Origin of the sequence: Nonomuraea recticatena (assembly GCF_039533245.1) — a bacterium.
GTDB lineage: Bacteria > Actinomycetota > Actinomycetes > Streptosporangiales > Streptosporangiaceae > Nonomuraea > Nonomuraea roseola.
In genome coordinates this window covers 169145-226815 of the sequence record NZ_BAAATE010000007.1, presented here as the reverse complement: position 1 = coordinate 226815, position 57671 = coordinate 169145, and the positions used below count along the sequence as shown (strand labels likewise).

At 71.0% G+C, this 57671-nt stretch carries 45 protein-coding genes (1 of these 45 cut by a window edge); 25 read left to right on the top strand and 20 right to left on the bottom strand.

What is annotated here, in order from left to right; genetic code table 11:
- From ABFX50_RS16905 to ABFX50_RS16895, 3 genes are all read left to right on the top strand, one after another.
- On the top strand, positions 1 to 135 hold the 3' portion of the coding sequence (locus tag ABFX50_RS16905; RefSeq protein ID WP_346147422.1) for a methionyl-tRNA formyltransferase. 813 nt of this gene lie to the left of the window's left edge; the window shows 135 of its 948 coding nt (coding positions 814-948); its start codon lies off the left edge, out of view; its stop codon occupies positions 133 to 135.
- Positions 136 to 321: 186 nt separating this feature from the next.
- Positions 322 to 2955 carry a glycoside hydrolase family 3 C-terminal domain-containing protein gene (locus ABFX50_RS16900; protein WP_346147420.1) on the top strand — a complete coding sequence of 878 codons (2634 nt, stop codon included), beginning with the start codon at positions 322 to 324 and terminating at the stop codon, positions 2953 to 2955.
- The gene (locus tag ABFX50_RS16895; RefSeq protein WP_183647005.1) at positions 2952 to 3950 is read left to right on the top strand and encodes a LacI family DNA-binding transcriptional regulator; all 999 of its coding nucleotides are present in this window, start codon (positions 2952 to 2954) and stop codon (positions 3948 to 3950) included. Before ABFX50_RS16900 ends, ABFX50_RS16895 begins: the two co-directional genes overlap by 4 nt.
- Here the strand turns inward: ABFX50_RS16895 and ABFX50_RS16890 are convergent.
- Positions 3947 to 4588, bottom strand: coding sequence for an FMN-dependent NADH-azoreductase (locus tag ABFX50_RS16890; protein WP_346147417.1), 642 nt, complete (start codon positions 4586 to 4588; stop codon positions 3947 to 3949). The genes ABFX50_RS16895 and ABFX50_RS16890 overlap by 4 nt on opposite strands.
- An 89-nt stretch (positions 4589 to 4677) precedes the next feature.
- Between ABFX50_RS16890 and ABFX50_RS16885 the strand changes: the two genes are divergently transcribed.
- Complete coding sequence (locus ABFX50_RS16885) at positions 4678 to 5178, top strand: MarR family winged helix-turn-helix transcriptional regulator (RefSeq protein WP_346147415.1); 501 nt, start codon at positions 4678 to 4680, stop codon at positions 5176 to 5178.
- A gap of 50 nt (positions 5179 to 5228) precedes the next feature.
- A complete protein-coding gene (locus ABFX50_RS16880) occupies positions 5229 to 6176 on the top strand; it encodes a DMT family transporter (RefSeq protein WP_346147413.1) in 948 nt (315 codons plus the stop codon).
- A gap of 33 nt (positions 6177 to 6209) precedes the next feature.
- On the opposite strand, the gene ABFX50_RS16875 is transcribed toward ABFX50_RS16880, so the two are convergent.
- Together ABFX50_RS16875 and ABFX50_RS16870 are read right to left on the bottom strand one after the other, a co-directional pair.
- On the bottom strand, positions 6210 to 6935 hold the full coding sequence (locus ABFX50_RS16875; RefSeq protein ID WP_346147412.1) for a DoxX family protein: 726 nt from the start codon (positions 6933 to 6935) through the stop codon (positions 6210 to 6212).
- Positions 6936 to 6970: 35 nt separating this feature from the next.
- Complete coding sequence (locus ABFX50_RS16870) at positions 6971 to 8491, bottom strand: MFS transporter (RefSeq protein WP_346147410.1); 1521 nt, start codon at positions 8489 to 8491, stop codon at positions 6971 to 6973.
- A 176-nt stretch (positions 8492 to 8667) separates the two neighbouring features.
- On the opposite strand from ABFX50_RS16870, the gene ABFX50_RS16865 reads away from it, so the two are divergent.
- The 7 genes from ABFX50_RS16865 to ABFX50_RS16835 all read left to right on the top strand — a co-directional run bounded on the left by ABFX50_RS16865 (position 8668) and on the right by ABFX50_RS16835 (position 19835).
- Positions 8668 to 10476, top strand: coding sequence for a hypothetical protein (locus tag ABFX50_RS16865; RefSeq protein WP_346147408.1), 1809 nt, complete (start codon positions 8668 to 8670; stop codon positions 10474 to 10476).
- Positions 10477 to 10564: 88 nt separating this feature from the next.
- Positions 10565 to 12874 (top strand): AAA family ATPase, encoded by a 2310-nt coding sequence (locus ABFX50_RS16860; RefSeq protein WP_346147406.1) that lies wholly within the window; start codon positions 10565 to 10567, stop codon positions 12872 to 12874.
- 87 nt (positions 12875 to 12961) lie between these two features.
- The gene (locus tag ABFX50_RS16855) at positions 12962 to 13945 is read left to right on the top strand and encodes an ABC transporter permease (RefSeq protein WP_346147404.1); all 984 of its coding nucleotides are present in this window, start codon (positions 12962 to 12964) and stop codon (positions 13943 to 13945) included.
- Positions 13946 to 13948: 3 nt separating this feature from the next.
- A complete protein-coding gene (locus ABFX50_RS16850) occupies positions 13949 to 14848 on the top strand; it encodes an ABC transporter permease (protein ID WP_346147403.1) in 900 nt (299 codons plus the stop codon).
- Positions 14845 to 16941: an ABC transporter ATP-binding protein gene (locus ABFX50_RS16845; RefSeq protein WP_346147401.1), complete on the top strand. Its 2097-nt coding sequence runs from the start codon at positions 14845 to 14847 to the stop codon at positions 16939 to 16941. Before ABFX50_RS16850 ends, ABFX50_RS16845 begins: the two co-directional genes overlap by 4 nt.
- 14 nt (positions 16942 to 16955) lie before the next feature.
- Entirely contained in the window at positions 16956 to 18674 is a 1719-nt protein-coding gene (locus ABFX50_RS16840) for an ABC transporter family substrate-binding protein (RefSeq protein WP_346147399.1), read from the top strand.
- A 69-nt stretch (positions 18675 to 18743) separates the two neighbouring features.
- Complete coding sequence (locus ABFX50_RS16835; protein ID WP_346147397.1) at positions 18744 to 19835, top strand: winged helix DNA-binding domain-containing protein; 1092 nt, start codon at positions 18744 to 18746, stop codon at positions 19833 to 19835.
- 32 nt (positions 19836 to 19867) lie between these two features.
- Here the strand turns inward: ABFX50_RS16835 and ABFX50_RS16830 are convergent, their stop codons facing one another.
- The 5 genes from ABFX50_RS16830 to ABFX50_RS16810 all read right to left on the bottom strand — a co-directional run bounded on the left by ABFX50_RS16830 (position 19868) and on the right by ABFX50_RS16810 (position 23953).
- On the bottom strand, positions 19868 to 20740 hold the full coding sequence (locus ABFX50_RS16830) for a 5-oxoprolinase subunit C family protein (protein WP_346147395.1): 873 nt from the start codon (positions 20738 to 20740) through the stop codon (positions 19868 to 19870).
- Complete coding sequence (locus ABFX50_RS16825) at positions 20737 to 21357, bottom strand: 5-oxoprolinase subunit B family protein (RefSeq protein ID WP_346147393.1); 621 nt, start codon at positions 21355 to 21357, stop codon at positions 20737 to 20739. The genes ABFX50_RS16830 and ABFX50_RS16825 overlap by 4 nt, the downstream gene beginning before the upstream one ends.
- Positions 21354 to 22109 (bottom strand): LamB/YcsF family protein, encoded by a 756-nt coding sequence (locus tag ABFX50_RS16820; RefSeq protein ID WP_183646974.1) that lies wholly within the window; start codon positions 22107 to 22109, stop codon positions 21354 to 21356. The genes ABFX50_RS16825 and ABFX50_RS16820 overlap by 4 nt, the downstream gene beginning before the upstream one ends.
- Before the next feature lie 11 nt (positions 22110 to 22120).
- Positions 22121 to 23614, bottom strand: coding sequence for a hypothetical protein (locus tag ABFX50_RS16815; protein ID WP_183660072.1), 1494 nt, complete (start codon positions 23612 to 23614; stop codon positions 22121 to 22123).
- Positions 23615 to 23764: 150 nt separating this feature from the next.
- Positions 23765 to 23953, bottom strand: a complete 189-nt coding sequence (locus ABFX50_RS16810) for a hypothetical protein (RefSeq protein WP_376773144.1) — start codon at positions 23951 to 23953, stop codon at positions 23765 to 23767.
- A 189-nt stretch (positions 23954 to 24142) separates the two neighbouring features.
- Here ABFX50_RS16810 and ABFX50_RS16805 point away from each other — a divergent pair, with 189 nt between their 5' ends.
- The 3 genes from ABFX50_RS16805 (at position 24143) to ABFX50_RS16795 (ending at position 28873) form a co-directional block, all read left to right on the top strand.
- On the top strand, positions 24143 to 24712 hold the full coding sequence (locus ABFX50_RS16805) for an HhH-GPD-type base excision DNA repair protein (protein ID WP_183646967.1): 570 nt from the start codon (positions 24143 to 24145) through the stop codon (positions 24710 to 24712).
- Between the two features lie 194 nt (positions 24713 to 24906).
- A complete protein-coding gene (locus ABFX50_RS16800) occupies positions 24907 to 26997 on the top strand; it encodes a SpoIIE family protein phosphatase (RefSeq protein WP_346147391.1) in 2091 nt (696 codons plus the stop codon).
- A gap of 241 nt (positions 26998 to 27238) precedes the next feature.
- A complete protein-coding gene (locus ABFX50_RS16795; protein WP_346147389.1) occupies positions 27239 to 28873 on the top strand; it encodes an RNA polymerase sigma factor in 1635 nt (544 codons plus the stop codon).
- 155 nt (positions 28874 to 29028) lie between these two features.
- On the opposite strand, the gene ABFX50_RS16790 is transcribed toward ABFX50_RS16795, so the two are convergent.
- Complete coding sequence (locus ABFX50_RS16790; RefSeq protein WP_346147387.1) at positions 29029 to 29745, bottom strand: YaaA family protein; 717 nt, start codon at positions 29743 to 29745, stop codon at positions 29029 to 29031.
- 84 nt (positions 29746 to 29829) lie between these two features.
- Here ABFX50_RS16790 and ABFX50_RS16785 point away from each other — a divergent pair, with 84 nt between their 5' ends.
- Positions 29830 to 30522, top strand: coding sequence for a GNAT family N-acetyltransferase (locus tag ABFX50_RS16785; RefSeq protein ID WP_346147385.1), 693 nt, complete (start codon positions 29830 to 29832; stop codon positions 30520 to 30522).
- Between the two features lie 182 nt (positions 30523 to 30704).
- On the opposite strand, the gene ABFX50_RS16780 is transcribed toward ABFX50_RS16785, so the two are convergent.
- Positions 30705 to 30935, bottom strand: a complete 231-nt coding sequence (locus tag ABFX50_RS16780; RefSeq protein WP_312895525.1) for a DUF7455 domain-containing protein — start codon at positions 30933 to 30935, stop codon at positions 30705 to 30707.
- A 247-nt stretch (positions 30936 to 31182) separates the two neighbouring features.
- Between ABFX50_RS16780 and ABFX50_RS16775 the strand changes: the two genes are divergently transcribed.
- On the top strand, positions 31183 to 33237 hold the full coding sequence (locus ABFX50_RS16775; protein WP_346147382.1) for a DNA gyrase/topoisomerase IV subunit B: 2055 nt from the start codon (positions 31183 to 31185) through the stop codon (positions 33235 to 33237).
- Between the two features lie 746 nt (positions 33238 to 33983).
- Here ABFX50_RS16775 and ABFX50_RS16770 read toward each other — a convergent pair.
- Both ABFX50_RS16770 and ABFX50_RS16765 read right to left on the bottom strand, forming a co-directional pair.
- Positions 33984 to 34481: a hypothetical protein gene (locus ABFX50_RS16770; protein WP_346147380.1), complete on the bottom strand. Its 498-nt coding sequence runs from the start codon at positions 34479 to 34481 to the stop codon at positions 33984 to 33986.
- Positions 34482 to 35117: 636 nt separating this feature from the next.
- A complete protein-coding gene (locus tag ABFX50_RS16765) occupies positions 35118 to 35828 on the bottom strand; it encodes a DUF6348 family protein (RefSeq protein ID WP_346147378.1) in 711 nt (236 codons plus the stop codon).
- Between the two features lie 660 nt (positions 35829 to 36488).
- Between ABFX50_RS16765 and ABFX50_RS16760 the strand changes: the two genes are divergently transcribed.
- Entirely contained in the window at positions 36489 to 37562 is a 1074-nt protein-coding gene (locus ABFX50_RS16760; RefSeq protein WP_346147376.1) for a class I SAM-dependent methyltransferase, read from the top strand.
- 364 nt (positions 37563 to 37926) lie between these two features.
- Positions 37927 to 39357, top strand: a complete 1431-nt coding sequence (locus ABFX50_RS16755; RefSeq protein ID WP_346147374.1) for an amino acid permease — start codon at positions 37927 to 37929, stop codon at positions 39355 to 39357.
- Here ABFX50_RS16755 and ABFX50_RS16750 read toward each other — a convergent pair.
- The gene (locus ABFX50_RS16750) at positions 39354 to 39851 is read right to left on the bottom strand and encodes a beta-class carbonic anhydrase (RefSeq protein ID WP_346147372.1); all 498 of its coding nucleotides are present in this window, start codon (positions 39849 to 39851) and stop codon (positions 39354 to 39356) included. The two genes, ABFX50_RS16755 and ABFX50_RS16750, sit on opposite strands and share 4 nt — an antisense overlap.
- A 138-nt stretch (positions 39852 to 39989) precedes the next feature.
- Between ABFX50_RS16750 and ABFX50_RS16745 the strand changes: the two genes are divergently transcribed.
- The 3 genes from ABFX50_RS16745 (at position 39990) to ABFX50_RS16735 (ending at position 41393) form a co-directional block, all read left to right on the top strand.
- Positions 39990 to 40301 carry a hypothetical protein gene (locus ABFX50_RS16745; RefSeq protein ID WP_346147370.1) on the top strand — a complete coding sequence of 104 codons (312 nt, stop codon included), beginning with the start codon at positions 39990 to 39992 and terminating at the stop codon, positions 40299 to 40301.
- A gap of 235 nt (positions 40302 to 40536) precedes the next feature.
- Positions 40537 to 40917, top strand: a complete 381-nt coding sequence (locus tag ABFX50_RS16740) for a VOC family protein (protein WP_346147368.1) — start codon at positions 40537 to 40539, stop codon at positions 40915 to 40917.
- 155 nt (positions 40918 to 41072) lie between these two features.
- Positions 41073 to 41393, top strand: a complete 321-nt coding sequence (locus ABFX50_RS16735) for a hypothetical protein (RefSeq protein ID WP_346147366.1) — start codon at positions 41073 to 41075, stop codon at positions 41391 to 41393.
- A 193-nt stretch (positions 41394 to 41586) separates the two neighbouring features.
- Here the strand turns inward: ABFX50_RS16735 and ABFX50_RS16730 are convergent, their stop codons facing one another.
- From ABFX50_RS16730 to ABFX50_RS16710, 5 genes are all read right to left on the bottom strand, one after another.
- Positions 41587 to 44589: a glycoside hydrolase family 3 N-terminal domain-containing protein gene (locus tag ABFX50_RS16730; protein ID WP_346147364.1), complete on the bottom strand. Its 3003-nt coding sequence runs from the start codon at positions 44587 to 44589 to the stop codon at positions 41587 to 41589.
- Positions 44590 to 44781: 192 nt separating this feature from the next.
- Positions 44782 to 45249 carry a carbohydrate ABC transporter permease gene (locus ABFX50_RS16725; RefSeq protein WP_346147363.1) on the bottom strand — a complete coding sequence of 156 codons (468 nt, stop codon included), beginning with the start codon at positions 45247 to 45249 and terminating at the stop codon, positions 44782 to 44784.
- A 16-nt stretch (positions 45250 to 45265) separates the two neighbouring features.
- Positions 45266 to 47797, bottom strand: coding sequence for a DNA gyrase/topoisomerase IV subunit A (locus tag ABFX50_RS16720; protein ID WP_428834694.1), 2532 nt, complete (start codon positions 47795 to 47797; stop codon positions 45266 to 45268).
- Positions 47798 to 47875: 78 nt separating this feature from the next.
- Positions 47876 to 48445, bottom strand: coding sequence for a GNAT family N-acetyltransferase (locus tag ABFX50_RS16715; protein WP_346147359.1), 570 nt, complete (start codon positions 48443 to 48445; stop codon positions 47876 to 47878).
- A 10-nt stretch (positions 48446 to 48455) separates the two neighbouring features.
- The gene (locus ABFX50_RS16710) at positions 48456 to 49793 is read right to left on the bottom strand and encodes an alpha/beta fold hydrolase (RefSeq protein WP_346147358.1); all 1338 of its coding nucleotides are present in this window, start codon (positions 49791 to 49793) and stop codon (positions 48456 to 48458) included.
- Positions 49794 to 49910: 117 nt separating this feature from the next.
- On the opposite strand from ABFX50_RS16710, the gene ABFX50_RS16705 reads away from it, so the two are divergent.
- Both ABFX50_RS16705 and ABFX50_RS16700 read left to right on the top strand, forming a co-directional pair.
- Positions 49911 to 50735: a TauD/TfdA dioxygenase family protein gene (locus ABFX50_RS16705; protein WP_183646907.1), complete on the top strand. Its 825-nt coding sequence runs from the start codon at positions 49911 to 49913 to the stop codon at positions 50733 to 50735.
- A 58-nt stretch (positions 50736 to 50793) separates the two neighbouring features.
- Positions 50794 to 52893 (top strand): RecQ family ATP-dependent DNA helicase, encoded by a 2100-nt coding sequence (locus ABFX50_RS16700; protein ID WP_346147355.1) that lies wholly within the window; start codon positions 50794 to 50796, stop codon positions 52891 to 52893.
- Positions 52894 to 52909: 16 nt separating this feature from the next.
- Here ABFX50_RS16700 and ABFX50_RS16695 read toward each other — a convergent pair whose 3' ends face one another.
- Together ABFX50_RS16695 and ABFX50_RS16690 are read right to left on the bottom strand one after the other, a co-directional pair.
- Positions 52910 to 53044 carry a hypothetical protein gene (locus ABFX50_RS16695; protein WP_346147353.1) on the bottom strand — a complete coding sequence of 45 codons (135 nt, stop codon included), beginning with the start codon at positions 53042 to 53044 and terminating at the stop codon, positions 52910 to 52912.
- Positions 53045 to 53119: 75 nt separating this feature from the next.
- On the bottom strand, positions 53120 to 54013 hold the full coding sequence (locus ABFX50_RS16690) for a carbohydrate kinase family protein (protein ID WP_346147351.1): 894 nt from the start codon (positions 54011 to 54013) through the stop codon (positions 53120 to 53122).
- 158 nt (positions 54014 to 54171) lie between these two features.
- On the opposite strand from ABFX50_RS16690, the gene ABFX50_RS16685 reads away from it, so the two are divergent.
- Positions 54172 to 57057: a bifunctional acetate--CoA ligase family protein/GNAT family N-acetyltransferase gene (locus ABFX50_RS16685; RefSeq protein WP_346147349.1), complete on the top strand. Its 2886-nt coding sequence runs from the start codon at positions 54172 to 54174 to the stop codon at positions 57055 to 57057.
- Positions 57058 to 57671: the final 614 nt, after the last annotated feature.

Below are 57671 nucleotides of genomic sequence, written 5' to 3'. Positions count from 1 at the left end.
GTCGCCGGCGCGCAGGCGCGCAAGGGCCGCAGTCATGGCCTGGTGATCGAACGCGTCCGCACCGAGGACGGCACGGACCTGCCCGCCACCGAGCTCTTCCGCACCATGGGCGGCTACCTCACGCGCCGTCCCTGACCTCCGGCCTGTCGCCCGGTCCGCCCCGTTGATCGGTGGCGGGCCGGCGAGAGATTGTCGAAGCGCTTCGCCAAGGGGTCTTGACCCGGGGACGCACCAGCGGGCACGCTCAGAGCACCCATCCCGGTAACAACCCCGAAATATCCGGATCGGTTATCGAAGCGCTTCGACAGGCGGACCCCCCACATGAACGAACCCTTCCGAGACCCGGCGCACCCCACCGCGCACCGCGTGGCAGACCTGCTCGGCAGGCTCACGCTCGAGGAGAAGCTGTCGCTGCTCCACCAGCACCAGCCCGCCATCCCCAGGCTCGGCGTCAAGGCGTTCAGGACGGGGACCGAGGCCCTGCACGGGCTGGCCTGGCTCGGTCCCGCCACCGTCTTCCCCCAGGCCGTCGGCCTCGCCTCCACCTGGGACCCCGAGCTGGTCGAGAGGGTGGGCGCCGCGACCGCCGACGAGGTGCTCGCCTCCCATCGCAAGGACCCCGCGGGAGCCGGCCGCAACGTGTGGGCCCCCGTCGTCAACCCGCTGCGCGACCCGCGATGGGGTCGCAACGAGGAGGGCTACTCCGAGGACCCGTGGCTGACAGGGCTGCTGGCCACCGCCTACGCCACGGGCCTGCGCGGCAGGGGTCCCGTCCTCAGGACCGCCCCCACGCTCAAGCACTTCCTCGGCTACAACAACGAGACCGACCGCTGCGTCACCTCCAGCAACCTGCCGCCGAGAGTGCTGCACGAGTACGAGCTGCCCGCCTTCCTGCCGCCGCTCCAGGCCGCCGTCGCCGTCATGCCCTCCTACAACCTGGTCAACGGGCGGCCCGCCCACCTCAGCCCGCTGATCAACGACGTGCTGCGCGCCGCCGCGCCCGACGAGCTGCTGGTCGTCAGCGACGCCTACGCCCCGGGCAACCTGTACGGCCTGCAGGCCTACCACCCCGACGCGCCCACCGCCTACGCCGCGGCCGTCAAGGCGGGCCTCGACAGCTTCACCCAGGACGACGACCGTCCCGCCGACACCCTCGCCCACCTCAGGACCGCCCTCGAGCGGGGCCTGCTCGACGAGCAGGACATCGACAGGGCCGCGGGCCACGTGCTGTCGATCCGCGTGCGCCTCGGCGAGTTCGACGACGAGGAGGCCGCCGAGCAGGGGGAGAGCGCGCCGTACACCCCCGGGCAGCATCAGGACCTCGCCCGCGAGGCGGCGGCCAGGTCGATCGTGCTGCTCAAGAACGAGGGCCTGCTCCCGCTGCGCGCCCCTCTCAAGGTCGCCGTCATCGGCCAGCTCGCCGACACCCTGATGGAGGACTGGTACAGCGGCACCCTGCCCTACACGGTCACCGCCTTGCAGGGCATGGCCGAGAGGTGCGAGACCGTCTTCTGCGAGGGCGTGGACAGGGTGGCCCTCGGAGGGCACGAGTTCGACGTCTTCGACTGGGGCGGGGGAGCGCTGGCCCTGCGCTCGCCGCTCAACGGCCAGTTCCTCTCGGCCGACGAGGAGGGGCGCCTGGCCTGCGACCAGCCGGGCCCCAACGGGTGGGAGGTGCGCCAGACCTTCCGCAGGGCCGACGGCTCCCTGCGCCACCTGCACTCGGGGCGCTACGTCGCCGAGGAGGACGGACGCCTCGTGCTCGCCGACGAGCCGGCCGCCCTGTCGTGGGAGCTGCTGTCGAGCGGCGCGAGGCAGGCGGCCGAGCTGGCCGCCACCGCCGACGTCGCGGTCGTCGTGGCGGGCGACCATCCCCTGGTCAACGGGCGCGAGACCGAGGACCGCACCGACCTGGACCTGCCCGCCGCGCAGGAGGCCGTGCTGCGCGCCGTCCACGCCGCCAACCCCGCCACCGTCCTGGTGCTCAGCAGCGGCTACCCGTTCGGCGTCACCTGGGCCGACGAGCACGTGCCCGCCGTCCTGTGGTCCTCGCACGGGGGCCAGGAGTACGGCCACGCCCTGGCCGAGGTGCTGTTCGGCGACCGCGACCCGGAGGGCCGCCTCACCCAGACCTGGTACAGGGACGCCTGCGAGCTTCCCGACCTGCTCGACTACGACATCATCGCCTCGGACGCCACCTACCTCTACTACCGCGGCGCCCCGCTCTATCCCTTCGGCCACGGCCTCAGCTACACCTGCTTCGCCTACACCGACCTCACGATGGACGGAGCGAGGGCCGAGGTGACCGTCACCAACACCGGTGAGCGCGAGGGCGTCGAGGTCGTGCAGTTCTACACCCACCAGCGCCGCTCCCGCGTCAAGCAGCCGCTGCGCCGCCTGCGCGGCTTCGAGCGCGTACGGCTGGCCCCTGGCCAGAGCGCCCGCGTCAGCTTCGAGCCCGACCGGCGCGACCTCGCCTTCTGGGACGTCACGAGGGGCCGCCTGGTCGTGGAGGAGGCCACCCACCTGCTGATGGTCGGCCGCTCGGCCCGCGACCTGCGCCTGTGCGCGGCCTTCGACGTCGAGGGCGAGCGCATCCCGCCCCGCGACCCCGGCGAGCTGCGAGCCGTGGACCACGACGAGTACGACGCGATCACCTTCACCGACCGCGACACCGTCCGAGGGGAGGCGCCGGGCGCGTGGATCCTCTACCGGCAGGTCGCCTTCGCCGCGCACGACTCCTGCGTGATCACCGCGGCCAGCGCGGGGGGCGCGATGCTGACCCTGCGCCTCGGCGACCCCCTCTCCGGCCAGGTGCTGGCCACCGTCCCCGTGCCGGGACCCGGCGAGCTCGCCGAGACCCGCTGCGACCTTGCGAGCACGGCAGGCGTGCACGATCTTTATGTCGTGTTCGAGAATGAAGGGGTCACTCTGAGCGGAATGCGGTTCGCATGACCAACCGAGCAGTCACCATCGCCGAGGTCGCCAGGCACGCGGGCGTCGCGGTGAGCACCGTCTCCTACGTGCTCAGCGGCAAACGCGCCATCTCCGAGACGACCAGGGCGCGGGTGCTGCGCAGCATCGGCGAGCTCGGCTACCACCCCAACGCGGGAGCCAGGGCCCTGGCCAGCAGGCGCTCCAACGTCATCGCGCTCGTGCTGCCGCTTCGCGCGGGCATGCACCTGCCGGTGCTGATGCAGTTCGCCAGCTCGGTCGTGGCCATGGCCCGCAGGCACGACCACGACGTGCTGCTCATGACCGCCGACGAGGGCCCCGACGGCCTGCGCAGGGTCGCCGCCAGCTCGATGGTCGACGGCATGGTGCTCATGGACGTCGAGCTCGACGATCCTCGCGTGCCGCTGCTGCGCGGGCTGGAGGAGCCCAGCGTGCTGATCGGCTTCCCCGCCGACCCCTCCGGCCTGACCTGCGTCGACCTCGACTTCGCCAGGGCGGGCGCGCTGTGCGTGGAGCACCTGACCTCCCTGGGGCATCGCAGGCTCGCCCTGCTGGGCGCTCCGTCGGTGGTCTACGAACGGGGCACGGGCTATGCCCGCCGTACCAGAGAGGGGTTCGTCGAGGCCGCGGGCGAGGCGGGCGTGGCGCTGCCGTGCGAGGAGACCTTCGACGAGGTGGCCGCGACCGTCAAGGATCTGTTCGCCCAGCATCCCGACCTCACGGGGCTGGTGGTGCACAACGAGGCGTCGGTCGGTCACGTGCTCGGCGCCCTGCGACTGCTCGGCAGGCGGGTGCCCGACGAGGTGTCCGTGGTCGCCATCTGCCCCGACGACGTCGCCGAGCGCGCCAGCCCGCCGCTCACCTCGGTGCTGATTCCCGCCGAGGACGTCGGCAACCGGGCGGTCGAGCTGCTCATGGCCAAGCTCGAAGGCCGCCCGGTGCCCGACGCCACACTTCTCGAACCGCGGCTGGCCATCAGGGCGAGCACCCGCTAGACGAGCGACCTCGCGCTGATCCGGCGCGCGTGCTCGCGGGCGGCGACGTGCGCGGCGGCCTGTGAGGCGGCGGCCGCCTCGCGCAGCCCTGCCATGGCGGGCGTCGTGTCCGCCAGCGTCAGCTCGGCGGTGACCACCCGCAGCTCCAGACCGAACACCTCGGTGAGGATCTTGCGCAGGTACGGGTCGGCGAAGTCCCAGCCCTCCCTGGGCGTGCCGGGGCCGTACGCGCCGCCGCGCACGCTGATGAGCGTCGCGGGCCTGCCGGCGATCGGGCTGTCGTCGGGGCTCATGCCCAGGGTCCGCCCCGGGATCAGGACGTGGTCGAGCCACGCCTTGAACGTCGAGGGCGCGCCGAAGTTGTACATCGGCACGGCGAACAGGTACGCCTCCGCCTGTAGCAACTCCTCCACCAGCGCCTCCTGCAGGAAGGCCGCGGTCGCCTGCTCCGCGTCGTGCTCCTGGGCAGGAGCGTGCCTCGCGACGATCCCGGCCTCGGTGAGGTGCGGTACCGGGCGCGCCCCGAGGTCGCGGTAGACGACCTCGCCCTCCCACGCGTCCCTGAACGACCTGGCCACCTGCCTGGAGACCGATCCGTCGTGGACGGCCGAGGCGTCGATGTGCAGCAGCTGGGGCATGGTGATCCTTTTCATCGGTTGGCGAGATAATCTGTTTTACAGATTGTCTGCCCAGCAGCTTGTCTGTCAAGCGGAGTAGACTGGTCCCCATGAAGACTGAGCACGAGCTCCCGGCCGGGCTCGACGACACCCTCGGCTGGCTGCTCGCCCAGGTCTTTCAGAACCACCTGTCCGCCTCGCAGCGGGCGCTCGAGGGCTTCCCCGGCTCGCAGCGCGGTTACATGGTCGTCAACGCGGCGGCGCACGGCTGCGCCCGCAACCAGATCGACATGGCCAACCAGCTGAGGCTCGACCGCACGGTGATGGTCTACCTGGTCGACCAGCTGGTCGAGGCGGGCCTGGTCGAGCGGGTGCCCGACCCCGCCGACAGGCGTAGCAAGATGATCGTGGCCACCGACATGGGCAGGGTGAGGCTCGAGGAGGCCACGGCCGTCCTCCGCTTCGTCGACGACCACGTGCTCGCCCCGCTGAAGCCCGGCGAGCGCGCCCACCTGCGCGAGATGCTCCAGCGCCTGACCGCGCACTACCTGGCCACGGGCGGCGACTACCGCGAGGCGTGCGCGACCGCGGCCGCCGCTACGGACAAATAGGGATATTTCCCTACGACTCGGCGGGGCGTCGCGACTACGCTCCTGTCCTCGTGAAGAGCACCCCCGTGGGCCGCTGGCTGCCCGCCTTCCTGCTACTGGCCCTCATCTGGGGCAACAGCTTCTTTTTCATCAAGGTCGCCGTCGGCACGCTGCACCCCCTCCAGGTCTCCTTCGGCCGCATGGCGATCGGCGCGGCGACCCTGCTGGTCGCCCTGGCGCTCAGCCGCAGGGCGCTGCCGCGCGACCCGCGACTGTGGGCCCACTTCCAGGTCGCCTCGGTGGTCCTGACGACCCTGCCCTTCACCCTCTTCGCCTACGGCGAGCAGTACGTCTCCTCCGTCGTGGCGGCCATCTGGAACGCCACCACCCCGCTGTGCACCCTCGCCTTCACGCTGCTGCTGCGCGCGGAGAAACCGAGCGCGAGCAGGATGGCGGGGCTCGGGCTCGGGTTCGCGGGCGTGATGGTGGTCCTCGGCGTCTGGCAGCCGCTGAGCGGCGGTGAGCTCGGCGGCAGCCTGGCCTGCTTCGGGGCGGCGCTCTGCTACGGCGTGGGCGGCTCCTACCTGGGCCGCTTCATCACCGGGCGCCGCTCGGAGGCCCCCGTGGTGCTCGCGGCGGGCCAGTTGCTGAGCGGCACCCTCCAACTGGCGGTGATCACCCCGCTGGCGGGGGTGGCCCTGGTCGACCTGTCGGCGCCGCCCGCCGTGTGGTGGAGCATGCTGGCGCTGGGCGGGCTCGGAACCGGCATCGCCTACCTGCTGCTGTACTGGGTCCAGGTGCGGGCGGGGGTGACGACGACCTCGACGGTGACCTACCTCCTGCCCGTCTTCGCCGTGGTGTCCGGCGTGGCGGTGCTGGGGGAGAGCCTGGCCTGGAACCAGCCCGTAGGGGCGGTGGTGATCCTCGTCGCGATCGCGATGACCCAGGGGCTCCTGCGCCCCGTCCGCAGGCGCGTCCCCGAACCCGCGCCGCCCGGCCCGAGCCGCGTGGAGATCTGAGCCGCACTCGGGGCGCGTCCTGAGGGGGTGGCGTCACTCGGCGGGGTCGGCAGGCTTCCTCCCCGTACGGCCGCGCCCGCTCCGCGCGGCGCTCGCCGTCTTCTTGCCCGCCACCAGGGTGTCGCCTGGCAGCTCGTCGGTCACGGTGCGCGGGAGGTGGTGCGGCGCGGTGTCCTCGCCGGGCCCCACCTCCGTCTCGCCCGCTCCACGGGAGTCCGGCACGGGGGGAGCCGTCTCGGGGGCGGCCGAACCTCGCATGTCGTCGCCGTGCAGGGGGCCCGGTTCGTGCGGGGCGTCGGGGTCGCGCAGCGAGGCGATGACGTTGTCGGCCTCGTGATCGGCGGCGAACTCGTCGGCGGCCTCGGCCTCCCTGCGCCTGATCACCACCATGTGGTCGACCGAGACGCGCCCGGCGCCCGTCACCGCCAGCAGCACGGCGGCCGCGCCCAGCACCACGATGAGGTTGGTGTCGATCGGGTTCAGCGGCCTGGCCACGAAGAAGACGGCCAGGGTCTCGGCGAAGAGCACCAGCCCCAGGGGGGCGGTGAACAGCCCGGCGACGAGTAACGCCCCGCCGATCAGCTCGGTGAGCATGGTGACCGCCGCCCACGCGCCGGGAGCGGGGGCGCCCTGCGTGGCGAACTGGGTGCCGGTGGCGGTGAGCCCCACCTCGAGCTTGTGCCAGCCGTTCGCGAAGAAGATCCCGCCGACCCCGATCCTGGCGGCGAGCGTGGCGAGATCGTGGAGGGTCCGTCTCACGGTATTCCTGTGACCTGATCGGGTCATTTGAAACCTCAGTCGCGTCGGATGAGCAGGGCCACCGCGGCCGCGGTGAGGGCGAGCAGCACGACGCTGACGACGATCGTCGTGTGAAGCGCGTGGACGAAAGCCCACCTCGCGGCGTCGAGCAGCGCCGTGCCAGGGCGGCCGCCCACCTCGTGCGCGACGTGCGCCGCACCCGCCAGCGACTGCCTGGCCTGGTCCATCGCGGGAGCGGGCACCCCCTGCACCGTGGGCACGCCAGGCGCGTAGACCACCGCGGTGATCGTGCCGAGCACCGCGACGCCGAGCCCCGCGCCGAGCTCGTAGGCGGTCTCCTCGATGGCCGCCGCGCCACCGGCCCTGTCCTCGGGCGCGGCCGACATGATGGTGTCGGAGGCGGCAAGCAAGGCGACCTGCAGCCCGAACCCGATGCCGACGAAGCAGACCGCGAGCATGATCGGATGAGCCTCGACACCCCATGACAGGGTCGGCGTGAGCGAGACGGCCACCAGCGCGAGCCCGCCGCTCATGGTGGCCCGCATGCCGATCCTGCGCAGCACGCTCGCCGCCGCGAGACCGCCTGCGATGGCCGACAGCACCAGCGGCAGCATCCTGAGCGCCGCGCGCAGCGGGCTGTCGCCGAGGACGAGCTGGAGGTACTGGGCGAGCATGAGCTGCAGCCCGACGAGGGAGAAGACGCCGAACAGCACGCCCGCCACCCCGGTGGCGAACGCCTTGTCCCTGAACAGGCCCACGTCGAGCAGGGGATGGGGCAGGCGGCGCTGCCGCCGTACGAACCAGACGAGCAGACCGGCGCCGGTGAGGAGGACCGCGAGGCCGGCGGCGTGCCCCGCGCCCGCCTCCTTCAGGCCGAAGGCCAGGGCCAGGATGCCGAACACCGACAGCGCCGCGCTGGTGGCGTCCCAGGGCCGGCCGGTGAGCCTGCGCGACTCGGGCAGCAGGCGGGAGGCCGCGGGCAGCAGCACGAGCAGGATGGGGACGTTGATCAGGAAGACCGCGCCCCACCAGAAGTGCTGGACGAGCAGGCCGCCGACCAGCGGGCCGACGGCGGCGCCGGCCGCCGCGACCGCGCTCCACACGCCCAGCGCGAGCCCGCGCTCGCGGCGGTCGGTGAAGACCTGTCGGATGATGGAGAGCGTGGCCGGCATGATCATCGCGCCGCCCACGCCGAGCAGCCCCCTGGCCAGGATCAGCGTCAGCGGCGTCGGCGCGAAGGCGGCGGCCGCCGAGGCGAGGCCGAAGAGCACGTAGCCCCACAGCACCAGGCGTTTTCGCCCGTATCGGTCACCCAGCGTGCCGAACATGATCAGCAGGGGCGCCACGATCAGCGAGTAGGCGTCGATGATCCACAGCAGCTCGACCGAGGAAGGCTCCAGCGCCGCGGTCAACGCGGGGACGGCGATGTGCAGGACGGTGGCGTCGACAGTGATGAGCAGCAGGCTCAGGCACAGCAGAACCAGGACCGACCACCGGTTGGCCTGCCGCTGCCCCGTGACCCGCGACGACCTCGGTGCGCTCTGCAGGATCGTCATGCGGTGTCCATGACGGGTCTGGCTCGGTCATGGAACATGCGTGGCAGCTTAGGCGATGTCCGGTACGTCGCACACCTGGATCGACTGATCACATTCCGTGCCGGTACCTCTCTAGAGAGATACAGCCATATGTCCTGATCTTTCGTATGGGGTGCCGCGAACAGATCATGGCGGGTGTGGGGAGCGACGGCGAGGGTTCGGATTCCGCTGCCGAATGGTGCGCCGTCGCTCTCGACCACCTCCTGGCCGACCACCCCGAGGCCGCGCTGACCGCGGCCCGGCGCGCGATCACCCTCGACCACGCGGGCGAGTGGGGACACCGCCTGGCCAGCCTCGCCCTCGAACGTCTCGGCAGCGACCCCGAGGCCGTGCTCGAGGCGGAGCAGGCCGCGCGCCTGGCCCCCGGGTCCTGGCAGTCGAGACTGCGGCTCGGCGCCGCGCTGCGCCGCGTCCCCGGACGTTTCAGGGAGGCGGCCGCCCACATCGCCGCCGCGAGAAGGTTCGCCCCCGAGGAGGCGGGGCCGCACGCCCTGACCGGCGACCTGGCGCTCCTGCGGGGCGAGCACCGCCGCGCCGCGGCCGCCTACCTGTCCGCGCTGCACAGGGACGACGCGCACGCGGGCGCCCGCGTCAACTACGGACTCACCCTGCTGCGATGGGACCCTCCGCGCGCCCACCACGACCCCGCGTGGACGATCGACCCGCGCGAGACGGGCAGGGCCAGGCGCGCGCTGGAGGTCTGGTCGCGGCAGACCAGGCTGCTGCCCGCCGTCGCCGTCGCCGTCTCAGGCGCGCTGGTCGTCACGGGCCCCGTCCCCGACGGGCCGCTCGGCCTGTCGGGGCTGATCGTGATCGTCCTGCTGGGCTCACTCACCTTCAGGCAGGCGCGCAGGGTGCGGATCTGGTCCGTCGTCCCCGTGATGCTCGGCCGCGACCGCTGGCTCGGGCTGTCGGTGGCGACGGCGGCCATCGCCTTCGCCGCCTACGCCGCCTCCCTGTTCGTGCCCGTGGCCGACCCGCTGTGGGCGGGGCTGGCCGGGATCGTGCTGCTCAACGCGCCCGCGCTGGTCGCGCTGCGGGTGCTGTCCGAGGCCTGGCGCGGCCGTCCGGTGCGCGCGCTCGCTCAGCTGTCGATGGCGTACGGCGAGCGCACCGCCCGCCGCGATCTGGGCGTCACGCTGTGGGTCGTGCTGGCCAGGGCCTGGTCGGTGCTGGTGGCGCTGGAGCTCGCCGCCCTGGTGACGCACCCGGCGGGCGGGCTGGCCGCGCTGGCGGTGCCGTACCTGCTGGTCAGGGTCCGCGACAGGGGAGGGCTCGCGGGACTCGGCGCGCTGCGCGCGGACAGGTGGCTGGCCGCGGCCGTGACGCTGACCTTCACGGCCGCGCTGGCCTGCGCCGCCGCCGCGACGGCGAGCCTGGTCGCGGCGTTCGCGCCTGGCGGGGCCCTGCCGGCCGCGGCGGCGCCCGGCGGGGTGGGCGCAGCAGGGGAGCAGGCGGCGGCGTGGGGCTGGCGGGTGGCGCTGGGCGCGAGCGCGGCGGTGGTCGTGCTCTTCGTGCTGCGCGCCGTCAGAGCCTGGTGGCGCGGCGCGCCAGGCCCATGGCGCGCCTCCCTGATCATGGCTGAGCCTTCCATGGAAGGGGCGGGACCGTCGGTGACCCTCACCGCCGAGGTGCGGCAGGCTCTCACCTTCTCCAGGGGCGTCGTCCTGGCCTACGCCGACTCCCTCGGCCCCAGAGCGCTCGCCGTCGGCGCGGTCACCTCGATCAGCGCCTCGGGCGAGCTGCGCCTGATCGCGGGAGAGGAGGCGTGGGAGGCGGCCGAGCGCGACCCCCGCGTCGCCGTGTTCGCCACCGACCAGCTGCATCCCAGATTCTGGATCGAGGTGCGCGGAGTCGCGCTGCCCGACCCCGGCTCCGACGTCCTGCGCGTGACGCCCAAGCAGGTCGTCGTCGGGGAGTACCCGGGACGGCACCAGCGCCGCTGAGCCCTGTCCAATCGAGGTTTTCGCGCGCGCCGCATAGCGCGCGGCCCACGCCCGTACGGTATAACCGGGGTCGGACCGGGGAGGCGTGATGCGGGACGCGGCGCGGGAGCAGTTCGAGAAGGTACGGCATCGCTATTTCCGCCTTCCCCCCGCCGTCCGCAGGGTGCTGTTCGCCTGCGTCCTGATCGGCTCGGTGGGCGTGGGCGCGGCCATGGGCTGGGACCTGCTGCAGACCTTCTTCGTCACGCTGATCCTTCTCGGCTTCGTCGCGCTGGCCCTGCGCTTCCCCCGCGCGGCCGCCACCGCCGTGGTGCTGGCAGGGTGGGCCGTGGCGGTCTCGCTGATCGACCAGCTGTTCCCTCCTGGCTCGATGGTGCCCACGCTGCTGCTCGTGCTGGCCGTCCCCGTGGCCGCCGCCGCGCACCTCATCCGCTGGGTGCCGCCGTGGATCACCGTGCTGATGGCCCTGGTCCCCGCGGGCGCGCTGGCCGCGGCCCTGGCTCCCGTCTCCGACGGCATCGCGCTCTGGGCCGCCTACGGCGCCGCCGCGGCCGTCCTGCTCTACCGGTTCGTCCAGGCCCGCAGGGCCCGCGCGCACCTGGTGGCCGAGGAGCCCGTCAGGGTGCGCGCCCGCGAGACCCAGCAGGGCAGGCCCCAGCAGGCCGACAGGAACGCCCCGCCGCCGCCCATCTCGGTGGAGGAGGCCCTCGCCGAGCTCGAGAACATGATCGGCCTGCTGCCCGTCAAGGAGCAGGTGCGCTCGATCGCCGCCTCCATCGAGGCCTCCAGGCTGCGCGCCGAGGCGGGCTATCCCGCCGACAGGCCGACCAGGCACTTCGTCTTCGTCGGACCGCCCGGCACGGGCAAGACGAGCGTGGCCCGCTCGGTCGCGAAGATCTTCTACGCGTTCGGGCTGCTGGAGACCCCCTACGTCGTCGAGGCCCAGCGGGCCGACCTGGTCGGCGAGTTCCTCGGCGCGACCGCGATCAAGACCAACGAGCTGGTCGACAGGGCGCTCGGCGGGGTGCTGTTCATCGACGAGGCCTACAGCCTGGTCAACTCCTCAGAGGGCCAGCCCGACAGGTTCGGCGCCGAGGCCGTGCAGACGCTGCTCAAGCGGGCCGAGGACGACCGCGAGCACCTCATCATCATCCTGGCGGGCTACGAGCAGGAGATGACCTCCTTCCTGGCCTCCAACCCGGGGCTGTCGAGCAGGTTCGCCACCAGGGTGCGCTTTCCCAGCTACTCGCCCGCCGAGCTGCTGGAGATCACCGACCTGCTGCAGAGACGGCGCGGCGACAGCCTGGCCCCCGAGGCGCGGCCCGCGCTGCTCGGCCTGTTCGAGGACGTCCAGCGGCGCGGCCTGGTCGACGAGCTCGGCAACGCGCGCTTCGTGCGCAGCCTGGTCGAGGCCGCGGCGCAGGCCCGCGACGTGCGGGTGGTCGGCGCGGGCGGCACCCCCTCGACCGCGGACCTCACCACCACGACCGTCGCCGACGTCACCAAGGCCTTCAACGAGCTCACCGCGCGCTTCCGCGGCTACCAGGCCACCCCCACGCTGGAGGAGGCGCTGGCCGACCTCGACCGCATGGCGGGGCTCGAACCCGTCAAGCGGCAGGTCCACGCCATCGCCGCCCAGCTCCAGGTGGCCCGCATGCGCCAGGAGCGCGGCCTGCCCACCCCTCCGCAGATGCGCCACTTCGTCTTCGCGGGGCCGCCTGGCACGGGCAAGACCACCGTCGCCCGCATCCTCGGCCGCATCTTCGCCGCGCTCGGCCTGCTGGCCAGGCCCGACGTGGTCGAGGGGCAACGCGCCGACCTGGTCGGCCAGCACCTCGGCGCGACCGCGATCAAGACCAACGAGCTGGTCGACAGGGCGCTCGGCGGGGTGCTGTTCATCGACGAGGCCTACAGCCTGGTCAACCCCGGCTACTCCGGCGGCGACGCCTTCGGCGCCGAGGCCGTGCAGACGCTGCTCAAGCGGGCCGAGGACGACCGCGACAGGCTCGTCATCGTGCTGGCCGGATACGAGCGGGAGATGGACCGCTTCCTGTCCACCAACCCGGGGCTGTCCAGCCGCTTCAACCAGCGGGTCGCCTTTCCCAGCTACGCGCCGCAGGAGCTCGCCGAGATCGCGATCCTGCTGGCCGAGCGGTCGGGCGACCATTTCGACGAGGCCGCGAAGGCCGACCTGGACGAGGTCTTCACCTGGGTCTGCCAGGAGCGGCTGATCGACGGCCTCGGCAACGGCCGCTTCGCCCGCTCGCTGTTCGAGCGGGCGGCCATGCGCAGGGACGTCCGCCTCGCCGCCCTGGGCAACACGGCCAGCGAGTCGGAGCTGACCACCATCACCAGCGACGACGTGCGCGCCGCCGTCGACGAGCTGTCGGGAAGGTAGTCAGGCTCACTTCGGCGCTTCGCCACACCCCGGGGATCACATGGTGTAGCAATATGACTACACCTGGTGAGGGGTGAAGGGGAGGCGATGGCGGGGTTCCTGGTCCGCAGGCTGCTCAACTACGTGGTGCTCGTCGTCGTCGCCACCAGCCTTGCCTACATGCTGGCGGCCAGCGCGCTCGACCCGCGGGCCAACTACGAGGGACGCAACCCGCCGCTGCCTCCCGCGGTGATCGACGCCAGGCTCGACGAGCTCAACCTCAACAACCGCACCCCGCTGATCGCGCGCTACGTCACCTGGGCGGGAGGGGTCGTCTCCGGCGACTTCGGGCTGACGGTCGGCGGCGACTCGGTCAACGACGACCTCAGGCGACGGGCGGGGGTCACCTTCCGCCTCATCATCCTCGGGGTGTTCTTCGGCGGCTTCCTCGGCGTCGCCGTGGGCGCCTACGCCGCGGTCAGGCAGTACGGCTGGTTCGACAGGCTGACCACCATCGGCTCCTTCGTCGTGCTGGCCGTTCCCGTGGTGGTCATCGCCAACGTGCTGATCCTGGCAGGGGTGTGGTTCAACGGCCTGGTCGGAGAGAGGATCGTCTACGTCAGCGGCGAGTACACGCCGGGCCTCGACGCCGGACTGCCGGGGCAGGCGCTCGACCGCCTCCAGCACCTGATCCTGCCGACGGTCTCGCTGTCGATCGGCCTGATCGCGATCTTCAGCCGCTACCAGCGCAACATGATGCTCGACGTACTCGGCGCCGACTTCGTCCGCACCGCGATGGCCAAGGGCCTGTCCAGGCGGGCCGCGCTCACCAGGCACGCGCTGAGGACCGCGCTCATCCCCGCCGTCACCTACTTCGCCTTCACCTTCGGCTCCCTGCTGGTCGGCGCCACCATCACCGAGAAGATCTTCGGCTGGCACGGGCTGGGCGAGCAGCTGATCGACTCCATCAACACCAACGACGTCAACACCGTCGCCGCAATCGCGCTCCTGACCGCGCTGTCGGTCCTGGTGGCCTCCCTGCTGTCCGACCTGCTGACCGCGGCGCTCGACCCGCGGGTGAGGGTGGGCTGAGGCGTGAGCATCGCCGACGAGGAGCTGGCCGAGCAGGTCGTCAAGATCAAGGCGCCGTCCAGGGGCAGGGTGGTGGCCAGGCGCTTCTTCGCGATGCGCCAGGGACAGCTCGGATTCGCCCTGCTCGCGCTGATGTTCCTGCTGGCCTTCGCCGGCCCGCACTTCACCCACTGGACCTACACCGACAAGGACTTCGCCGCCTTCCTGCGGCCGCCGTCGGCCGAGCACTACTGGGGCACGCTCCAGACCGGCGCCGACGTCTTCGCCGTCACCCTGCGCGGCATGCAGAAGTCGCTCATCGTCGGCCTGCTCGTGGCGGTCGTGGCCACCACGCTCGCGGCCGTGGTCGGCGCCTTCGCCGGCTACTTGCTCGGCTGGACCGACAGGGTCCTGATGTGGGTGGTCGACCTGCTGCTCGTGCTGCCCAGCTTCCTGATCCTGGCCATCATGTCGCCGCTGTTCGCGGGAGGCGCGTGGGTGCTGTTCGTGATCATGCTGGCGCTGTTCCTCTGGATGATCACCTCCAAGGTCGTGCGCGGGATGACGGTCTCGCTCAAGGAGCGCGAGTTCATCAGCGCCGCCCGCTACATGGGCGTGCCCGCCCCCACGATCATCTTCAGGCACGTCATCCCGAACATGTCGTCCCTGCTGGTCGTCGACGCCACGCTGAACGTCAGCTCGGCGATCCTCACCGAGACCACGCTGTCCTACTTCGGCTTCGGCATCCAGCCGCCCGACGTCTCGCTGGGCAGCCTGATCGCCGACGGCTCCAAGACCGCCGTCTTCGCGCCGTGGACGTTCTGGTTCGCCGCGGGCCTGCTCATCCTCACCGTGCTGTCGGTCAACCTCATCGGCGACTCACTGCGCGACGCCTTCGACCCCACCTCGAAGAGGGGCTCATGAGCGATCCCGTTCTCCAGGTCGCCGATCTCGACGTCCGCTTCGGGGACGTGCGCGCGGTGCGCGGCGTCGGCTACGAGGTGCGCGCGGGCGAGGTGCTCGGCATCGTGGGCGAGTCGGGCTCTGGCAAGTCGGTGACCGCCCTGGCGGTCATGGGCCTGCTGCCCCCGCACGCCCGCGTGACGGGGTCGGTACGGCTGCGCGGCACCGAGATCCTCGGCGCGAAGGAGAAGACGCTCACCGCCTTCCGCGGCAGGACGATCTCCATGGTCTTCCAGGACCCGCTCTCGGCGCTCACGCCCGTCTACAGGGTGGGCGACCAGATCGCCGAGGCGGTGCGCGTCCACCAGAAGGTGACGGCCGAGCAGGCCACGGCCAGGGCCGTGGAGCTGCTCGACCTGGTCGGCATCCCCAACCCGGGACAGCGGGCCAGGGCCTTCCCTCACGAGTTCTCCGGCGGCATGCGCCAGCGCGCGGTGATCGCCATGGCCGTCGCCAACGACCCCGACGTCATCATCTGCGACGAGCCGACCACCGCGCTCGACGTCACCATCCAGGCGCAGGTCCTCGACGTGCTGAAGAAGGCGCAGAAGGAGACGGGCGCGGCGATCGTGATGATCACCCATGATCTCGGGGTGGTGGCGGGCTTCGCCGACAGGGTCCTGGTCATGTACGCGGGCAGGGCCGTCGAGGTGGGGCAGGTCGACGACATCTACTACCGGCCGCGCATGCCGTACACGATGGGCCTGCTGGGCTCCGTTCCCCGCCTCGACGCCGGAGGGCGCCGGCCGCTGGTGCCGATCGAGGGCAACCCGCCCTCACCCGCCGAGCTGCCGCCCGGCTGCCCGTTCACGCCGCGCTGCCCGATGGCGATCGAGGCGTGCGCCGAGGCCGAGCCGCCGCTCGAGCCGGTGAACGGCGCGGGGCATCTGGCGGCGTGCATCCGGGCGGAGGAGATCGCCAGGGAGAACCTGTCGCCCGCCGAGGTCTACGACGTGGCGGGGGAGGTCAAAGGCAGGCACGCCGCGACGCCGGAGCCGGCCGCCGGGCCCGCCGCCGGGCCTGTCAGGGCCGCGCCCGCGCCCCGTGAGGGCCGCGAGGTCGTGCTGTCGGTGGCCGATCTGGTCAAGCACTACCCGCTGACGAAAGGCGCGGTGTTCAGGCGCAGGGTCGGCACCGTCCACGCGGTCGACGGCATCACCTTCGACATCCGCAGGGGCGAGACGCTCGGGCTGGTCGGTGAGTCGGGCTGCGGCAAGACCACGACGCTCATGGAGATCCTCGAGCTGACGAAGCCGCAGCGCGGCACGATCGCCGTGCTCGGTCGCGACGTGGCCGCCCTCGGCGCCCGCGACAGGACCGCGCTGCGCCGCGACATGCAGGTCGTCTTCCAGGACCCGCTGGCCTCGCTCGACCCGAGGATGACCGTCTACGACATCCTCGCCGAGCCGCTGCGCACCCAGGGGCGGCGCGACGCGGGCACGCGCGTGCGCGAACTGCTCGACCTGGTCGGCCTTGATCCCGGCCACGCCGCCCGCTATCCGCAGGACTTCTCCGGCGGGCAGCGTCAGCGCATCGGCATCGCCAGGGCGCTGGCCCTCGAACCCAAGCTGGTCCTGCTGGACGAGCCCGTCTCGGCCCTCGACGTCTCGATCCAGGCGGGCGTGGTCAACCTGCTGGAGGATCTCAGGCGCCGCCTCGGCCTGTCCTACCTGTTCGTGGCGCACGACCTGGCCGTGGTCAGGCACCTGGCCGACCGCGTGGCGGTGATGTACCTCGGCAGGATCGCCGAGATCGGCGACGTCGAGCGGGTCTACGGGGCGCCGATGCATCCGTACACGCAGGCCCTGCTGTCGGCGATCCCGCTGCCCGACCCCGTGAAGGAACGTTCCAGGCGGCGCATCCTGCTCGAGGGAGACCTGCCGAGCCCCGCCCACCCGCCCTCGGGCTGCAGGTTCCGCACGCGGTGCCCGAAGTTCAAGGCCCTCACCGACGGCGAACGCGTCAGGTGTGTGGAGGTCGAGCCGGAGGTCAGGCCGCTCGACGTCGATCAAGGCGTGGCATGTCACTACGCCGAGAAGCTCGAAGTCGTCTAGCGCAGGAGGAGCAAGTGAGCAGATCCCGGCTCGCCGTGGCCCTGGCCATGGCAGGTTCGCTGGCCCTGGCGGGCTGTGGAGGCGGTGGCGGAGAGCAAGGCACGGCAGGCCCGGCGGGAGAGCCCTCGGCGGGGGCCCCTGCCGCGCTGAAGGCCTTCGACGTCAACGTGGTGCCCCGCGACCGGGTCAAGGACGGCGGCACACTGCGCTGGGGCATCGACGAGTATCCGACCCAGTGGAACATCAACCACGTCGACGGCAACCTGGCCAACGTGCGGAGCGTGGTCGCGGGGATGCTGCCCTCGCCGTTCGTCTCCGACGAGAAGGGCGTCATCAGCGGCAACGCCGACTACCTCACCGACGGCAGGGTGACGGACACCGACCCCAGGCAGGTGGTGACCCTGACCCTCAACCCCAAGGGCAGGTGGTCCAACGGCGAGGCGATCACCTGGCAGGACTACGCGGCCCAGTGGAAGGCGCTGAACGGCGCCAACCCCGACTTCCGCGTCGCCTCCACCACCGGGTACCAGGACATCGAGAGCGTCGCCAAGGGCAAGGACGACTACGAGGTCGTCATCACCTTCAAGAACGACTTCGGCGACTGGCAGTCGCTGTTCGCCCCGCTCTATCCCAAGGCCACCAACACCTCGCCCGAGACCTTCAACACCTCGTGGCTGAACAAGATCCCCGTCACGGCGGGCCCGTTCAGGTTCCAGGGCTTCGACCAGACGGCCAAGACGATCACGATCGTCCGCGACGACGCCTGGTGGGGCGAGAAGGCCAAGCTCGACCAGGTCATCTACCGCTCCATGGAGAGCGACTCGCTGGTCGGCGCCTTCACCAACGGCGAGATCGACGTCTTCGACATCGGCCCCTCAGCTCCCGACTACGCCAGGGCCAAGTCCACCCAGGGCTCGCTCGTACGGCAGGCGGCCGGCCCCGACTTCCGGCACATCACGATGAACGGCGAGAGCGCCGTCCTGTCGGACGTCAACGTGCGCAGGGCCATCACCATGGCGATCAACAGGCAGGCCATCGCCCAGTCCGACCTGCAGGGCCTCGACTGGCCCATCACGCTGCTGAACAACCACTTCTTCATGAACACCCAGGAGGGCTATCAGGACAACGCGGGGGCGCTCGGGACCTACGACCCGGAGAAGGCCAAGGCCGCGCTCGACGCGGCGGGCTGGAAGCTCAGCGGGCAGACCAGGATGAAGGACGGCAAGCCGCTGAACCTGAAGTTCGTCATGCCGTCGGGCCTCCAGCTGACCAAGTCGGAGGGCGAGCTGATCCAGAACATGCTCGCCCAGATCGGGGTCCAGGTGACGCTGCAGGCGGTGCCCAGCGACGACTTCTTCACCAAACACATCATCCCCGGCAACTACGACATGACGGCGTTCTCCTACATCGGCACGCCATTTCCAGTCTCGAGTGGTTACGGGATCTTCGCCAACGCCTCGACCGACTCCAAGGGTGAGCGGAACTGGAACGCCAACCTCGGACGCATCGGCTCGCCCGAGATCGACGCCGCGATGCAGAAGGCGACGGCCGAGCTCGACCTCGCCCAGGCCCGCGCGGCGACCAACGCGGCCGACAAGCTCATCTGGGAGGCGGTGAACGTCGTCCCGCTCTACCAGCGGCCGCAGAACGTGGCGGTGAGGCAGACCCTGGCCAACCTCGGGGCCCGGGGCTTCTACGACCTGAAGTACCAGGACATCGGCTTCACCGGCTGACCGGCCTCCCGGCGCCCCCTGCCCTACGGGGGCGCCGTTCTGTCGGCGCCGGGGTGTAGAAGTAGTCCTGTGAATCTGACCTGGCCCCAAGTGCTCGCCTGGCGACTGTCCCGGCAGTTCGTGCCCGCCGCCGACGGCCCCTCAGCCGTGGAGATCGCGCGCAGGCTCTGCGGCGTCCAGGCCCAGGTTGCCTCCTCGGCCAGGCACGCCGTCGCCGTCCGCGCCGCCGCGCCCGACCCCGATGAGATCGAGCGCGCGCTGTGGCAGGAGCGCACGCTCGCCAAGACGTGGGTCATGCGCGGCACCCTCCACCTGGTCCCCGCCGACGAGCTGGCCGACCACTGCGCGGCGCTCGGCACCCTGCGCTCGTGGGAGAAAGGCTCCTGGCAGCGCGGCCATGGCGTCACCGCCGCCGAGATCGAGGCGATCATCGACGCCGTCCCCAAGGCGCTCGAAGGCGCGAGCCTGACCCGTGAGGAGCTGGTCGAGGCGGTCGTCGACCTCACCGGCGACGCCCACCTCCGGCAGGCTCTCACCTCCGGCTGGGGCGCGCTGCTCAAGCCGCTGGCCCGCCTGGGCGAGCTCTGCTACGCCCCGCCCCGCGACGGCAAGGTCGCCTTCACCTCCCCGCGCGCGTGGCTGCCGTCCTGGCCCGCCGCCCTGCCGCCGCAGGAGGAGGCGGGGGTACGCGTGGCCCGCTCCTTCCTGGCGGCGCACGGCCCCGCCTCGCCCGAGATGCTCGACAGCTGGCTGTTCGGCGGCGTGGCGAAAAAGGCCGTGCTCAGAGCGTGGTTCCGCGACCTGGCGCCCGAGCTCACCGAGGTCGACGTCGAGGGCGCGAAGCTGCTCGCGCTGACCGAGCACGTCGACGCGCTGGCCGCGACGACGCCCTCCCGCGAGGTGCACCTGCTGCCCGGCTTCGACCAGTACATCCTCGGCGCCCCCCGCACCCTCGAGGCCCTCATCCCCGCCCCGGTCAAGGCCAAGGTGAGCAGGGCGGCCGGATGGATCTCGCCCGTGGTGATCCACGAGGGCAGAGTGGCGGGCGTCTGGGAGGGCAAGGACGGCCAGATCGCGCTGGAGCTGTTCGAGCAGCTCCCCGAGGAGCCGCTGCGGCGCGCCGTCGAGAGGATGCGGCGGGTGTTGACCGGCGAAGGCTGACCCTGGCCAGGGGGCCGGCCGAGGGCCTGCCTTCAGCGCCCCGCGAGCCTGAACCTGATCCGGTCGCCAGGCCTGGCCTGCGCGGCCACGGCCAGGTCGGCGGCGAGCACCACGCCGATCACCGGGTAGCCGCCCGTCGGCGGATGGTCGGTGAGGAACACGATCGGCTGACCGCTCGGCGGCACCTGCACCGCCCCCGTGACCATCCCCTCGCTGGGCAGCTCGCCCTCCCTGACGCGCCTCAGCGCGGGGCCGCGCAGCCGTACCCCGACCCGGTTGCTGTCCTGGCTGACCTCGTACGGCCGCGCGCACAACTCGGCCAGCGCGTCGGGGGAGAACCAGTCGTCACGAGGGCCGGCCAGCACGCGCAGCACCGGCGGCGGGGGAGCGGCGGGAGGAGCCAGGTCGACCGAGATCGAGGCGAGCGACCGCACCTCGCCCACGGGCAGCCGCGTGCCCGCGCGAAGCGGAGCAGGACCGAGGCCCGACAGGGAGTCGGTCGACCTGCTGCCGAGCACAGGCTCCACGTCGATCCCCCCGCGCACGGCCAGGTAGGTGCGCAGTCCCCGCTCGGGAGGGCCGACCCTGAGCTCGTGGCCGGGGGCGATCCAGAACGGCGCGCCCATCCCCTGCGCGGAGGACACCACACCGCGCTCGTTCCAGATCTCCATCGGGCAGGGGGCGCCCGCAGCGGCCAGCCACGCCCCCGACCTGAAGCCGAAGCGGGCCATGCCGAACGTCAGCTCCAGCCCCGCGTGGCCCTCGGGGTTGCCTACCAGGCGGTTGGCCAGGCGCAGGCCGGCGGCGTCGGCCGCGCCCGAGCGGGGGACGCCCAGATGCGCGTAGCCGGGCCGCCCGAGGTCCTGAACGGTGGCGTAGGGGCCGGGCGCGAGCACGTCGATCATGCGGCCTCGAAGCGCACGCGGGTGCCGGGCGGCAGCAGCGAGGGCGGCTGGGCGTGGACGTCCCACACCCGCAGCGACGTGCGCCCGAGCAGCCGCCATCCGCCGGGCGAGGCCGTGGGGTAGATCGCCGCGTAGGGGCCCGCGATGGCCACCGAGCCCGCGGGCACCGAGGTGCGCGGGGTGGCGAGGCGGGGCACGCGCAGCGCGGGATCCAGCCCCGTGAGGTAGGCGAACCCGGGAGCGAACCCCAGCCAGCCGGCCACCAGCTCCCTGCCGGTGTGCCTGCCGATCACCTCCTCGACCGGCATGCCCGTCTCCTCGGCGACGGAGGCGAGGTCCTCCCCGTCGTAGACGACGGGAACGGTCACGACCTCCTCCGACAGCGAGGCGGCTCCTGAGGAGGACAGCGCCAGCTCGCGCAGGCCGGCCAGGCCGGAGCGCAGCCTCGGCAGGTCGGCGCCCGGCGCCACGACCAGCACCGTCTCCGGCCCCGGCACGATCTCCACGACCCCTTCCGGCCTCGAGGCCCTGAGCAGCGCGTCGAGCCGGTGGGAGGCGGCCAGCGAGCCGGTCTCCACCAGCAGCCCGTGCTCTCCCGCTCGCCTGATCACGCTCATGCGAAGGACTGGATGGCCACCCCGGCCTCCAGGAGCCCGTCCCGCACGGCCCGCGCCAGCCGTACCGCGCCGGGGGTGTCGCCGTGCACGCACATCGAGCGGGCGTCCACCCGCACCTGCGAGCCGTCGACGGCGGTGACCACGCCCTCCACGACCATGCGCACCGCGCGCTCGGCGACCAGCGCGGGATCGTCGATCACGGCGCCTGGCTCGCGCCGCGAGACCAGCGTGCCCGACGGCGTGTACGCGCGGTCGGCGAACGCCTCGGTGACCGTGGGTACCTCCGCCTCGGCCGCCGCCGCGTGGACCGCCGAGCCGGGCAGCGTCAGGATCGGCAGCGAGGCGTCGTAGTCGAGCACCGCGTCGACCACCGCCGCCGCCTGCACCGGATCACGGACGACCCTGTTGTAGAGGGCGCCGTGCGGCTTGAGATAGGAGACCCGCCCTCCCATGGCCCTGGCGATGCCGTCGACGGCGGCCAGCTGGTAGAGCACCTCCGCGCACAGCTCCTCGGGATCGACGTCCATCTCCCTGCGGCCGAAGCCGGCCAGGTCGCGATAGGACACCTGCGCCCCGATCGCCACCCCCCTGTCGACGGCCGCGGCGCACGTGCGCCTGATCGTCACTGGGTCGCCGGCGTGGAAACCGCACGCCACGTTGGCCGAGGAGACGATGTCGAGCAGGGCGAGGTCGTCGCCGAGCCGCCAGATGCCGAACCCCTCCCCGAGGTCGGCGTTGAGGTCGATCACCATAAGTCACGACGCTACAGCTCGTCGGGGATGTCCGCGATGTCATCCAGCGCGGCGGCGAGTTCGTCGGGGTCGGCCCCTATGCGCTCGACGATCTCGATCAGCACGTGGAGGACCTCGTGCCGGTCGTGGCCCAGGTCGAGCAGCCGCTGCGCGGCCTCCCACAGCTGAGGCGGATCGCCCTCCCACAGCCTGGTGGCGATCTCCTCGTGCCAGGCCAGGTGCTGCTCGTCGATCTCGCCCACGTGGTCGAGCTCCAGCAGGATGCGCCGGTCGGCCTCGTCCGCGGGGTTGAGCGTGTCGAGGTCGACGTCGCCGTGGGTGCCCTGCAGGATCGGGAAGGCGAAGACCCGCCTGGCCAGCGCCGACAGGTCGCCGTCCGGCAGCAGCCTCGACAGCAGCGCCATGTCCAGGCCGTAGGAGGCCGGGTCGCGGTAGGCCTCGGGGAAGCGCGCCGTGGCCTCCCACACCGCGTCGAGCGTCGCGGTGACGCCCTGGTCGGGCAGGCCCGTACGGCGGGCGGCGAAGCGCACCCACGCCGCCAGCGCGTGCGGCATCGCCTCCTGCTCGGCGGCGCTCAGCATCACCTTGCGGGGCAGCCAGTCGAGCAGGAACGTCTCGCACTTGGTGGGGCTGACCCGCAGCGGCCTGTCGAAGTCCTGCTCGCAGCCGTAGTCGATGATGTGGTCGGCGCAGCGCGAGGCCGCCGAGGGGTCAGACAGGTGCTCGGCCGCGTCGGAGGACAGGAACTCCGCCGCCAGCATCGCCCTGCGCTCCCTGCTGTAGGGTGCCTCGCTGTGCCGTGGCGCGGGCCGCTTGCGGCCCGGCGGCAGCGCCTTCAGCCTCGATCTGGCGAAGGCGTGGTAGGCGCTGTAGCTGTCGCTGACGGGCGGAGGGCTCTTGGGTTCGCGGGTGGCCCGCATCGCCGACTCCAGCAGCGCTCTGGCCTGCTGGGGCTCGATCTCCTCGAACAGCAGCATCGGGTTGGCCTCGGCCTCGGCGCGCGCCTGCTCGATCAGTTTGTCGACCTGGGAGGAGACCCACGCGTCGCGGGCCATGCCCGACATGTTGTAGTCGACGACCATGACGAGGGCGTGCCGGTCCTGGGCGTTGTCCGCCGCGCCGTTCCAGCGGTAGGCGAAGGTGCAGATCACGGTGTCCTGGTCGCCGTAGGCGTCGCGGGAGACGTAGCACCCCGTCGGCTTGACCGCGCCGACCCTGTCGGCCCAGCCTGGCCTGGCCACGCCCGACTCCATCATCGCCAGCGCCGCGCCCTCGGCCTTGGCGCCCTGTCTGGCGGTGCCGAGATAGGCGAGGCAGATCAGCAGGGTCAGGGAGGCGGGAGTGCCGGCCTTGGCCGCGTAGTCGACCAGGCCCTCGCCCAGTACCTGCTCGACGTCGCCGCCGCGCACTCGGCGGCCCCACCAGGCACCGACCATGTCGGAGACCATCAGCTCCGCGTCGAGGGGACTGCGTACGGCCAGCAGCTCGCGGGCGGCCTGCACCATCTCAGCGAACACGTCGTCCGGCGGAGTGCTCTCCCGTGGGTCTCGTCGGTGTCGGCGCACGCCTCCACTCTCTCGCATTCCAGGCGCAAACGGTGCGTTTACGAAAGAGATCGTGCCTCGGTCCAGCGGGTCGGGTCGATGATGTCGATGTTATCGGGGTGTCCGCGGGGGCGGCGCGGAGTTCACGAGTGCGAGCAGATGCTCGCGGGCGATGCGTTCGACGATGTCGGGCGTCGCCTCGATGCCGAGGTGCTCGGCGCAGGCGAGCGCGTCGGCCACACAGCGGTCGACAGTCTCGATGGGCACGGTGAGGAAGTCGGAGGCCAGGCGTAGGCTCACCGGTTCCCGAATGAGGCGAGTGGCCAGTGCGAGCATAGGAGTGAGATTCCTCTAGAGCCGCAGGGCAAAACCCTAGGAACGGTCAAGCTGGGTTGTGCGTTCTCATTTCATCGGTTCTCGGGCGGCTGTCAACCCTCTCTGCGGCCTGTGTTCGCTTCTCGCAAGGGCCTTTCGTGCGAAGCTGGTTCCATGCGCATCCAGCTCGCCCAGCGGACTGAGGCCGACGAGCTGCTCGGCCGCAGCCCGCTCGCCCTGCTCATCGGCATGCTGCTCGACCAGCAGATCCCGATGGAGTGGGCCTTCGCTGGCCCCTACACGATCTCCGAGAGATTGGGCCATGACCTGACGGCCGGGGAGATAGCGGCCTATGATCCGGAGGCGTTCGCGGCGTTGCTCGCCGAGAAGCCCGCCGTCCACCGCTACCCCAAGTCCATGGCCGAGCGGGTGCAACGGCTGGCCGCCTATCTCGTCGAGCACTACGACGGCAGGCCCGAGCAGGTCTGGGCCGGCGTCACCGACGGCAAGGAGCTGGCCAGGCGGCTGCAGGACCTTCCGGGGTACGGCAAGCAGAAGGCGCAGATCTTCCTCGCCCTGCTGGGCAAGCAGCTCGGCGTCAGGCCCGAGGGCTGGCGCGAGGCGGCGGGTCCCTATGGTGAGGAGGGGTCCTTCCGCTCCGTGGCCGACGTCGTCGACGCCGAGAGCCTGGAGAAGGTGCGAGCCACCAAGCAGGAGGCCAAGAAGGCGGCCAAGGCCAAGTAGCCTGATCTTGCTGCGCACAGTGGAGCGATTTTGACAGGATGCGTTGACCGTATGGCGGCCGGGGCTTCCGTCCGCACATGCCCATCGCCGATGATGTACAGCAGAATCCGGTCGCCCGGAGCTGCGCTACGCCGATACACAGTTATGGAGATGTGCCGCGTGGGAGACCCTGGCACGCGACGGAGGTGCCGACCATGAGCGCCGAGACCTCCGTGCCCCGTCCCCGGGAGTCGGGTGTGGACATCTCAGACTCCGGCCTGTTCAAGGGCCTGATGTCGGAGGCGGAGTTCGCCTTCGCCTTCTTCGACCCCGAGGGCCGCTTCGTGCGGGCCAATGAGGTGTTCAGCGATGTCGTCGGCGTGCCCGAGGAGCGGCTGCTGGGTCGCACGCCTGCCGAGACGCTCACCGCCGACCTCAGCCAGCTGGTCACGCACGCCATCCAGGATGTGACCGAGAGCGACTGTCCGGTGACCGAGCGCGCCAGGGTGCGCTCGACCGAGGGCGACACCAGGCACTGGGCGCTGTCGTTCTCGCCCGTCCACGACGAGCAGGGCCAGCTGCAGGCCGTCGCGCTGGTCGGCGCCGACATGACCGAGAGCCGCCAGACCGAGGAGGACCTGCGCCGCAGCGAGGAGCGCTACCGCTCGCTGGTCGAGGCGCAGTCCCAGCTGGTCTGGATCACCTCGCCCACCGGCGCGGTCGTCGAGGACGCCCCGCAGTGGCGCGCCATCACCGGCCAGGGCCTCGAGGAGTACCTCGCCCACGGCTGGCTGGAGGCCGTGCACCCCGACGAGCGCCGCCACACCGAGGAGGTGTGGAAGGAGGCGCTGCGCGGTCGCACCATGTTCGAGTGGAACTACCGCGTCCGCACCAGGGCCAGCGGCTTCCGCCACTTCGAGGTGCGGGCCGTGCCGATCATCAGGCACGGGCGCGTGGTCGAGTGGGTCGGCGCCAACACCGACGTCACCCCTCAGCGCGAGGCCGAGGAGATGCGCGGCAGGCTGACCGACCAGCTCGGCGCCGCCGCCCTGCGCACCGCCCGGCTGCAGGGCGCCACCGCCATGCTGGCCGAGGCGCTCACGGTCGAGCAGGTGGTGCAGGTCATCATCGACGTCGGGCGCACCGCGCTGGCCGCCGACCGCTCGGCCGTCGCCCTGCTCGACCTCGACAGGGCGGTGCTGAAGCTGGTCAACGGCGGCGGCGTGCCCGAGGTGCCCGGGGCGACGGGCGAGGAGATCCCGCTGTCGCACTCCAGCGTCCTCACCATGGCCGTCAACAGCCGCAGGCCCGTCTTCGCCGAGTCGCCCGAGAGCCTCAAGGCGCAGCTGCTCGACGCCGGAGGCGACGAGGAGGTCCTGAACGGCTTCCTGGCCACCAGCGACGAGCGGGCGTGGGTCGGGCTGCCCCTGCTGGCCGCAGGGCGGGCTCTGGGCGCGCTGCGCTTCTCCTTCACCAGGCCGCAGAAGATCTCCCAGGAGGACGGCGTCTTCCTGGAGGCGCTGGCGGGCCAGTGCGCGCTGGCCGTCGAGTGGGCCACGCTCTTCGAGCGCGAGCACAAGACCGCCGAGACGCTGCAGCGCAGCCTGCTTCCCGACAGGCTGCCCGTGGTCAAGGGGCTCGAGCTGGCCCAGCGCTTCCGCTCGGGCAGCCGCCACGTGCAGGTCGGCGGCGACTGGTACGACGCGTTCGTGCTGCAGGACGGCAGGGTCGCGGCGGTCGTGGGCGACGTCATGGGCAAGGGCGTCAAGGCCGCGGCCGGCATGGGCCGCATCCGCAACGCCATGCGCGCCCTGGCGCTGACCAACCCGCCGCCCGCCGCGGTCCTGGGCGGGCTCGACAGGGTCTTCGACGCCACCGAGGAGGAGGAGCAGGTCACCACGCTGGCCTACATGGTCGTGGAGCCCGGCACGGGCGAGGGCACGCTCGCGCTCGCGGGCCACCCGCCACCCGTTCTGGTCTCGCCGCAGGGTACGGCGGTGCTCTGCGACGCCGAGCCCGGCACGCCGCTGGGCTGGCCCACCACGCGCAAGCAGTTCAGGTTCGTGGTGCCTCCAGGACACACCGCCGTGCTCTATTCCGACGGTCTGGTCGAGAACCGCAAGCGCGGTCTCGACGCGGGGCTATCGGAAATTTGCTCGGTTGTGACCGAAGCGCCGCCTGAGGTCGTGACGAGTCCGCACATGCTGCTTGATTTCCTAGTCGACCGCATGTTGGCCGGATATGAGCAGGATGACGATGTTACGGCGCTGGCGATTCACGTTCCCGCCGCCACGAAGAGTGACTGAATGAAACAGTCATAAGGGTTGCTTTCGGGTATCAGTGCACCGCTTCCGTACGCACTACTGTTCCGGTCGGCCTAGGGTGGAGGTCAACCGCCGGGAGGTGGCCGTATGGAGTGCCGGGTCGTGCCAGAATGCTGGATGGTCCGTTTGCGCTCCGCACGGCCGCTTAGATCTCCGAGAGAGGCATAGCCCCCCAGCGGGCATCTGGGTCCATTGTCGCCACGCGTTCGTTCGAGAGGTGTTCGTGTCGCCTGCAAGTTCGACTCGCTCGAAGCCATCAGAGCTGAACGAGCCCGTCATTCAGCGACTGCTCGAGCGTGGGCGCTCGCAGGGGTTCCTCGAGTCCGAGGATGTCCGTCAGGCCTTTGAGGAGGCGGACATCCCCATGTCGCAAGCCGCGGGGGTCCTGCGGACGCTCAGCAAAGAGGGCGTCGTCGTCCGGCTGACCGCCGCTGACTCGGCGGCTCCGAAGAAGTCTCGTGGTCCAGCAAAGCGCCGCACTGCTGCCCCCGTCAAGACGAGAACCGCAGCGGCTGCCAAGGAGCAGCAGCCCGACACCGTGACCGCGGTCGTCGCCGCTGAGGCCGCCCCCGCCGAGGGGCCCGCCGCGAAGAAGGCCGAGCCCGCCAGGAAGGCCGCTCCCGCGGCCAAGAAGGCGGCAGCGCCTGCCAAGAAGGTCGCCAAGCCCGAGGTCTCGGGAGCAGGTCCCACCGAGACCAAGCCGAAGTCCCCGGAGGGTGTCGACGAAGACGACATCGATCTCGAGGCAGATGTCGAGCTCGAAGACCTCGACGACCTGGAGGTCGACGTGGTCGAAGAGGTCGAGGTCGAAGTCGAGGTCGAACCTGAGGCGGAGACCGAGGAGGAGCCCAAGGCCGAGGTCGTCGTCACCAGCGACGACGAGGTCCTGATCCTCTCCGACGACGACGACGACGCCCCCGTGGCGCAGGTCGCCGCCGCGGGCGCCACCGCCGACCCGGTCAAGGACTACCTCAAGCAGATCGGCAAGGTCCCCCTGCTCAACGCCGAGCAGGAGGTCGAGCTGGCCAAGCGCATCGAGGCGGGCCTGTTCGCCGAGGAGCAGCTCGGCGGCGGCGAGGTCGACAAGCTGCCCGTCGACGTCAGGGCCGAGCTCGAATGGATCGCCGAAGACGGCCGCAGGGCCAAGAACCACCTGCTGGAGGCCAACCTCCGGCTGGTCGTCTCGCTGGCCAAGCGCTACACCGGTCGCGGCATGCTGTTCCTGGACCTGATCCAGGAGGGCAACCTCGGCCTGATCCGCGCGGTCGAGAAGTTCGACTACACCAAGGGTTACAAGTTCTCCACCTACGCCACGTGGTGGATCCGCCAGGCGATCACCCGCGCCATGGCCGACCAGGCGCGGACCATCCGCATCCCGGTCCACATGGTCGAAGTGATCAACAAGCTGGCCAGGGTCCAGCGGCAGATGCTGCAGGACCTCGGCCGCGAGCCCACGCCCGAGGAGCTGGCCCGCGAGCTGGACATGACCCCCGAGAAGGTGGTCGAGGTCCAGAAGTACGGCCGCGAGCCCATCTCGCTGCACACCCCCCTCGGTGAGGAGGGCGACAGCGAGTTCGGCGACCTCATCGAGGACTCCGAGGCCATCGTTCCGGCCGACGCCGTCAGCTTCACGCTGCTGCAGGAGCAGCTGCACTCCGTTCTCGACACCTTGTCGGAGCGCGAGGCGGGCGTCGTGTCGATGCGGTTCGGCCTCACCGACGGGCAGCCGAAGACACTCGACGAGATCGGCAAGGTCTACGGGGTGACGCGCGAGCGCATCAGGCAGATCGAGTCGAAGACGATGTCCAAGCTGCGTCACCCGTCTCGCTCCCAGGTATTGCGCGACTACCTCGACTAGGTGTCGTGACGGACGGGGGTGTCGCTCTTCGGAGCGGCACCCCCGTTCTCGTTCACGAGAGGCTGTGACCCGGGCGTCCCGAGTGGTGAGGCGGGTCGCGCGCCGCGCGTGGAGGCAGGGGCCCAGGACGGCGCTCGGCCTCATGCGACCGGCGCTCAGGTGACGTCCACGTCGATCCTGCCGGGAGCCTGCCGTACGGCGTAGCCCAGATCGTCGAGCACCTTGGCCAGCTCGTCGGGGCCGGCCGGGTCGGCGCCGCTGAGCAGCAGGCTCCTGGCGATCTCGCCGCGGGTGGCCTTGGCCATGTGGCTGACGACCTTGCCGTCCCTCAGCACGCGCACCGCCACTCCGCGCGCCCCCGCCTTCCACGCGCCCGCGTAGGTGGCCGAGCGCATGTCCACGGCCAGCCCCGGCAGCCGGTCGAGCTCCTTGGTCACCAGAGGCCGCCAGAAGGCCGCCAGAGCGCCCATCGGCGGCAGACTCACCCCCATGGACAGGCGGTACGGAGGGACCCTGTCACCGACCCTCAGCACGCCCCACAGGCCCGAGAAGATCACCAGCGACTCCTCCGCCCTCGCCCTGGCCTCGCCGTCCAGCGTGGCCAGGCCCAGGTTGTCGTACAGGACGCCGGTGTAGAGCTCGCCCGCGGGCAGCGTCGCCGCCGTCTTGAGCGCCAGGTTCCTGTCGAGCTCGGCGGCCTGGCCCTTGCTCAGGCCGAGCACGTCGAGCGCGTCGCGGCGCTTGGAGGCCTTGATGAGGGCGTTCACCACGCGGGCGCGTGGCCTGGCGAGGGAAGGGAAGGACAGGTCGGCGAGGGCGGGACCGTCCCCCTCCGCGGCCTTGCCCTCCGAGGGCGGGAGCAGAATCAGCACGGGTACGGGTTTACCACCTGGGCGGCTGACGTGCGACGTTGGCCTCGCGACGGCCGCCGGTAAGGCCTCCACTACGATGCCGTGATGGATTTCGACCGCTTGATTGACGAGGCGTGGCCGGCCCTCGAGCGCGTGCCCCTGGAGCCGTGGACGCTGCGCCACTCCCTCGGCGTGACCAAGCGGGCCAACTCCGTGCTGGTCTCGGGGCTGCCCGCCGATCTCGCCGAGGCGGTGGGCGAGGCGGAGAAGTTCTACGCCGAGCGCGGCGGGTCCACCGTCTTCTCGCTCGGGACGAGCGCGCCCGCCGAGGTCGACTCCCTCCTGGAGGCCAGGGGCTACCGGCTGGCCGACCCGACGCTCGTCATGGTGGCCTCCCCGGCGCCAGGCGGTCGCCCCGCGCACGAGGTCAGGATCGAGGACCACCCGTGGCCCGCGTGGCTCGACACCTGGGCAGGGGTGGAGGGACGTGACCCCGAGGTGGGCGGGCGGATCTGCGCGGGAGTGCCCGCGTGGTACGCCGCGGTGGAGGAGGACGGCGCGCCGGTGGCCGTGGGCAGGGGCGTCCCCCAGGGCGACACGCTCGGGATCTACTGCATGGCGACGCGCCCAGGGGCGCGCCGCAGGGGCCTGGCCCGCAGCGTACTGCGCGCTCTGGTACGGCATGCGGGGCTCGCGTCGGCGTACCTGGTGGTGACGGAGGGCAACGTGGGTGCGCAGAGTCTGTATCGCGGCGAGGGCTTCGAGCCGCGCGGCGCCTACCACTACCGCGTGTCCTGAGACCGCCCCGCCTGATCCGGAGATTCCTCTCCAGGCAGGGCCCGCACCCAGCCGCGCCTTGGCGTCCTTCGTGCAGCTTTGGAGGGTCGTTCGAACGCACGCAGGCGGTGACCCGGGTTGCCGGATCACCGCCTGAGCGTCATGCCATATGGGGTTATGTCATCGCGTCGAACGCTGAGAGATCAGCGATCGTCGCTGGGTGCGGTTACCTTGGGTTCGCTGAGCCGAGCCGACTCGTCCAGGATTTCGGCGCCCTTCTCACGCAACACGGCTACGTGCTGACGCCCATGGTGGGCGCAGAACAGCAGCTCCCCGCCCACTGGCAGGGTCGCGCGAATGTAGGCCTGGGCGCCGCAACGGTCGCAACGGTCGAGGGCCGTCAGCGGCTTAACGGGGGCGAGAGCTCCAGTCACGTATCGCCTTTCGGGTCACCCCCGCCGAAGCGAGGATCTGGCGTCAGTCACTTGAGACAACATCTAACCGGACCTGGACGTTCCCAATCACGGCCTCTCTACGCCCAGAGCAGAATGTGGCGGAAGGTAACGTCCAAGGCCCCGTTGGTAACGGCAAACGTGACCCGATGGCAAGCTTGTACGCGCGCAGACGGGAAGAACGGTAGGCTACGCACACGTGTTCGATGGCTAGACCAGAGGAGCTGGAGTGACGGTAGTGGAGGCGGGTTACACAGCTCGTCACCTGTCGGTGCTTGAGGGCCTCGAGGCGGTCCGCAAGCGTCCAGGCATGTACATCGGATCCACCGACAGCCGCGGGCTGATGCACTGCCTCTGGGAGATCGTGGACAACGGCGTCGACGAGGCGCTCGCGGGCCACTGCACCCGCATCGAGGTCGAGCTCTACGCCGACGGCTCGATCGAGGTCCGCGACGACGGCAGGGGCATCCCCGTCGACCTCGAGCCCAAGTCCGGTCTGCCGGGTGTCGAGCTCGTCTACACCAAGCTCCACGCGGGAGGAAAGTTCGGCGGCGGCTCCTACGCGGCCTCCGGCGGCCTGCACGGCGTCGGCGCCTCGGTGGTCAACGCGCTGTCGTCCCGCCTCGACGTCGAGGTCGACCGCGACGGCCAGGTCCACCTCATCAGCTTCAGGCGCGGCGTGCCCGGCGTCTTCGACGGCGACGGCCCCGCGGCCAAGTTCAAGAAGAAGTCCGGCCTGCGCGACGGCGGCAAGCTGCGCAAGCGCGTCACGGGCACCCGCGTCCGCTTCTGGGCCGACAAGCAGATCTTCCTGCCCGACGCCGAGGTCTCCATCGACGAGATCCACGTACGGCTGCGCCAGACCGCCTTCCTCGTCCCCGGCCTCACGCTCGCCCTCATCCACGAGGGCAAGACCGAGGAGTTCCGCTTCGACGGCGGCATCTCCGAGTTCACCGAGTTCCTCGCCCGCGACGAGGCGGTCTGCGAGGTGCTGCGCCTGCAGGGCGTCGGGCACTTCCACGAGACCGTGCCCGTCCTCGACGACCAGGGCCACATGACGCCCACCGAGGTGCAGCGTGAGCTCACCGTCGACGTGGCCATCCGCTGGGGCAAGGGCTACGACAGCACCATCCGCTCCTTCGTCAACGTGATCGCCACCCCCAAGGGCGGCACCCACATCACGGGCTTCGAGCGCGGCCTCGTCCGCACGATCAACGAGGTGCTGCGCGAGACCAGGCTGCTGAAGAACGGCGACGACCCTGTCACCAAGGAGGACATCCTCGAGGGCCTGACGGGCGTGGTGACCGTCCGGGTGCCCGAGCCGCAGTTCGAGGGCCAGACCAAGGAGGTCCTCGGCACCTCGGCGGCCACGCGCATCGTCTCGCACGTGGTCTCCCGCGAGCTCAAAGAGGTGTTCGCCAACCCGCCGCGCGGGCTCAAGCAGCAGCTGCGCGCCGCGCTCGAGAAGATCGTCGCCGCCGCCAAGGCGCGCATCGCCGCCCGCGAGCACCGCGACAACCAGCGGCGCAAGAGCGCGCTGGAGAACTCCGCGCTGCCCGCCAAGCTGGTCGACTGCCGCAGCGACGACGTCGACCGCAGCGAGCTGTTCATCGTGGAGGGAGACTCCGCGCTGGGCACCGCCAAGCTCGCCCGCGACTCGGAGTTCCAGGCGCTGCTGCCGATCCGCGGCAAGATCCTCAACGTGCAGAAGGCCTCCGTGGCCGACATGCTCAAGAACGCCGAGTGCGCCGCGATCATCCAGGTGGTCGGCGCCGGCTCGGGCCGCAGCTTCGACATCGACGCCGCCCGCTACGGCAAGATCATCCTGATGGCCGACGCCGACGTCGACGGCGCGCACATCCGCTGCCTGCTGCTGACGCTCTTCCACCGCTACATGCGGCCCATGGTCGAGGCCGGTCGCGTCTTCGCCGCCGTGCCGCCGCTGCACCGCATCGAGCTGACCAACCCTGGGCGGGGCAAGGACAAGTACATCTACTGCTACTCCGACGCCGAGCTCCACAAGGTGCTGCGCGATCTCGAGCGGCGCGGCAAGCGCTGGAAGGACCCCGTACAGCGTTACAAGGGTCTGGGCGAGATGGACGCCGACCAGCTGGCCGAGACCACGATGGACCCGCGCCACCGCATCCTGCGCCGGGTCCGCATCGAGGACGCGGAGGCGGGGGAGCGCATCTTCGCCCTCCTGATGGGCAGCGACGTGGCCCCGCGCAGAGAGTTCATCGTGAACAGCGCCGCCGAAGTGGACCGCGACCACATCGACGCCTAGGCCCCGCACCTCGCCACCGTCGGCCACGTCTGGCGATACGGTCCTCAAGCCCCACGGGCTGGGACACAGACCTCGCCACAGGCCTCTCGGCCTGGTCGCCCAGGGGAGCCCCCAGCTCCTCCTGCGTCCGCGTGCCTGCCTGCCTGCGTCCGCGTGCCTGCCGGCGTCCTTGTGTCCGCGTCCTCGTGCCTGTGTCTTCTACCTGGGAGCCCGTGACGGTGCCGTTGTGAAGGCTCCGCTGGAGCGGTGTCCCTGGGACGGTCTTGCTGGGGGTGTCCCTGGAGCGGTGCGCTGGCGCGGGCCGCTGGGGTAGTGCCCTGGCGGTCGGTGATGAGGACCAGGCGCTGTCGTCGGGCCGCTGCGCCGCGGTGGCCAGATGATGACCACCGCAAGGAGCGGGATGGCGTACGCCATGCGGTCGATCGTCACGTCAGGGCCGCAGTTGCGGGTGTCTGACGGCACGCTCCCGGCAAGCCGGCCTCACCGCGACGTCCGAGTATGTCGACCGAGCGGCCATCCTGCCTGTCGTCGCGGAGACCACCCGCCGAAGGAGATCGGACGGGCCCACAAGCCGGCCGCGACCGCGCACGCATGCGGCGAACGAGCGATCACCGTGCTGATGCCCCTGACCAGCATGGGGTAGGCGAAGGGTGAGCGGCGATCCGCCTCGACCGCCAGGAAGTCGTCGCACCCGATGCTGGCCCGTTGATCAGAACGTTGCCCGGGCCGTCCAGATCGCGCTTCCGTCAGGCGACGTGCTGGGCCTGTGGGAGCAGCTCGGTCAGCGTGGTCAGCGCCGCGCGCACCTCGTCGCAGCGGTCGGCGGGGATGATCACGCGGACGCCGGTGTACACCCGATCCTGGTACAGCCGGAGTTCGACCCAGCCGAGCCCGACCTCGACACTCAGGAAGTCCGGGTTGGCGGGGTCGCAGTCGATGGACACCACGAACTGGTGCGGGGCGTCGTCCGAGAGGCCGAGCAGGTGGGTGAGCCGGGTGGCGTTCTCACGGTCGAGCGGGAACGCCTTCTCGTTCATCCCGACCGCGACCACGTCGACACCGTTCACGACCATCGACCAGAAGGCCAGCGTGTCAGTGTCGCGCAGCTGCGGGCGAATCCGCTCGTAGGAGGAGTCGGGGGTGCCCGCCAGGGCGAGCAGGTGAAGCGGAGGGACCGTGTCCGTGTGGTCGCCTGGGAAGGTGAAGCTGAGGGGTCCTTCGTCCGTCGGGGGGAAGTCGCTCATGGGGGACGACTCGCTCTCTGGATCGGTGATCTTTGGTTTCGGGTGGACGCTTCGGCCGTTGCGCGCATGCCCATAATGCCGTTCCGGGGCTTATGACACGCTTCTTGCCGGTACCCCTTCCAGGGCGTGTCGATCTTCAATAGTGGTCGGACATGGATCGGTTCGGTGGATGCGAAGCTCCTGAAATGATCTGACCGAGGCCCCATGGCAACGGCCGGCACCGCTGCTGCCGGTCAATCTAAGGCAGGGTGGCCGATGCGCCGATCACCGGATGCTGATCAAGCGAGTCTTCTTCCGAGTCCGAACCAACACCACCTGCCGCCCTGCCAGAGCAACCGGCAGAGCATCTACCCCTGGCATCGCCGCCGGTCGATGGGTGGTGTGCGAGCGGGTCGTGGATGGCTGCGGGGAGGGCGCGACGGGGCCGACGGTAGGGAGTGGATGGATTCCACCGTGGTGCGCGCGCCATCAGCATGCCTTCGGAGCCCGTCATCGGCCGCTGGGGGCATTCGGTAAGGAGGATGGAATATATGATCATGGAACGGACAGGCGTGAGCGCATCCAGCAGGGCACCATCGACGTCGCCTCGATCAGGATCTGGCTCCGCGGCCCGATTCGACGACCCGCGGCGACGCCCTAATCTTCGGGCAGCACCAGGAGGTACGTTCGCGCATAAGCGAATTCCGGCAGACGAGGCCAGCCCAACCGCAGCAGAATCGCCGAAGCCTCCTCGTGGACCTCCCCATTGACCCGGACTTCGGCGATCTCAGTTTCCTGGTCGCCGCCGCAGAGAATCTTGACTCCGTTGATCCTGGGGTCGTCAAAGGAGCCGACCAGCGCCTGACCAAGCCGCGGCAGCATCGGATTGTCCATGAACCATTCGGTGAGCGGTTCGAAATCGCCGCCCATCGCGAAGGCCGCGACCGGTCCATGGATGACATGGTGGCCGGTCAAGCCCTCAGGATCGGCGCTCTGGATGTGATCGGCGAGTTCCCCGCTTGGCGAGGTCAACTCCATGAAGGTCGCGCCCGCTGTCATCGCCCACATCTCGACGGCCTGCTTGATCGCAGCCTCGTTCGTGCCGCCCGCCCCGGAGGTGCAGTCCCACAGGACCGGCGCGCTGTCGTCTTTGGCGTCGAGTGTGATTCCAAGGTCGAGGTGAGCCGGACCGTCGTCGAAGTCAAGACTGCGGATCACGACCGCGCTGTTGCCCGGCCCCCAGACCAGCCCGTCCCTGACCCGCCAGCGCTCGCCGAACGATCCCATCCGCTTCGCGATGGATTGCAGCGCGAATTCGACATCACGATCCGCAGGCGCACGCTTTCCCCGACGACCCGCCTTTCCCATGCCGGGGAACCTATCGCATTTCTGTATAGAACATCCGCACAAAATTGGCGGCTGATGGGACCTCAATCCCAGGTACCTGCTCCAAGCTGTGGGGTGACGATCCCTTGAGGCGGCGCACTCGACCGCGTTTCTTATCGGCCCGACACCGAACCGCCATTGCGAATTCACGGACACGTCCTGACGCCCGTACGCGCACCCGACCGGTCGAGCGGACTGTCGGCTGGCACCACCCGCCCCGCCTGCACGATCAGCTCCTCCAGGCGACGGTGTCGCAGCGGACGTAGGCGGCCTGGCCGTTCGCCAGTACGCGGCCGGGCCGTCTGGGCGCTCCCCCGAATGGCGAGGCGGTGGGCGATGGCCTCCGCCGAGGTGTCCACCGCCACGTAGTGATCTCGCGCAGGTCGGTCACCGGCCGGCCCTGCTCGCGTAGGTGCTTGACGGCGGCATCGGTGCAGCGGGGCATGGCCACGTTCAGCGCCGACCCCGGCCTCCCGCGCCGGTCCTCCATGCCCTCGCCGCAGCGCCGGCGCGGCTGACCGGCGATGCCCGTGCATGGCTGCCCCCGTACGCGAGAGACATGCCGGGGCCATGACCTGGGGAGGTACGGAGGGTCCCGCAGGCGGATGCCGTGTGGGTCGCTCACGATCGGGGGAGAGCGAGATGACAAGCCAGACGGACGGCACAGCGTCGACCGAGGAGTTCATGGACAAGGTGTTCGGCGACTACGTGGGCGCTAACGCCATCTTCATGGCCGCCATCGGCGATCGGCTGGGCCTGTTCAAGGACCTCGCCGCCGCGGGACCGGCCACCAGCGTGGAGCTGGCCGGACGCACCGGGCTGGCGGAGCGCTACGTGCGCGAGTGGCTGCACGGCATGGCCGCCGCCGGGTACCTGACCTTCGACGCGAACGGCGGCAGGTACGCCATGCCCGTCGATCACGTGCCCGTGCTCGCGGAGGAGTCGGGGACCATGTTCATGGGCGCCGCCTTCTTCGACTACTCCACCACATTCGGCGAGAGCTTCCACGCGCTCCTGGAGGCGTTCCGCTCGGGGGAGGGCGTCCGGCAGGAGCTGTACGGCCAGGAGGCGGCCGAGGCGATCGAGCGCTTCACCGCGCCCTGGTTCGAGCACCAGCTCGTCCCGGTCTGGCTGCCGCTCATGCCCGAGGTGCGCACCACGCTGGAGGTGGGAGCGAGGGTCTGTGACGTCGGCTGCGGGCAGGGACGTGCGCTGATCAAGCTCGCGCAGGCGTTCCCTCACTGTGAGCTGGTGGGCCTCGACCGCTACGAGCCCGCGATCCAGGCCGCGACCGAGAACGCCCGTCAGGCAGGGGTGGGCGACAGGGTGCGGTTCGAGATGCACGACGGCGCCGCGGGGCTGCCAGGCCCCTTCGACGTGATCACCACGTTCGACGTGCTGCACGACTCGGCGGATCCGGCGGGGCTGCTGAGGGCCATCCATGACGGGCTCGAGCCGAGCGGTCGCTACGTGTGCGTCGACATCAACTGCGCCGACCGCAGCCAGGACAACGTCGGCCCGATGGGCACGGTGCTCTACGGACTGAGTCTGGCCTACTGCCTGCCCGTCTCGCTCGCTCGCGGCGGCGCGGGGCTCGGCACCTGCGGGCTGCCGGAGGGCCGGTTGCGGGCGATGGCGCTCGAGGCGGGCTTCGCCGAGGTCCGACGGCTGCCGGTGGACGACCCCTTCAACAACGTCTACGAACTCAGCCTCTGACACGGACACGCCAACCCCGCACCGATGGCAGCATCATCGGGAGCCGGGAGCCGGGAGCCGGGAGCCGGGAGCCGGGAGCCGGGAGCCGGGAGCCGGGAGCCGGGAGCCGGGAGCCGGGAGCCGGGAGCCGGGAGGCGCGGGCGGGTAGGGCGAGGGCCACCGGACGGCTAAGCCTTCGTAATGTCCCGGATCCCGCACCCGGGGCGGCGGACCGAGGCGCGAGGCCGGTGCCGCCGGTGTCGCCGGGACTTCACGCGATCCTTGAGCTGCCATTCGAGCCGGCATCGCACCGATCACCCCGTTGACCTGCCCCTTCTCCTGGTGCCATGCCTGTGGCTACCGTGAAAGGGGGGAGGCGGTCGCCATGATGTCAACGCAGGACTCATATGGCGGTGGATCGGGGATTCTTCGCCGCAAACCGGTCAGCCAGATCGCCACGGAACACGAGGGTGAGCTCTCTCGTACGCTGGGCCTCTGGCAGCTCACCGCCATCGGCATCGGCGGCATCATCGGAGCCGGGATCTTCGCGCTGGCCGGAGCGGTCGCCAACCAGACGGCCGGGCCCGCGGTCCTCATCTCCTTTCTGATCGCCGGCATCGCCAGCGCCGCGGCAGCATTCTCGTACGCCGAGTTCGCGGGCATGATCCCGAAGGCGGGGTCGGCCTACACCTACAGCTACGCCGTACTCGGCGAGATCGTCGGCTGGTTCATCGGCTGGGACCTGCTGCTGGAGTACACCGCCATCGTCGCGGTCGTCGCGATCGGCATCTCCGGTTACTTCGGCTTCCTGGTCGGTCAGCTCGGGATCAATCTGCCCGCCTGGATGCTCGGCGCGCCGGGCACCGGTGAGGGGCGCGTCGTCGACCTGTTCGCGGTGGTGCTGTGCCTGCTGATCGCGTTCCTGCTCACGCTCGGCATCAAGACGGCGGCCAGGTTCGAGACGATCGTGGTCATCATCAAGGTGGCCGTGGTGCTGCTCGTGATCGTGGTCGGCTACTTCCACATCAACACCGCCAACTACACGCCGTTCTTCCCCTTCGGGGTCGCAGGGGCGATCACCGGCGCGGCCACCGTGTTCTTCGCCGTCTTCGGCTACGACGCGATGAGCACGGCGGCGGAGGAGTCGAGGGACGCCCAGAAGCACATGCCAAGAGCGATCATCTACTCGCTGGTCATCTCCATGGTGCTGTACGTGCTGGCCTGCCTGGTGCTCACCGGCATGCAGAACTACACGGAGATCGACCCCGAGAGCGGCTTCTCCACGGCGTTCGCCTCGGTGGGCCTGTCAGGGCTGGCGGGCATCATCGCGGTCGGCGCCATCATCGGCATTCTGACCGTCATGTTCACCTTCATGCTCGGCGTCACCCGAGTGTGGTTCTCCATGAGCAGGGACGGCCTGCTGCCGCAGTGGTTCGCCAAGCTGGATCCCGTACGCAGGGTGCCGACCAGGGTGACCTGGATCGTCGGCGTCGCCTCCGCGATCATCGCGGGCTTCCTCCCGATCAGGGAGGCCGCGGAGCTGACCAATATCGGGATCCTGCTGGCGTTCGTCGTGGTGTGTGTCGCGGTGATCGTCCTGCGCTACCGGCAGCCGGACCTGCCCCGCTCCTTCCGCGTGCCCGGCATGCCGGTCGTGCCGGCCATCGGGGTGATCTTCTCGATCTGGCTGATCACGTTCCTGGCGCCCTCGACGTGGCTGCGGTTCGCCGTCTGGTTCCTGATCGGCCTGATCATCTACTTCCTCTACAGTCGCCGTCACTCCGCGCTCAACACCGAGCGCGGCGAAAGGCGCTAGGGCATTTCGACCGGCATCAGCTTGCCCGTGTGGACGTCGTAGATCGCCCCCGCCAGTGGCAGTCCGGCGGGTAGGAAGGGGCTGGTCCTGATGCGGGTGAGGTCGTGGCGGAGGGCGGCGTCCTGATCGGGCACGGTGTGGAACTCCAGGCTGCGGGTGTCCACGCCGTTCTCCTGGGTGAGGGCGTGCACGTCGGCGTCGGTGACCTTCGCCATCCCGCAGTCGGTGTGCGGCATCACCAGCACCCGCTGGACTCCGAGCAGGTACACCGCCAGGACGAGGGTACGCAGGACGTCGTCGGTGACCCTGGCTCCCGCGTTGCGCAGGATCTTGGCGTCACCGGCCCGCAGGCCCAGCAGGCCGAGGGGGTCGATGCGGGAGTCCATGCAGGTCACGACGGCAAGGCCACGCGCTGCCCTGCCCGTGAGGCCCGAGTAGGCGAACGCCCGTGCATACGTCTCGTTGGCGGCGAGGAGGTCGTCGAACGCAGTCATGCCATTGATGATTCCGCATGCCCGTTTCGTGTTGGTTTCCGGGGGCTGATTGGCGGCAAGTTGTGGAAGAACCCACGATCACCGCTCACTTTGCGTGATGATGACGTTGCCCAACGTGTGTGACCTTAGAGGATGGACGTGAGTAGGACCGAATCGCTCGCCGCGTACCTGCGCGCGCAGGGGCGTCGCCGCCTGGACCGGGTCGAGGCGGCCGACGACGGGCACAACGCCCGCTGCGCCCTGGCGCTGCTCGACGCGGCCGCCTACACCGAGAGCCTCCCCGAGGACGACCCGCTCATCGAGATGCTGGAGAAGGCGGGGTGTTTCGGACCTCTCGGGTTCGACGAGTTCGCTCCTGGCGAGGAGGGGGCTCGCTTCATCCGCGACTGGTCCGGCAGTGAGCCGCACGAGCTCCTGCTCGCTCTTCCTGCCGTCACCGCGTCCGCCTGACACCGGAGCTGGGGGTTCTGGCCACCGCCGCGTGAGGTGGCGCGGGAACCCCTCCTGTACGCCCACGCCGTCTCATCTCGTCGTGCCGTGCCCCCAGCTCCGGGCTTCACCATGGGCGCCCTCCGCGATCGCGATCATCGCAGGACGCCGCGAGGTCCCTGGGATAGGGCCGCCCTTCCTGGGAATGTCGGTAGGCCCGTGTATCAACAGCGGGCACGGAGGAGAGGAGAGCTCGATGTCGGGAATCGCGCGGATGCGCTCGACCGTCCTTGACTGCGCCGACCCACAGCGGTTGGGCCGCTTCTACGCCGAACTGGTCGGCTGGGAGGTCACAGGGGACGAGGACGACTGGGTGGTCGTCAGCGACGGCGGCCGTTTCCCCCGCCTGGCCTTCCAGAAGGTCGACGACTACCGCCCGCCGGCCTGGCCCGGAGCCGAGATGCCGCAGCAGTTCCACCTCGACGTCACCGTCGACGATCTCGAGAAGGCGGAGGCGCAGGTGCTGGCCATCGGCGCCACCAAGCACGAGTTCCAGCCGAGCGAGGAGGGCGACTTCCGTGTCTTCCTCGACCCTGAGGGGCACCCGTTCTGCCTGTGCCTCGCCGAGGACGGCTGACCGCCCCCTGCCGTCCGCCCCCTGCCGCCCGCGCCCTCCGACCGGGCCGCGAGACCGCGACCCGGCCAGGCGCGAGGTCGCGACGGTGTCTCGGCACGGGCACGGGCCGCCCCTGCCGCGCGGGTGCGAGCCGACCACTCGTCCACGAGCCGCTGGTGGGCGCGCAGCGACTGGAGCTCGGCGCGAGCGTCGGCGCCCTCGTCGTCGCCGTGGACGAGGGCGCGGTGCCGTCCAGCCAGAAGACCGCCTCCTGCGGCGCGGCCTCGACCCCGGGCAGGATCTCCACGCTGTCGGCGCGGCCCAGTGGCGCGAGCAGCAGCAGCGGCGGCGTGTTGAGCGCGTGGGCGAGCACGAGCAGCTCGGGGACGGTGACCGACGCTCGGTGGCCGCTCTCCAGCTTGGCCAGGTTCGAGCGCTCCATGGGCAGGCCCATGGCCGTGCAGCGGTCGGCGAGTTTCTGCACGCTGAGGCCCTGACGGGTGCGGTGATGCCGGACGTTGTCGGCCACCAGGCGGGTGTAGGCGGCCGTCCAGGGCGTGGTGCTCGAGCCCGGCACGGAGGTCCTCTCCGCTCGGGGGGTGCGGACGGAATGATCCACGCTAGACGATCTTCGACGCCGTAGACAAACGGGGCGGGCGCGCAGCGCGCGGCCCGCCCCTTCGAAACCGGTCAGCGGGCCGACTGGGTCAGGAGGTCCACGGCCTTCCTGAGGTTGCCCGCCGCCAGCTCGTGATCGGCCGCCGCCTGCAGGTCGGGCCTGCGCCCTGCCGCCTGCGCGACGTCCCTCGCCACCGACACCACCGCGTCGTCCTGGGCGAAGGTGTCGCTACGCGAGCGCTCCAACAGCGCCGCCGCCACGCCCAGCGAGGTCAGCACCACTCTGGTGTCCCGCACCGACCCGTCCGCCGTCCAGTTGCGCGAGGCCAGAGCGACGCTCAGCGCCGCCGCGGCCGCCCTGGACGTCCCGTCACCCTTGGCCAGCTGGTCGCGCACCGCCTTGAGGCGTGGCCTCGCAGGGTCGGTGCGCAGGCCCCAGCCGTAGGGGAAGAGCGGGTCGTAGGCGGCGTCGCCCACGTTGAGCGGCAGCTGCCCGGCCGTACGGAACCAGGAGAAGGGCAGCCTGCCGGTGTACGGCACGGCCCCGAACAGCGGGTCGCTCACGCCCGCGCCCTCGGTGCCCGGCAGCCATGACGCGACGACGGCCTCGACGCCCGAGAGGTCGCCCAGCGAGAGCGGCCGTCCCGACACGACGAGCACGACGCACCTGAGCGCCCCGCACACCTTGTCCACGGCCGCGCGGTCGGCGGCCGACAGGTCGAGCGTGCGACCCTGGCGGCCGACGTCTCCGAAGCCCTCGGCGTACGGCGTCTCACCCACGACCACCACGCCGACGTCATGACCGGCCAGCGGCGCCGACGCGTCGGCCGAGTGGGTGACGGAGGCGGCGCGTCCCCTGATGCCTTGCAGGATGGTCGTGCCCTCGGTGATCGGTCCCGAGGAGCCCTGCCAGCTGATCGTCCAGCCGCCGGCCTGGTTGCCGAGGTCGTCGGCGTTGGAGCCGGCGAGGTACACCTTCGCGGAGGAGGGCAGCGGCAGCAGCCCGCCGTCGTTCTTCAGCAGTACCTGCGACCTGGCGGCCGCCGCGCGGGCCACCTGCCGGTGCTCGGCCGAGCCGACGTCGGGCAGGCCCGACCTGTCGGCGTAAGGGCGTTCGAAGAGGCCGAGCTCGAACTTCTGGGTGAGGATGCGCGAGACCGCGTCGTCGATCCTGGACTGCGCGACCCGCCCGGCGGCGACCTCGGCGGTCAGGGTGTCGACGAAGCTCACGTAGGCGTACGGGACCATGATCATGTCGAGTCCCGCGTTGATCGACGTGCGGACGTCGCTCGGGTAGTCGCCGGGGATCTGGTCGATGGCCTGCCAGTCGCTGATCACGAAGCCCTTGAAGTCGAGCCTGCCCTTGAGGACGTCGGTGATCAGCTCCCTGTGGGCGTGCATCTTGGTGTCGCCGACGCTGGAGAAGGACGGCATGACGGTGCCCACGCCGCGCCTGACCGCCTCGACGAACGGCGCGAGGTGGATGGCCTCCAGTTCGGCCCTGCTGCCGGTGAAGACGCCCTGGTCGATGGTGTAGTCACCGGTGGTCGAGGAGCCGAAGGCGGTGCCGCCGTCGGCCACGTAGTGCTTGGCCGTGGCCAGCACGCCGTTCTTCTGCAGCCCGTCCACGATCGAGGCCATCCGCGAGACGAGCGCGGGGTCCTCGCTGAAGGACTCGTAGGCCCTGCCCCAGCGGTCGTCGCGCGACACGCACAGGCACGGCGCGAAGTTCCATGGGATGCCGGTGGCCTTGACCTCCCTGGCGGTGATCTTGCCGGTCCGCTCCACGAGCGAGGGGTCGCGGGTGGCGCCCAGGCCGACGTTGTGCGGGAAGATCGTCGCGCCGATCACGTTGTTGTGGCCGTGGACGGCGTCGACGCCGTAGATCAGCGGGATCTGCAGCCTGGTCTGCTGGGCGCGCAACTGGTAGCCGTCGACCATGTCCGCCCAGCCCTTGGGCGTGTTGGCGGCCGGCGCCGAGCCCCCGCCCGACAGCAGCGAGCCGAGCAGGTAGGTCGCGATGTCGTCCTGCTTGGCCAGCGCGCCCCGCTCGGCCTGCGTCATCTGGCCGATCTTCTCCGCCGGGGTCATGCGCGCCATCAGGTCGGCCACCCGTTGCTTCACCGGTTTGCGGGCGTCGAGGTACGGCAGCCCGTGCGCGTCGATCACCACGACGGCGTCGTCGGCGGGTGGCGTGACGCCCTCACCCGACAGCACGATCGGGATGGTCTCGGCGACCTCGGCGTCGGAGTCGCCCTTGGTGGTGACCGTGAACGTCTTCACCGTTCCCGCCGGCGTGCCCGCGGGGAAGGTCAGCGTGCCCTCGGCGGGGGTGTAGTCCGAGCCTGCGGTCGCCGTACCGGAACCGGTCTTGTAGTGGACGGTCAGGTCGGCGGGCGGGACGGCCGAGACGGCCACGCCGACCTGCGCCGAGCCCTTCTCCTTGACCGGGTAGACGGGCGCGGTGGTGGTCAGGCGCACGGGGCGGGGCGGGGCGGTGCCGTACACCTGGACGTCGTCCCACAGCAGCGTGCCCGAGGAGGCGGACGGCAGGCGCATCGAGTAGCCCCACATCGTCTCCAGGTCGAGCTGCCCGTCGGTGGGCGCGCCACCCGGCTGGTAGTCGCCGCGCCTGACGAAGTCGGCGAACTTCACCTCGACGCGGCGCCAGCCGGCCTCGGTGTCGGTGAACGACGACTCGAACAGCTCCGAGCTGCCCGGCCCGCCGCCGCCGTCCTTGATCTCGAAGAAGATCTTCTGGCCGGAGCCCGTGCCCTTCACGGAGAAGGCGAAGCCCTCGTACGGTGTCCAGTCCTGGCCGGCGGGCAGGTCGTGGGACCAGCCGCCCCACTGGCTGACGTTGTAGACGGTCTTGAGCACGCGGCTGGTGTCGGTCTCGATGCTGAGCGTGGGGGTGGAAGCGCCGTCGTTGCCCCAGGCCACGACGCCGGGCGGCAGCGTGTCGCTCTCGAAGTCGGTGACGGTCAGCGGGGCGGCCGCCTGCGCGGCGGTGGCCAGGCAGGCCGATAAGAGCAGGGTGATCGCGCTGAGGGCGCCGATGCGGCGGGGGGTCACTGCGCCTCCTGAGGGAAGAGAGCGCTCTCTTGAGCGCACCATCCCGAATTCAAGGCGTGCGGTGCAATCGCGTCAAGGCGTTCTTTCTGATCCGTCGCGCAGCCAGAGCGCGCTCTCCTTGGGGTACGGCGCCGCGTCGCGCGGTCGACGTGCGCGGTGCCGAACCTGGGCTCGTAGCCGCAGGCCCAGTGGTCATCCCTTGAGGGCTCCGTGCATGATTCCCTGGATGATCTGCTTGCCGAACAGCATCGCCACGACGAGCAGCGGGATCGTGGCGACGGTCGTGGCCGCCAGCGTGAAGGAGTAGTCGACGGAGTAGCCGCTGGAGATGGCCGACAGGCCCACCTGGACCGTGGCGTTCTCCGGGGTCAGGACGACCAGCGGCCAGAAGAAGTCGTTCCAGGCGTTCATGAAGGTCAGCATGCCGAGGACGGCGGCGGCCGGCCTGGCCAGCGGCAGCACGACCCGCCAGAACAGGCCGAACGTCGTGCACCCGTCCACCCTGCCGGCCTCGAGCAGCTCCGTCGGGAGGGCGGCCGACAGGTACTGGGTCATGAAGAACACGCCGAACGCGCTGACCAGGTTCGGCGCGATGACCGCGGCCTGGCCTTCTCCAGAGCCAGACTGCGCGAGTGGTACCGCACAGGGCCCCGCGACCACGCGGGGCCCCGGCGCGTCAGGAGGGCTGGGGCGCCTCAGCGGCGAACGACCCCTCGGCGGGCGATCCCTCGGCGGGCGCCTCCTCGGAGCCGGCCCGCAGCGACCCGCCCACCGCGGCGATCGTATGCGTCAGGCGCAGCCCCGACCCGTCGCGCCTGCTGACCTCGTCGGGCAGCGGCACCGGCTTGCCCACCGCGGAGACCGCCTTGGCAGGGCCGGGCCCCGCCCACGCCAGCAGCAGCACGTCTTCGCCCTTGAGGAAGCGCTGCGCGCGCACCCCGCCGGTGGCCCTGCCCTTGGGGGGGAACTCGGCGTAGTCGGAGACCTTGCCGCCGCCCACCTGGGTGCCCGGCAGCGCGGTGGACGAGCCGGCGATGGTCACGACCTGGGAGGGACGCGAGGGGTCCACCGCGCCGAACCAGATGACACCGGCGCCGTCGTCGAGCCTGATGCCCGCCATGCCGCCGGCGGGCCGTCCCTGTGGGCGCACCGCGGAGGCGGGGAAGCGCAGCAGCTGCGCGTCGGAGGTGATGAAGACCAGGTCGTGCTCCTCGGACTCCAGCTCCACCGCTCCCACCACGGTGTCGCCCTCCTTCAGCCCGATGACCTCGAAGTCGTCCCTGTTGGCCGGGTAGTCGGGCACCACCCGCTTCACCACGCCCTGGGCGGTGCCCAGCGCCAGACCCGGGCCCGAGGGGTCGCACGAGCCCAGGCCCACCACGACCTCGCCAGGCTCCAGCGAGACGTACTCGGCGATCGGATGGCCGCCCGACAGCGACGGCGGGTTGGCCGAGGGCGGCAGCGTCGGCAGGTCGACCACGTTGACGCGGATCATGCGGCCCTGCGAGGTCACCACCCCCACGTCGCCCCTGACCGAGCTGCGCACCGCCGATATCAGCACGTCGTGCGCGGCGCGCTCGGCCCCTCCGGCCAGCGGCGAGTCGTCGGTCGTGCGGGCCAGCAGCCCCGTGGACGACAGCAGCACCAGGCAGGGGTCGTCGGGCACCTCGAGCGTCACCGCGGCGCTGCGCGTGACGCCCGAGGCCTCCAGCAGCACCGTACGGCGCGGCGTGCCGTACTGCTTGGCGACGTCGGCCAGCTCGCCCGAGACCACCTGACGCAGGCGGGTGTCGGAGGAGAGGATCTCGGTCAGCTCGGCGATCTCCCTGGAGAGGGTCTCCTTCTCGCGGTCGAGCTCGAGCTTGTCGAAGCGGGTCAGGCGGCGAAGCGGGGTGTCGAGGATGTAGGCGGCCTGGATCTCCGACAGCTCGAAGACCTCCATCAGGCGGGTGCGCGCCTGGGCGGAGTCGTCGCTGGAGCGGATGACCTGGATGACCTCGTCGATGTTGAGCAGCGCGACGATGAGGCCGTCGACCAGGTGCAGGCGCTCCTCGCGCTTGCGCCTTCGGTACTCGGACCTGCGTCGCACGACCTCGATGCGGTGGTCGACGTAGACCGACAGCAGTTCGCGCAGGCCGAGCGTACGGGGCTCGCCGTCGACCAGCGCGACGTTGTTGATGCCGAAGGTCTCCTCCATCGGCGTGAGCCGGTAGAGCTCCTCCAGCACGGCCTCGGGGATGAAGCCGTTCTTGATCTCGATGACCAGGCGCAGGCCCTTGTGCCGGTCGGTGAGGTCCTTCAGGTCGGCGATGCCCAGGAGCTTCTTGGCGTTGACCAGCTCCTTGATCTTGGCGATCACGCGCTCGGGGCCGACGTTGAAGGGCAACTCGGTGACGACGATGCCCCTGCGGCGCGGCGTGATCTGCTCGACCGCGCACTTGGCGCGCATCCTGAAGGTGCCGCGCCCGCTCTCGTAGGCGTCGCGGATGCCCTGCAGCCCGATGATCGAACCGCCGGTCGGCAGGTCGGGGCCGGGCACGTACTTCATCAGCTCGTCGAGCGTGGCGTCGGGCTTCTTGATCAGATGGCGGGCCGCCGCGATGACCTCGACGAGGTTGTGCGGCGCCATGTTGGTCGCCATGCCGACCGCGATGCCGGTCGTGCCGTTGACCAGCAGGTTGGGAAAGGCCGACGGCAGGACGGTGGGCTCGGTCTCCTGGCCGTCGTAGTTGGGCTTGAAGTCGACGGTGTCCTCGTCGATCGACTGCACCATGAGCATCGCCGCGGGCGCGAGCCTCGCCTCGGTGTACCGCATCGCCGCGGGCAGGTCGTCGGGCGAGCCGAAGTTGCCGTGGCCGTCGACCAGGGGGATGCGCATCGAGAACGGCTGGGCGCAGCGCACCAGGGCGTCGTAGATGGCGGTGTCGCCGTGGGGGTGCAGCTTGCCCATCACATCGCCCACGACGCGCGAGGACTTCACGTGCCCGCGGTCTGGGCGCAGGCCCATCTCGCTCATGGAGTAGAGGATGCGGCGCTGGACGGGCTTGAGCCCGTCGCGCGCGTCGGGCAGCGCGCGCTGGTAGATCACCGAGTAGGCGTATTCCAGAAAACTCGTGCGCATCTCGGCGGAAACGTCGATGTCGACGATCCGCTCCTCGAAGTCCTCGTCAGGAGGGGGTGTGGTCGTCCGTCGGGCCATGTCGAACATTGTGCCGAAGAATCTCGGGTGCCCGCGACACCGCTGACCCTTTGTACGGCTTGCGGCCCCGTCATGATCGGCTCGCGGTCAGGGCCTGGCGCCAGGCCACGGTCCCGGAGTCGTCCCCTCGTCCACGTCGCCGGGCTCGTTGAGCTTCTCGTCGTAGACCTCGAAGCCCCTCGCCCGGTAGTTGGCCAGGGCGGCGGGGCCGTCGAGCGAGCAGGTGTGCAGCCAGACCCGCCGGGTCTCGGGCAGGGAGGGCCAGCGGGTGGCCAGGTCCCAGGCGCGGGCGGTGCCGACCGAGAGCAGGTGGCCGCCCACGCCACCGCCGATCGCGTACGGCAGCAGCCCGAAGTAGGCGATCTCCACCTGCGCCCCCTCCTGCGGCTCCAGCTCCACGTAGCCAGCGGGGGTCCCCCTGTGCCAGGCGACCCACGTCTCGACGCCCGGCCTGGTCAGGTGGGTCATCCACTGGTCGTAGGTCCAGGCGAGCCGTTCGGTCCACTGCCAGTCGCCGCCGACCGCGGTGTAGAGGAAGCGGCCGAACTCGGGCGAGGGCACCTCGGCCCTGACCACCTCGACGGGCAGCCGAGGCTCCCTCGCGGGGATCAGGGCGTCGGGCGAGCGCTGCTCCAGGTACCAGGTGATGACATCCACGCGCGCTATTTCAGCACGTCGTCCCCGGCGCTGGGACCACCAGGCCGGTCAGGTAGCGGTTGAGGTGCCCACGGGCGCACTCGTTGGAGGGGTACAGGGTGTGCCCCGGCCCGTCGTGCCTGACCAGGCCGCTGCCAGGCACCTGCGCCAGCACCCTGGCCACGGCGTCGGACTCGCCCCACGCACCAGCGCCGACCAGCGGCGGCAGGCCCTTCGGCAGCGGCGCGGGCGGGTTGGTCACCCCGGCGGGCCAGCCCACGCAGTTCAGCGTCGCCGTGGCCATCGTGCCCGCCGTCCCCGTGTTCGGCGCGATCCTGTTCAGACGGGCGACGGTTGCGGCCATGTCCTTCCTGCCGGCGAAGCGCGGCCAGTCCGTGCACTCGGTGACGCCGTTGGCAGCGTCGGGGAAGCGCAGGCCGCGGGCGGGAACGAAGCCGGAGGCGTCGCCGCGGGCGGCCTTGGTGATCGCCTCGGCCAGCGCGCTCCACCCCTTCGGCCCTTGCCGGACGAAGGACTGGGCCAGTCCCTGCAGGTCGCGGCCGTCGTAGGCCAGGCCCGCCCCCGCGGGGATCGGGGTGCGGTCGGCCTTGGCGACCAGCTTCTGCCAGAAGGCGGGACGGCAGGCCTCGCGCTCGCAGGAGGCGAAGTAGCGGCCCATGGCCTGCTCGTTCTGCAGGGCGCTCAGCTCCAGCTCCCTGTTCCAGTCGGCGGCGCTGTGGTTCCAGGTGCCGTCCAGCACCATGGCGCGCACCTTGCCGGGGAAGAGCCTGGCGTAGGCCTGGCCGTAGAACCCGGCGTAGGAGGCGCCGTAGAAGGTGAGCTTGGGCTCGCCGATGGTCTTCCTGATCGCCTCCATGTCCCTGGCGTGGTCGGCCGAGCTCATGTTGGCGAACAGCTCGGGGTCGCTGCTCCTGCAGGGCTCGGCCAGGCCGCGGTTGAGGTCGGAGAGCCTGGCGAAGTCGGCGTCGTCCTCGGGGAAGGCGGGGATCGGCACACGCGTCCACGTGCACGGCAGGGCGGTGCTGGTGCCCTGGACCTGCTTGCCGTAGCCGCGGGTGTCCCAGGTGACGATGTTCATCCGTTTCCGCAGCTCGGCCCACATCTGGGGCATGGTCTCCGTCAGCAGGATGCCGGGCGCGCCCGGGCCGCCGTAGGCGATCAGCACCGAGCCCTCGGCCTTGCCGGTGGCGGGCAGCCGTCCGACCTTGAGGGTGATCGCGCGCCCTTCGGGTCTGTCCCAGTCGACGGGCACGCTCACCTCCGAGATCTCCATCTTCTCCGTGGGGGCCGGCGAGGGGGAGGGCGCCGGGTTCAGCAGCGCGAGCGTCAGCGCGAGGTGTGTGATCATGCCGACCAGGCTCCCGGCCTCCAGGCCCCCGCGCATCAGACCACGGTCTGATCCACGACTTGACCAAGCAATTGCTTGGCAAGTACGTTCCGTGCAGAGGAGACCCCTGGAGGCGTCATGATCGAGTTCCATCCGGTGACCAAGCACATCGGCGCCGAGGTGACCGGCGTCGACCTGCGCAAACCGCTCTCGTCCGAAGAGGTCGCCACCCTCAGGCAGGGCTGGCTCACGCACCTCGTGCTCTTCTTCCGCGACCAGCACATCGACGACGACCAGCACCTGCAGTTCGCGCTCAACTTCGGCACGCTCAACCACCCCGCCTTCAAGAAGGACGGCGCCAGCCCCATCCACGTGCTCGACCAGACCGACCCCAAGGGGGAGGGCGGCGACGAGTGGCACAGCGACAACACCTTCGAGCCGACCCCGCCGATGGGGTCCCTGCTGCGCTGCGTCCAGCTGCCCAGCGTGGGCGGCGACACCCTCTGGGCCAACACCTATCTCGCCTACGAGACGCTCTCGCCGCCGCTGCAGCGCCTGTGCGACGAGCTGACGGCCGTGCACGACATCACGGCCTCCATGAAGAAGGCCATCTCCAAGGGCCACCCCTTCGACCTGGCCGAGGTGCAGGCCAAGTGGCCGCCGCTGGTGCGCCCCGTCGTCCGCACCCACGCCGAGACGGGCCGCAAGGCGCTGTTCGTCAACCGCGCCTCCACCACCCGCCTGGTCGGCCTGTCCGACAGGGAGAACGAGGCGCTGCTGCCGCTGCTCATCGACCACATCCGCTCGCCCGAGTACCAGGTGCGGCTGAACTGGCGGCCGGGCACGCTGGCCTTCTGGGACAACCGCTCCACCCAGCACTACGCCGTCGCCGACTACACCGAACGCCGCCGCATGCACAGGGTCACCGTCAACGCCTTCCCCGAGCACGCGGACGCCTCCTGACCCCTCCTTCGGGCGCTCGCGGGCGAATTCGTCGGCGAGACCTGGTAACAAGGAGCACATGACTGAAGCAGTCGCGATGATGCGGGAAGAAGCCGAGACCCACCTGCGCGCGCTGGCCGGGGAGCACGCGCGGCTGCGCGACGACCAGTGGACGGCGATCGAGGCCCTGGTGGTCGAGCGGCGCAGGGTCCTGGTCGTCCAGCGCACGGGGTGGGGCAAGTCGGCCGTCTACTTCGTCGCCACCGCGCTGCTCAGGGAGCTCGGCGAGGGCCCCACGGTCATCGTCTCCCCGCTGCTGGCGCTGATGCGCAACCAGATCGCCGCCGCCGAGCGGGCCGGCATCCGCGCCGTGACCATCAACTCCGCCAACCCCGAGGAGTGGGAGGAGGTCTACGGGCGCGTGGCCGAGGGCCTGGTCGACGTGCTCCTGGTCAGCCCCGAGCGGCTCAACAACCCCGACTTCCGCGACAACGTCCTGCCCGAGCTCGCCGAGAGCGCGGGCCTGGTCGTGGTCGACGAGGCCCACTGCATCTCCGACTGGGGCCACGACTTCAGGCCCGACTACCGCAGGCTCGCCACGCTGTTCGAGGAGCTGCCGCCAGGCATCCCCGTGCTGGCCACCACCGCCACGGCCAACGCCCGCGTCACCCGCGACGTGGCCGAGCAGCTGCGCTCGCCCATGGGCGACGACGAGGGCACGCTGGTGCTGCGCGGGCCGCTGGAGCGCGACAGCCTCCACCTGTCGGTGGTCAGGCTGCCGACCGCCGAGCAGCGCCTGGCCTGGCTGGCCCAGACACTCAACGAGCTGCCGGGCTCGGGCATCGTCTACACCCTCACCGTGGCCGCCGCCCATGAGATCGCCTCCTACCTGCGCGAGCAGGGCCACGAGGTGGCCGCCTACTCCGGCCAGACCGAGCCCGCCGAACGGCTCGCGGCCGAGGAGGCCCTGCTCAACAACAAGATCAAGGCACTGGTCGCCACCAGCGCCCTCGGCATGGGCTTCGACAAGCCCGACCTCGGGTTCGTCATCCACGTCGGCGCACCGCAGTCGCCCGTCGCCTACTATCAGCAGGTCGGCAGGGCAGGCCGTGGCGTCGAACGGGCCGAGGTCATCCTGCTGCCCGGCACCGAGGACCGCGACATCTGGGCCTACTTCACCTCCCTCGCCTTCCCCTCTGAGCAGGTGGTCCGCGCCACCCTCGGCGCGCTGGAGGCAGGCGGGGTGATGTCCACCCAGGCGCTCGAGACGGTCGTCGACCTCAGCCGCAGCCGCCTGGAGATGATGCTCAAGGTGCTCGACGTCGACGGCGCCGTCCGCAGGGTCAAGGGCGGCTGGACGGCCACGGGCGAGGAGTGGGCCTACGACGCCGAGCGCTACGCCCGCATCGCCGCGGAGCGCAGAGCCGAGCAGGAGGCCATGCTCGGCTACCTCACCACCACCGAGTGCAGGGAGGAGTACCTGCGCAGGCGGCTCGACGACGACGCGGCGACCCCGTGCGGGCGCTGCGACAACTGCACCGGCCGGCACCGCTCGCCCGAGATCGCGGCGGTGGCGGTCGAGAGCGCCCGCCAGACCCTGTCCAGGCCCGGCGTCGAGGTCGAGGCCCGCAAGCAGTGGCCCACCGGGCTGCAGGACCTCTCCGGGCGCATCAAGCCGGAGCTGGGCGCCGAGCCGGGCAGGGCGCTGGGCAGGCTCACCGACATCGGCTGGGGCAACCGGCTGAGAGAGCTGTTCAACGGCCCCGACACGCAGCTGCCCGACGACATGTTCAAGGCCGTCATCCAGGTGCTGGCCGCGTGGGACTGGAAGGAGCGGCCCGTCGCGGTCGTCAACGTGCCCTCGGTGTCCAGGCCGCAGCTCGTGCGCGGCTTCGCCGAACGGCTGGCGAGCGTGGGGCGGCTGACCTACCTCGGCGAGCTCGGCTACCGGGCGGGCTCGCCCGGCCAGCAGTTCAACAGCGCCAAGCGGGTCCAGGCGATCAGGGGGACGCTCGCGATGCCCAAGGAGCTGGGCGCGGCGATCGCCCAGTGCGGCGGCCCGGTCCTGCTGATCGACGACAGGGTCGACACGGGTTGGACGATGACGCTCGGCGCGGCGCTGATCCGCCACGCGGGCGCGCCCGCCGTCCTTCCCCTGGCGCTGGCCACGACGTCCTGACGGGTCGCGAGGCGCGTCAGGACGCCACGCCCATCGGGCACCCCGTCGGGCTGACCTGAAGGTTCGTGGCGCTCCTGCCGCGGATCAGCGCCGACCTGTTCCACAGCAGCGGCAGCAGCGACGCCTCCCGCAGCACCAGCCTCCCGGCCACCTGCCACGGTCGAGACGGCCGGGCTCAGGTCGGGCGGTTCACCTCTGTCGGGCAGCGGCGGCTGCAGCCTGTGCGTCAGAGGCGCGGGCGAGCCCCGAGGTGGGAGATCGCCTTGGAGGCGAGGGCGCAGCCGGCCGACAGCGCCTCGGCCGGCGGCTTGCCCGCCAACCACGCGGGAAGGAAGCCCGCGCAGAACGCGTCACCCGCGCCCGTGCCGTCGACCACCCGCTCCACGGGCTCGGCCGCCACCCTGACGGGCTCGGGGCGGCCGTTGGTGTACCACAGCGCGCCGTCGACGTTCATCTTGATGACGACCTGCGGGAACCAGGCGGTGAGCACCTTGGCCGCGGCCTCGGGGTCGTCGCGGCCGGTCAGCACCTTGGCCTGGTCGGAGTTGGCGAACAGCAGCTTGACGCCGTTGGTCCACTCGAGGAACGGCTCGGCGCCGGTGCGCTCGAGCGGCGCCGAGGACGAGCAGTCGACCGAGATCGACATGCCGGACCTGCGCGCCATCTCCAGCGCCGCCAGGCCCGCCTCACGGGAGCCCTCGTTGATCAGCGTGTAGCCGGACAGGTGCAGGTGGCCGCCCGAGTTGAACAGGTCGCGCGGCAGGTCCTCCGGCGACAGCGCGGCGTTGGCGCCAGGATCGGAGAGCATGGTGCGCTCGCCCTTGTGCGTGACGAGCACCACGCAGGTGCCGGTCGGCCGCTCGGGATCCATCACGAGCCTGGCGTCCACGCCGTAGCCCATGAGCTCCATGTCGCGGTTGCGCCCTGTGATATCGGCGCCACGGCGGCCGATGAAGGCGACCTCGGCGCCCTCGACCGCCAGCCAGGAGGCGATGTTCGCCCCCGACCCGCCACCGTGCATGGTGACGATCGCCGGGGTGTCACTCGCCCTGGCGAGGGCGTAGCGGGCGCGCGCGACCGCATCGGTCATGAGATCGCCCACCACCACGACCCGCGTCATGATGTCACCGCCTTGCTGCAATCCTTCGCGCCTGACGCCGAAAAACTTAACAGCTTCGGGCCTGCTCGTGGGGCATACACCGGACACCCGGTCCTAGTCGATGCACAAGCGTTGCCCAACGGGCGCCGCATGTGAGGCACGGGTCTACGCTCGGGACTGTGGAGGCTCACTATCCCGCCCACTGGGAGGCGGACGTCGTCCTGGCCGACGGTGGCACGGCGCACGTGCGGCCGATCAGGCCTGCCGACGCCGACCGGCTCAGGGCGTTCTACTCACGACTGTCGGCCGAATCCATCTATTTCCGCTACTTCGGGCCCAGGCCCAAGCTGTCGGACCGCGAAGTGGCCTTCTTCACCAACGTCGACTACGTCGACAGGGTCGCCCTGATCGCCACGATCGGCACCGAGATGGTGGCCGTCGTCCGCTACGACCGCACGGCTCCGGGCGAGGCCGAGGTCGCCTTCCTCGTCGAGGACGCCCACCAGGGCAGGGGCGTGGCCTCGGTCATGCTGGAGCACCTGGCCGCCACCGCCCGCGAGCGCGGCATCGAGACCTTCATCGCCGACGTGCTGCCCGCGAACATGAAGATGATGGGCGTCCTGCGCCAGGTCGGCTACACCGCCCAGAGCCGCTTCGCCGACGGCGTGGTCCGCATGACGCTCGACCTCACCCCGACCGAGACCTCGGACGAGGTGACGGCCTCACGCGAGCACCGCGCCGAGGCCCGCTCCATCGCCAGGCTGCTCACGCCCGGCTCCGTCGCCGTCATCGGCGCCTCACGCGAGCCGGGCGGCGTCGGCCAGACCGTGCTGCGCAACCTCCTGGCCGCCGACTTCACCGGGCCCGTCTACCCCGTCCACCGCGAGGTGCGGGCCGTGGCGGGCGTGCGGGCCTACCCGAGCGTCAAGGACATCGACGGCGAGGTCGATCTCGCGGTGCTCGCCGTACCGGCTGACAGCGTGATCGACGTGGTCAAGGAGTGCGCGGAGAAGGGCGTGCGCGGCCTGGTCGTGGTCTCCTCGGGCTTCGGCGAGACGGGGCCGAAGGGGCGGGCGCGCCAGGACGAGCTCGCCCGCATCGCCCGCGCGTACGGCCTGCGCGTGGTCGGCCCCAACTGCCTCGGCATCGCCAACACCGACCCGGCCGTACGGCTGAACGCCACGCTCGCGGCGACCGTCCCCGGCAGGGGCAGGGTCGGCTTCTTCAGCCAGTCGGGCGCCCTCGGCACCGCGCTGCTGCAGCGCGTCGCCCAGCGGGGCATCGGAATCTCCAGCTTCGTCTCGGCGGGCAACAGGGCCGACGTGTCGGGCAACGACCTCCTGCAGTACTGGGAGGAGGACGAGGCCACCGAGGTCATCCTGCTCTACCTGGAGTCGCTGGGTAACCCGCGCAAGTTCGCCCGCCTGGCCAGGCGCATCTCGCGCCGCAAACCGATCGTCGTGGTGAAGAGCGGCGGCACCACCCAGGGCGTGCCCATCGGCCACTCCGCCTCCGCCCTGCGCCTGCCCGACAGCGCGCTCAGCTCGCTGTTCGACCAGGCGGGCGTCATCAGGGTCGACGACCTCATCCAGCTGTTCGACGTCGGGCAGCTGCTGGCCTGCCAGCCGCTGCCCGCGGGGCCGCGCGTCGGCCTGGTCACCAACTCCGACGCCCTGGGCCTGCTCGCCGTCGACGCGTGCGTCAGCGCGGGGCTCGAGCCCCGCCCGCCGGTCAACCTCGGCGCGGCGGCAGGGGCCCAGGAGTTCGGTACGGCTCTCGCGGGCGTCCTCGCCGACCCGGACGTGGACGCGGCGGTCGTCATCTACATGCCCCCGATCCCCGGCGACTCCGCTTCGGTGGCGGCCGAGCTGGTGAGGGTCTCGCGTGAGGCGGGCAAGCCGGTGCTCGCCACGTTCGAAGGACAGCTCGGGATGCCCGCCGAACTGCGAACCGACCCGGCCGCCCTGCCCGAACGCGGCTCGGTGCCCTCGTACGCGGCGCCCGAGGAGGCGGTGCGGGCGCTGGCCGACGTCGTGCGGTACGCGCTGTGGCGCAAGCAGCCGGCGGGGGCGCCGCCCGACCTCGACCACATCGACACCGCATCGGCCCGCACCCTCGTCGCCCAAGCCCTGACCCACCCTCCAGCCGAACCCCCCGCATCCCCCGAGGGGACCGCAGCCGAAGTCCCGGAGCTCGTGGGTCAGGAGACCTCAGCGGACGGCCCGGTAGGCATTCCGGCCGAGGTCCCGGGATCCACGGGTCAGGAGAGCTCAGCGGTCGACCCGGTAGGCACCCCGCCCGAGGTCCCGGGATCCACGGGTCAGGAGAACTCGGCGGCCGACCTCGTAGGCACTCCGGCTGAGGTCCAGCCGGAGGAGTCGCCGCGGGCCGACGTCGGTCCTGTCGAGATCGACCCCACCGAGCTGCTCGCCTGCTACGGCCTCACCGTCTGGCCCGCCGAGATCGTCCAGACCCCCGACGACGCCGTCGCCGCCGCCGAGCGCCTGGGCTGGCCGGTGGTGCTGAAGGCCGCCGACCCCGAGGCCGCCAAGCGGGCCGGCACCGTACGCCTGGGTCTGACCTCACCCGCGGCCGTCCGGCAGGCCCACGCCGACCTCGCAGGACAGCTCGGCGCGGACGTGGTCCTCGCCGTCCAGAAGATGGCACCCCAACCTGCCGTCCCCACGGTCGTGAACGTCCTGGAGGATCCCGCCTTCGGCCCTGTCGTCTCCTTCGGCCTCGGCGACGTGACGGCCCGCCTCCTGCGCGACCGCGGCTACCGGCTGGCCCCTCTCACCGCGGAGGACGCCGCGGGCCTGGTGCGCTCGGTGGAGGCCGCGCCGCTGCTCTTCGGCGAGTACGGCTACCCGCCCGTCGCCGTCGGCGCGCTGCAGGAGCTTCTGGTGAGGGTCGGCCGCCTGGCCAACGACCTGCCGGAGGTCGCCAGACTCGACCTCGACCCCGTCCTGGTGGGGGAGTCGGAGGTGTTCGTGCTGGGCGCGCGCGCCGTCCTGAGAAGCCCCGAGGGCCCCCGCCGCGACGGAGGCCCCCGCCGCCTCGCCTGACCTGAGCCCCTCAGACGACAACGCGTCACCTCACCCACCCTCGGGGGTCCAACCGCCTCGGCCGACCCCTGAGACGAAGCCTCTGGCCCAGACAACGAGAGCCCCGCCCCGCCCCGCCCCGGTTCGGGCACGGGAAGCGGGAGCCCCGCCCCCAGTCCGGGCACGAGAAGCAGGAGCCCCGCCCCGGTCCGGGCGCGGGGAGTGAGACCCGCCCCGGCCCCGGCCAGGGAGAACCGGAGGATCGCCCATGCCCGGGAGTGGGAGGTGTGCTCCCGCCTCAGGTCAGGGAGAACCGGAGGAGCGAGCGCCCCGACTGGACACCGGGACGTCCGCCGCCTCTTCTCGGTGCCGGGACAGGGACTGCCGGCTCGTCCGAGCGCCCGCAGGGGAGCCGACCGCCGCGCTGAGGCGGTCGGGGCACGGCCAAGGGCGGCCGGGGATGCCCGCTGTTCCGGCAGGGTATGCCGCGGAACGGGATACGAGTTGGCGAAATGTTATGTCAGGCAATTGTCCGCCATGGCGCTCTATAAAAGTATCCGGTAAAGCGATATGCATAACGTATTAGGAAATGTCCGGATATGTGCCTGTGAGTGTGAGCGGTGTCCGAGGGCTGG

Bases quoted from the DNA above. Each gene is read 5' to 3' on its own strand.
- ABFX50_RS16900 (WP_346147420.1), top strand. From the start codon at position 322: ATGAACGAACCCTTCCGAGACCCGGCGCACCCCACCGCGCACCGCGTG.
- ABFX50_RS16895 (WP_183647005.1), top strand. From the start codon at position 2,952: ATGACCAACCGAGCAGTCACCATCGCCGAGGTCGCCAGGCACGCGGGC.
- ABFX50_RS16890 (WP_346147417.1), bottom strand. From the start codon at position 4,588: ATGCCCCAGCTGCTGCACATCGACGCCTCGGCCGTCCACGACGGATCG.
- ABFX50_RS16885 (WP_346147415.1), top strand. From the start codon at position 4,678: ATGAAGACTGAGCACGAGCTCCCGGCCGGGCTCGACGACACCCTCGGC.
- ABFX50_RS16870 (WP_346147410.1), bottom strand. From the start codon at position 8,491: ATGACGATCCTGCAGAGCGCACCGAGGTCGTCGCGGGTCACGGGGCAG.
- ABFX50_RS16860 (WP_346147406.1), top strand. From the start codon at position 10,565: ATGCGGGACGCGGCGCGGGAGCAGTTCGAGAAGGTACGGCATCGCTAT.
- ABFX50_RS16855 (WP_346147404.1), top strand. From the start codon at position 12,962: ATGGCGGGGTTCCTGGTCCGCAGGCTGCTCAACTACGTGGTGCTCGTC.
- ABFX50_RS16845 (WP_346147401.1), top strand. From the start codon at position 14,845: ATGAGCGATCCCGTTCTCCAGGTCGCCGATCTCGACGTCCGCTTCGGG.
- ABFX50_RS16830 (WP_346147395.1), bottom strand. From the start codon at position 20,740: ATGATCGACGTGCTCGCGCCCGGCCCCTACGCCACCGTTCAGGACCTC.
- ABFX50_RS16825 (WP_346147393.1), bottom strand. From the start codon at position 21,357: ATGAGCGTGATCAGGCGAGCGGGAGAGCACGGGCTGCTGGTGGAGACC.
- ABFX50_RS16820 (WP_183646974.1), bottom strand. From the start codon at position 22,109: ATGGTGATCGACCTCAACGCCGACCTCGGGGAGGGGTTCGGCATCTGG.
- ABFX50_RS16815 (WP_183660072.1), bottom strand. From the start codon at position 23,614: ATGGTGCAGGCCGCCCGCGAGCTGCTGGCCGTACGCAGTCCCCTCGAC.
- ABFX50_RS16805 (WP_183646967.1), top strand. From the start codon at position 24,143: ATGCGCATCCAGCTCGCCCAGCGGACTGAGGCCGACGAGCTGCTCGGC.
- ABFX50_RS16800 (WP_346147391.1), top strand. From the start codon at position 24,907: ATGAGCGCCGAGACCTCCGTGCCCCGTCCCCGGGAGTCGGGTGTGGAC.
- ABFX50_RS16785 (WP_346147385.1), top strand. From the start codon at position 29,830: ATGGATTTCGACCGCTTGATTGACGAGGCGTGGCCGGCCCTCGAGCGC.
- ABFX50_RS16770 (WP_346147380.1), bottom strand. From the start codon at position 34,481: ATGAGCGACTTCCCCCCGACGGACGAAGGACCCCTCAGCTTCACCTTC.
- ABFX50_RS16765 (WP_346147378.1), bottom strand. From the start codon at position 35,828: ATGGGAAAGGCGGGTCGTCGGGGAAAGCGTGCGCCTGCGGATCGTGAT.
- ABFX50_RS16760 (WP_346147376.1), top strand. From the start codon at position 36,489: ATGACAAGCCAGACGGACGGCACAGCGTCGACCGAGGAGTTCATGGAC.
- ABFX50_RS16755 (WP_346147374.1), top strand. From the start codon at position 37,927: ATGATGTCAACGCAGGACTCATATGGCGGTGGATCGGGGATTCTTCGC.
- ABFX50_RS16750 (WP_346147372.1), bottom strand. From the start codon at position 39,851: ATGACTGCGTTCGACGACCTCCTCGCCGCCAACGAGACGTATGCACGG.
- ABFX50_RS16740 (WP_346147368.1), top strand. From the start codon at position 40,537: ATGTCGGGAATCGCGCGGATGCGCTCGACCGTCCTTGACTGCGCCGAC.
- ABFX50_RS16720 (WP_428834694.1), bottom strand. From the start codon at position 47,797: ATGTTCGACATGGCCCGACGGACGACCACACCCCCTCCTGACGAGGAC.
- ABFX50_RS16710 (WP_346147358.1), bottom strand. From the start codon at position 49,793: ATGATCACACACCTCGCGCTGACGCTCGCGCTGCTGAACCCGGCGCCC.
- ABFX50_RS16705 (WP_183646907.1), top strand. From the start codon at position 49,911: ATGATCGAGTTCCATCCGGTGACCAAGCACATCGGCGCCGAGGTGACC.
- ABFX50_RS16700 (WP_346147355.1), top strand. From the start codon at position 50,794: ATGACTGAAGCAGTCGCGATGATGCGGGAAGAAGCCGAGACCCACCTG.
- ABFX50_RS16690 (WP_346147351.1), bottom strand. From the start codon at position 54,013: ATGACGCGGGTCGTGGTGGTGGGCGATCTCATGACCGATGCGGTCGCG.